The 45,181-nt window shown below is 68.6% G+C and carries 37 protein-coding genes and 1 pseudogene; 19 read left to right on the forward strand and 19 right to left on the reverse strand.

Annotated elements, in window-relative coordinates; all coding sequences use genetic code 11:
- Positions 1–17: 17 nt before the first annotated feature.
- A pseudogene (locus KPB06_RS27295) lies at positions 18–302 on the forward strand (PLP-dependent aminotransferase family protein); the annotation flags it as partial.
- An 84-nt stretch (positions 303–386) separates the two neighbouring features.
- Here the strand turns inward: KPB06_RS27295 and KPB06_RS27300 are convergent.
- From KPB06_RS27300 to KPB06_RS27310, 3 genes are all read right to left on the reverse strand, one after another.
- On the reverse strand, positions 387–665 hold the full coding sequence (locus KPB06_RS27300) for a CppA family protein (protein WP_006495044.1): 279 nt from the start codon (positions 663–665) through the stop codon (positions 387–389).
- A 96-nt stretch (positions 666–761) separates the two neighbouring features.
- Entirely contained in the window at positions 762–2,138 is a 1,377-nt protein-coding gene (locus KPB06_RS27305) for a cytochrome-c peroxidase (protein WP_099317347.1), read from the reverse strand.
- Positions 2,135–3,598, reverse strand: a complete 1,464-nt coding sequence (locus KPB06_RS27310) for a metallophosphoesterase (protein WP_059582295.1) — start codon at positions 3,596–3,598, stop codon at positions 2,135–2,137. Before KPB06_RS27310 ends, KPB06_RS27305 begins: the two co-directional genes overlap by 4 nt.
- A gap of 170 nt (positions 3,599–3,768) precedes the next feature.
- Between KPB06_RS27310 and KPB06_RS27315 the strand changes: the two genes are divergently transcribed.
- A complete protein-coding gene (locus KPB06_RS27315; protein ID WP_124658063.1) occupies positions 3,769–4,617 on the forward strand; it encodes a class I SAM-dependent methyltransferase in 849 nt (282 codons plus the stop codon).
- 108 nt (positions 4,618–4,725) lie between these two features.
- On the opposite strand, the gene KPB06_RS27320 is transcribed toward KPB06_RS27315, so the two are convergent.
- From KPB06_RS27320 to KPB06_RS27340, 5 genes are all read right to left on the reverse strand, one after another.
- Entirely contained in the window at positions 4,726–5,037 is a 312-nt protein-coding gene (locus KPB06_RS27320; RefSeq protein ID WP_059582288.1) for a hypothetical protein, read from the reverse strand.
- Positions 5,034–7,055, reverse strand: coding sequence for a BCCT family transporter (locus KPB06_RS27325; RefSeq protein ID WP_275905886.1), 2,022 nt, complete (start codon positions 7,053–7,055; stop codon positions 5,034–5,036). The genes KPB06_RS27320 and KPB06_RS27325 overlap by 4 nt, the downstream gene beginning before the upstream one ends.
- A gap of 310 nt (positions 7,056–7,365) precedes the next feature.
- Positions 7,366–8,553, reverse strand: coding sequence for a porin (locus KPB06_RS27330; RefSeq protein WP_124859199.1), 1,188 nt, complete (start codon positions 8,551–8,553; stop codon positions 7,366–7,368).
- 127 nt (positions 8,554–8,680) lie between these two features.
- Positions 8,681–11,101: a glycoside hydrolase family 31 protein gene (locus tag KPB06_RS27335; protein ID WP_275905885.1), complete on the reverse strand. Its 2,421-nt coding sequence runs from the start codon at positions 11,099–11,101 to the stop codon at positions 8,681–8,683.
- A 26-nt stretch (positions 11,102–11,127) separates the two neighbouring features.
- On the reverse strand, positions 11,128–12,399 hold the full coding sequence (locus KPB06_RS27340) for an MFS transporter (RefSeq protein WP_275905884.1): 1,272 nt from the start codon (positions 12,397–12,399) through the stop codon (positions 11,128–11,130).
- A gap of 472 nt (positions 12,400–12,871) precedes the next feature.
- On the opposite strand from KPB06_RS27340, the gene KPB06_RS27345 reads away from it, so the two are divergent.
- The 8 genes from KPB06_RS27345 to KPB06_RS27380 all read left to right on the forward strand — a co-directional run bounded on the left by KPB06_RS27345 (position 12,872) and on the right by KPB06_RS27380 (position 22,196).
- On the forward strand, positions 12,872–13,816 hold the full coding sequence (locus KPB06_RS27345; protein ID WP_059639331.1) for a MurR/RpiR family transcriptional regulator: 945 nt from the start codon (positions 12,872–12,874) through the stop codon (positions 13,814–13,816).
- Entirely contained in the window at positions 13,813–14,805 is a 993-nt protein-coding gene (locus KPB06_RS27350) for an isoaspartyl peptidase/L-asparaginase family protein (protein ID WP_124658066.1), read from the forward strand. The genes KPB06_RS27345 and KPB06_RS27350 overlap by 4 nt, the downstream gene beginning before the upstream one ends.
- Positions 14,806–14,831: 26 nt before the next feature.
- The gene (locus KPB06_RS27355; protein ID WP_275905883.1) at positions 14,832–16,736 is read left to right on the forward strand and encodes a dipeptide ABC transporter ATP-binding protein; all 1,905 of its coding nucleotides are present in this window, start codon (positions 14,832–14,834) and stop codon (positions 16,734–16,736) included.
- Positions 16,737–16,838: 102 nt separating this feature from the next.
- Positions 16,839–18,401: a glutathione ABC transporter substrate-binding protein GsiB gene (gene gsiB, locus KPB06_RS27360; protein ID WP_059582269.1), complete on the forward strand. Its 1,563-nt coding sequence runs from the start codon at positions 16,839–16,841 to the stop codon at positions 18,399–18,401.
- 67 nt (positions 18,402–18,468) lie between these two features.
- Positions 18,469–19,389 (forward strand): glutathione ABC transporter permease GsiC, encoded by a 921-nt coding sequence (gsiC, locus tag KPB06_RS27365; protein ID WP_059582267.1) that lies wholly within the window; start codon positions 18,469–18,471, stop codon positions 19,387–19,389.
- 7 nt (positions 19,390–19,396) lie between these two features.
- Complete coding sequence (gsiD, locus tag KPB06_RS27370) at positions 19,397–20,290, forward strand: glutathione ABC transporter permease GsiD (RefSeq protein ID WP_059582264.1); 894 nt, start codon at positions 19,397–19,399, stop codon at positions 20,288–20,290.
- The gene (locus KPB06_RS27375; RefSeq protein ID WP_059582261.1) at positions 20,290–21,372 is read left to right on the forward strand and encodes a DmpA family aminopeptidase; all 1,083 of its coding nucleotides are present in this window, start codon (positions 20,290–20,292) and stop codon (positions 21,370–21,372) included. The genes gsiD and KPB06_RS27375 overlap by 1 nt, the downstream gene beginning before the upstream one ends.
- Positions 21,369–22,196, forward strand: a complete 828-nt coding sequence (locus KPB06_RS27380) for a M55 family metallopeptidase (RefSeq protein WP_059582258.1) — start codon at positions 21,369–21,371, stop codon at positions 22,194–22,196. Before KPB06_RS27375 ends, KPB06_RS27380 begins: the two co-directional genes overlap by 4 nt.
- A 35-nt stretch (positions 22,197–22,231) precedes the next feature.
- On the opposite strand, the gene KPB06_RS27385 is transcribed toward KPB06_RS27380, so the two are convergent.
- On the reverse strand, positions 22,232–23,011 hold the full coding sequence (locus tag KPB06_RS27385; protein WP_099317357.1) for an alpha/beta fold hydrolase: 780 nt from the start codon (positions 23,009–23,011) through the stop codon (positions 22,232–22,234).
- Between the two features lie 142 nt (positions 23,012–23,153).
- Here KPB06_RS27385 and KPB06_RS27390 point away from each other — a divergent pair, with 142 nt between their 5' ends.
- Positions 23,154–23,933 carry an AraC family transcriptional regulator gene (locus KPB06_RS27390; RefSeq protein ID WP_059582253.1) on the forward strand — a complete coding sequence of 260 codons (780 nt, stop codon included), beginning with the start codon at positions 23,154–23,156 and terminating at the stop codon, positions 23,931–23,933.
- A 434-nt stretch (positions 23,934–24,367) separates the two neighbouring features.
- Here KPB06_RS27390 and pcaG read toward each other — a convergent pair whose 3' ends face one another.
- From pcaG to KPB06_RS27405, 3 genes are all read right to left on the reverse strand, one after another.
- Positions 24,368–24,961 (reverse strand): protocatechuate 3,4-dioxygenase subunit alpha, encoded by a 594-nt coding sequence (gene pcaG / locus KPB06_RS27395; RefSeq protein ID WP_059582250.1) that lies wholly within the window; start codon positions 24,959–24,961, stop codon positions 24,368–24,370.
- Positions 24,962–24,964: 3 nt separating this feature from the next.
- Positions 24,965–25,672, reverse strand: coding sequence for a protocatechuate 3,4-dioxygenase subunit beta (pcaH, locus tag KPB06_RS27400; RefSeq protein ID WP_011547893.1), 708 nt, complete (start codon positions 25,670–25,672; stop codon positions 24,965–24,967).
- A gap of 278 nt (positions 25,673–25,950) precedes the next feature.
- Entirely contained in the window at positions 25,951–26,535 is a 585-nt protein-coding gene (locus KPB06_RS27405) for a YiiX/YebB-like N1pC/P60 family cysteine hydrolase (RefSeq protein ID WP_275905882.1), read from the reverse strand.
- A gap of 120 nt (positions 26,536–26,655) precedes the next feature.
- Between KPB06_RS27405 and KPB06_RS27410 the strand changes: the two genes are divergently transcribed.
- The 4 genes from KPB06_RS27410 (at position 26,656) to KPB06_RS27425 (ending at position 29,313) form a co-directional block, all read left to right on the forward strand.
- The gene (locus KPB06_RS27410) at positions 26,656–27,393 is read left to right on the forward strand and encodes a helix-turn-helix domain-containing protein (protein ID WP_275905881.1); all 738 of its coding nucleotides are present in this window, start codon (positions 26,656–26,658) and stop codon (positions 27,391–27,393) included.
- A gap of 76 nt (positions 27,394–27,469) precedes the next feature.
- Complete coding sequence (pcaQ, locus tag KPB06_RS27415) at positions 27,470–28,456, forward strand: pca operon transcription factor PcaQ (protein WP_059582242.1); 987 nt, start codon at positions 27,470–27,472, stop codon at positions 28,454–28,456.
- 127 nt (positions 28,457–28,583) lie between these two features.
- Positions 28,584–28,943, forward strand: a complete 360-nt coding sequence (locus tag KPB06_RS27420) for a type II toxin-antitoxin system RelE/ParE family toxin (RefSeq protein ID WP_059583059.1) — start codon at positions 28,584–28,586, stop codon at positions 28,941–28,943.
- Positions 28,944–29,016: 73 nt separating this feature from the next.
- Entirely contained in the window at positions 29,017–29,313 is a 297-nt protein-coding gene (locus tag KPB06_RS27425) for an XRE family transcriptional regulator (protein ID WP_006479223.1), read from the forward strand.
- 87 nt (positions 29,314–29,400) lie between these two features.
- On the opposite strand, the gene KPB06_RS27430 is transcribed toward KPB06_RS27425, so the two are convergent.
- The 3 genes from KPB06_RS27430 to KPB06_RS27440 all read right to left on the reverse strand — a co-directional run bounded on the left by KPB06_RS27430 (position 29,401) and on the right by KPB06_RS27440 (position 36,073).
- A complete protein-coding gene (locus KPB06_RS27430; protein WP_059582239.1) occupies positions 29,401–30,675 on the reverse strand; it encodes an APC family permease in 1,275 nt (424 codons plus the stop codon).
- 141 nt (positions 30,676–30,816) lie between these two features.
- Positions 30,817–35,280, reverse strand: coding sequence for a DEAD/DEAH box helicase (locus tag KPB06_RS27435; RefSeq protein ID WP_059582237.1), 4,464 nt, complete (start codon positions 35,278–35,280; stop codon positions 30,817–30,819).
- A gap of 268 nt (positions 35,281–35,548) precedes the next feature.
- On the reverse strand, positions 35,549–36,073 hold the full coding sequence (locus KPB06_RS27440) for a metal-dependent hydrolase (RefSeq protein WP_059582234.1): 525 nt from the start codon (positions 36,071–36,073) through the stop codon (positions 35,549–35,551).
- Between the two features lie 399 nt (positions 36,074–36,472).
- Between KPB06_RS27440 and ggt the strand changes: the two genes are divergently transcribed.
- Together ggt and ppk2 are read left to right on the forward strand one after the other, a co-directional pair.
- Positions 36,473–38,194: a gamma-glutamyltransferase gene (gene ggt, locus KPB06_RS27445; protein ID WP_059582231.1), complete on the forward strand. Its 1,722-nt coding sequence runs from the start codon at positions 36,473–36,475 to the stop codon at positions 38,192–38,194.
- Positions 38,195–38,404: 210 nt separating this feature from the next.
- Entirely contained in the window at positions 38,405–39,355 is a 951-nt protein-coding gene (gene ppk2, locus KPB06_RS27450) for a polyphosphate kinase 2 (protein WP_059582228.1), read from the forward strand.
- 55 nt (positions 39,356–39,410) lie between these two features.
- Here ppk2 and KPB06_RS27455 read toward each other — a convergent pair whose 3' ends face one another.
- The 3 genes from KPB06_RS27455 to KPB06_RS27465 form a co-directional block, all read right to left on the reverse strand.
- The gene (locus tag KPB06_RS27455; protein WP_059582226.1) at positions 39,411–39,698 is read right to left on the reverse strand and encodes an H-NS histone family protein; all 288 of its coding nucleotides are present in this window, start codon (positions 39,696–39,698) and stop codon (positions 39,411–39,413) included.
- 175 nt (positions 39,699–39,873) lie between these two features.
- On the reverse strand, positions 39,874–40,461 hold the full coding sequence (locus KPB06_RS27460; protein ID WP_275920559.1) for an IMPACT family protein: 588 nt from the start codon (positions 40,459–40,461) through the stop codon (positions 39,874–39,876).
- 154 nt (positions 40,462–40,615) lie between these two features.
- Positions 40,616–41,473 carry a LysR family transcriptional regulator gene (locus tag KPB06_RS27465; RefSeq protein ID WP_059583057.1) on the reverse strand — a complete coding sequence of 286 codons (858 nt, stop codon included), beginning with the start codon at positions 41,471–41,473 and terminating at the stop codon, positions 40,616–40,618.
- A 130-nt stretch (positions 41,474–41,603) separates the two neighbouring features.
- On the opposite strand from KPB06_RS27465, the gene KPB06_RS27470 reads away from it, so the two are divergent.
- A complete protein-coding gene (locus tag KPB06_RS27470) occupies positions 41,604–42,182 on the forward strand; it encodes a DUF4865 family protein (RefSeq protein WP_179231772.1) in 579 nt (192 codons plus the stop codon).
- Entirely contained in the window at positions 42,182–42,304 is a 123-nt protein-coding gene (locus KPB06_RS27475) for a hypothetical protein (protein ID WP_256940225.1), read from the forward strand. The genes KPB06_RS27470 and KPB06_RS27475 overlap by 1 nt, the downstream gene beginning before the upstream one ends.
- A gap of 82 nt (positions 42,305–42,386) precedes the next feature.
- Here the strand turns inward: KPB06_RS27475 and KPB06_RS27480 are convergent, their stop codons facing one another.
- Positions 42,387–44,588 carry a glycoside hydrolase family 3 C-terminal domain-containing protein gene (locus KPB06_RS27480; protein WP_059583055.1) on the reverse strand — a complete coding sequence of 734 codons (2,202 nt, stop codon included), beginning with the start codon at positions 44,586–44,588 and terminating at the stop codon, positions 42,387–42,389.
- Positions 44,589–45,181 lie beyond the last annotated feature (593 nt).

The following is a 45,181-nucleotide window of genomic DNA, read 5'->3' on the forward strand; positions in this document are numbered from 1 at the left end:
CTGGTGCGGCGGCTGCGCTGGAAGCGGGCGCCCGTCACGTCGTGCGTTCGTCCATCGCCGCGATGAGCCAGCCGCCCCGCGGGATGCTGTGGATCGCGTTGGCGGAAGGCGTGCGCTCCGATGTGTTGTTCGACGCCGCGCTCGCGCATGGAGTCAAGATCGCGCCCGGTTCGATCTTCTCGAATGCGGGCCGTTTCGACGGCTATATCCGGCCCGGCTGCGCGCGCGTATTCGATGCGGCGCACGAGGCGGCGTTCGACACACTCGGCCGCCTCGTACGGGAAGCCATGGCGGCCGGGTAAGCGCGACGGCGCCGGCCGGTCGGACTTCCGCATACGCGAGTGCGCCGGCCGGGCGCGGTACCGAAGCGGCAAGCCTCCGCCATTTCATCGGCCGACCGCGTGCGTGGCGAGGTGCTGGCGAATCAGCGACAGGTAACGATCGCCGACCGAGAAATCGCGTGCCGCGCGCGGCCGGGCGGCGGCCGGCCGCAGCGTGGCCGGCGCGCTCATGCCCAGATACCGGCACACGGCCGACGGAAAGGGCTTGCGCGTATGCCCGAGCTGACGCGCCGCGCGTTCGACGCGGGCATCGCCGACCTGGGCACGAAGCCACGCCAGCACTTGGCGATCGGTGTCGTTGACGATACGGACCAGATGTTCCATCGCGCGCCTCACTGTTCATAAATACAGTACTGTAAATATAACCAGTGTTTGCGAGAACCGCAAGCGGCGGCGCGTCGGCTGGCCGTTTCGCCAGGGTCAGCGCGCCGGCGCGGCGGTGCGCGCGAGCCGGGCAGCGGCCGCTGCCGGTGCGGCGATGCCCGTATAGCGCGCATCGGTCAGCGTGCCGAGAAATGCGACGATGTCGTCGATTTCCGCGTCGGTCAGCGCGGGCGGCGTACCGGGCCGGCGGTTCATCGGCGTCGAGTTGACGTTGATGTTGCCGCGATAGGCGGCCGGCACGTCGTCGAACGTTCGGGCGCCGTGATACCAGAAGCCCGGATCGGTCGAGCGCGTGTTGTAGAACGCGACCGCGTCGCGCAGCGTCGTGAACACGCCGTTGTGCATGAACGTCTGCTTGACCGCGACGTTGCGCAGCCCCGGCGTGCGCAGGTAGCCGCACCACTGCGTCGGTTCGGGCCAGCGCAGCCGCCGCGCGGTGTCGCACAGTCCGTTGTCGAAGTGGCGCGGATCGCGGTTCGCCGGCAGCGCACGGTTGCGCGGCACCGCGATCGCGTCGTAGCCGAAATCGGTGAACAGCGAGCGCTCCGGGCGGCTCGACGTGTCCGACAGCGTATGGCAGGTCATGCAATTGCCCTTGTCCGGATTCCGGAACAGCGCGAGCCCGCGCATCTCGGCCGGCGCGAGCGGCTTGCGCGTGCGCAGGAACGCATCGAAGCGCGACGTGAACGGCGCCATCTCGTCGCTCTGCAGATAGGCTTCGACGGCCGAACCGAGCGCGCGCACCAGTCGCTCGGGATCGCGCCGCACCGGCGCGCCGAAGCGCGCGGCGAGATCGGTCGCGAGTTCGGTCGCATTCACCTTGCGCAGCAGCGCGGCCGGCGACCGGTTGTTCATCTCGTTCGGATCGAACAGCGGCCCGCGGATCTGTTCGGCGAGCGTATCCGCGCGGCCGTCGCTGAACAGGCCGCCGAACGGCGACGGCGCGGGCGCATCGTCGTCCTGATAGAAGTGGCGGCGCGGCACGTAGCGCACGTACAGCAGCGACGGCGCATTGCGCTGGCTGAAGCGCCCGGGCCGGCTGCCTTCCGGCACGCCGGGCCCGGCGAGCGACGCGGCCGACAGCGTCGGCGCGAACGCGCGGCCCGGATCGTGGCAGCCCGCGCAGGACATGCCGCGCGGCTCGGACAGCCGTGCGTCGAAGAAGATCCGGCGGCCGAGCGCGACGAGCGTCGGGTCGGGCGCGAAGCGCGCGGTGGCCGCATCGATCTTGCCCGTCACCTGCGGCGTGCCGTTGCCGATCGTGTCGACGACGCGCGACGGCGGCGCGCCGGGCAGCAGGACCGTTTCGGCCGGCGCGGCGTGGGTCGCGAGCGTCAGGCCGGCGAGCAGGGTAGCGGCAAGCGTGTGCAGACCACGTACGCCCGGCCCGTCACGTCGAACTTCGTCACTCACGGCGCGATGAACCCCGTCTTGTCGCAGGCGAGCGTCCTGCCCGACTGATTGCACGACGCCAGGAGCTTGCCGGCCGCCGAATACGCATGGAACACCCAGCCCGTTGCCGGGGCGGCGTTGCGCTCCATGATCAGGAAGCCGAAGCTGTTATTGTGCGACAGCCGCTCGATCACGGCGCCCGGCGCGGGTGTCAGGCCGGCCGGGAACGGGTCGGGCAGCGCGACGTCGAGGTTGTCGCCGCCGTTGCCGGACACGATCGTCGCCGGGTGCCCCGACGAGAAGTTGATCGCCTGGAAATCGTGCACGTGGCCGTGCAGCGCGACGTGCACGCCCGGCGGGTAGTACGCCTGCGCGTTGAGGCTCGACATCACCGACTGCAGCGCGAGGTTGCCCGGCGCGGGTGTGCTTCCGGCGATCGGCGCGAATGCGAGAATCGGATGATGGTTCGTGAAGATCGTCGTCGTCATGCCGGGCTTCGACGCGAGCGATGCGACCGTCTGGAACTGCTTCTGGTAGATGCCGAACTGCGCGTCGGTGGTCTTGAGCGGCGTGCGGCCGACCTTCGCGGTGTCGAACACGATCACCTGCGAGCCGTCGCCGAGTGAAACCGCATAGGGCTCCGAATAGTTCGCGTCGTTGTCGTTGGCCGGATCGTCGCACGAGCGTGCGGCGGAGTACGGGCGCGGGTCGAGGAAGCGGAACCAGGCCTGGCCCGCCCGCGCGCATTCCTCGTGGTTGCCGCGCACGACCACCCACGGCGCCTTCGCGAGCAGCGGCGCGGCCGGGCGGAACAGGTCGGCCTGCCACGTATCCCAGCCGTAGCCCCACGGGCTGTCCTTGCAGCCGGCGATGTCCGGCGGGCATGCGTTCTCGCGGTAGTGGTAATCGCCGACGTGCAGCACGAGATCGGGCGACAGCTTCGCGACGCTGGCCGCGATCGTGCCGAGCGGCCAGACCGCGGCGTCGTTGCACGCCTGCCATGCGTTGTCGGCCTTCTTCATCCGGCAGCCCGTGTCGGCGATGATCGCGATGCGCCGCGGCTGCGCTTTCGGCAGCGGCAGCGTGCGGCCCGCGACGCTCGCCGCCTGCGCGCCGGCGGGCAGCGTGGCCTCGCAGACGGACACCGGGAAGCTCGACGGTTTCGAATCGGCCGGGTCGCTGGCGGTCGGCCGCTGGGCGACGGTCGCCGCGCCTGCGCGCAGCGCCATGCGCGACAGCTTGCCGTCGACGGTCAGTTGCGGGCATATCGGATCGCCGGCCGACGCGGGCGTGTAGTTTGTGATGACGCGCGCGATCGCCTGGTTCGCATCGCCGATCTCGACCCATGCGGCCTGGACGTTGGCGGACGCGCTGGCCGGATCGTCCGGCGTATCGATGTGATTCGAGCACGCGGACAGCGCGGCGAGGGCAACAAGCGGGGCGCAGCGCACGAGCAGCGCGCGCGAGAGGATTCGTCGCATGGGAAGGGGAAGCGCCGTAGGAAAGCCGTCAACGATACGCAGCGCGAATGTAAGAAATGTGAAAAGCGCGGCGCGACAGCGCGCATGAACGGGGCAATCGACCTTGACTTCAAGCCGGCTTGAAGCAGTATCGTCCGGTTCGTCATCAACGAATCGGAAGGGAATCGACGATGGAAGCCAACCGGCCCAACGAAGCGCAATCCGCGCTATGGAACGGTCCGTCGGGGCGCGCATGGGTCGATGCGCAGGCGCTGATGGACCGGATGTTCGAGCCGTTCGAAACGCTGCTGGCGGATGCCGCGGCAGCGTCGTCCGCAATGCACGTGCTCGATGTCGGCTGCGGCACGGGCGCGGTCACGCTCGCGATCGCGCAGCGGCTCGGCGCGGGCGCGCAGTGCACGGGCATCGACATTTCGGCGCCGATGATCGACGCTGCCCGCGCGCGTGCCGAACGCAGCGGCGTGCGCGCCCGGTTCGTGTGCGCGGACGGGCAGACGCATGCGTTCGAGCCCGCCAGCGTCGACCTGTTCGTGTCGCGCCTCGGCGTGATGTTCTTCGACGACCCGGTGCGGGCGTTCGCGAACCTGCGGCATGCGGCGCGGCCCGGCGCGCGAATGCGGTTCGTCGTGTGGCGCGGCGCGGCCGACAACCCGTTCATGACGACGGCCGAGCGGGCGGCCGCGCCGCTGTTGCCGAACCTGCCCGCGCGCCAGCCTGGTGCGCCGGGGCAGTTCGCGTTCGGCGACCGGCAGCGGATCGCGTCGGTGCTGTCGGATAGCGGCTGGGCCGACGTCGCGATCGAGCCGGTCGACCGCGCGTGTGCGCTGCCGGCGTCCGCGCTGGACGACTACATCGCTCGGCTGGGCCCCGTCGGCCTCGCATTGCTGAAGACGGACGAAGCAACGCGGCAGCGCGTGATCGACACGACGCGCGCGGCGTTCGAGCCGTACGTGCATGGCGCCGAGGTGCGGTTCGATGCGGCGTGCTGGCTGGTGACGGCGCGCGCGCCGTCTGCCTGACGTGTAGCGTGAAAGCTGCGGAAGTGGATCAGGGAAGCCCTGGCCGCCCGTCCGCGCCGGGATGACGCGCACCCGTGTGACGAAGCAGGGCCGCGCGACGTGCGTGCGTCAGCGTTGGCGCGCGCGCAGCATCAACCACGCGCAACCACCGGCCGCCAGCACGAGACCGAGCAGGACGGCCTCCACGCCGAGCGCGAAACCGGGCGGCATTTCGCCGCTGTTCGGCACCGGCGCCAGGTTGCCGGCCATTGCGATTGCGCCGCCGGCGAGCAGCGCCGCGCAGACGATCCAGTAGACCTTGCCGCGCGGCGGCGCCGCGCGGATTCGCCACAGCGCGATGGCGCCGCCGCCGAGGTACAGCACGGCGAGCGTGCCGAGCGCGATGACGTCGGCCGCGCGGCTGTGCAGCAGCCCGCTCATTCGGCCTCCGTCGCGTGCCCTGGCGCGCGGCTCAGCAGATGCGTGCGCGTGTCCGCCGCGAGCGACACGTAGCGTTCGTACTGGCGCAGCACGTCGGCAATCACTTCGTCGCCGCGCAGGTATTCGACGTCGTAGCCGAGCCGGCCGTCTTCGAAGAACGTGACGATGCCATACACGTGCGTACGCGACGCGTCCGGCTCGGCCGCCTCGCGCACCAGGAACGCGGCCGCGGATTTCACGGTGACGCGCACGCCGTACACGAAATCGCGATGGTCGGCGGTCGGCACGGTGAGCCGCACCGCATCGTCGCTGTCGCGCTGCACGTGCGCATCGACGCCGCTCGCGCGCAACTCGTCGGCGACCTTGCGCAGCGCGGGCTCGACCGTTTCCGCGACGAACTGGCGCGCCTCGGCTTCGGTCGTCTGACGCAGGATGTGCGTCAGGCGATGGCGCCAGTGCTGGCCGGTCCAGAAGCTCGTCGCGGGTGCGACGTCCTGCGAATAGTGCGCGCGGTCGGCCGCGAGCCCGCGCCACAGCCCGTAGCAGAGCGCGAGCATGATGAGGGCGACCGGCAGCGCGGCGATCAGCGTCATCGCCTGCAATGCGCCGAGCCCGCCCGCGACGAGCAGCACCGCGGCCGTCACGCCGAGCAGCGCGGCCCAGAACAGCCGCTGCCAGACCGGCGAATGCGCGCTGCCGCGCGTCGCGATCTGGTCGATCACGAACGCGCCCGAATCCGCGGACGTGACGAAGAACACCGCGATCAGCACGATCGCGACGATCGACAGCAGTTGCGGCAACGGCAGGAAATCGAAGAAGCGGAACAGCAGCGCATCGACGCTGGTCGCCGTCTGTGCGAGCGCGCCGGCCGCGCCGTGCGTATCGAGCCAGATCGCGCTGTTGCCGAACACCGTCATCCACACGAGGTTGAACGCCGTCGGCACGAGCAGCACGCCGATCACGAACTGGCGGATCGTGCGGCCGCGCGAGATGCGCGCGATGAACATGCCGACGAACGGCGACCACGACACCCACCACGCCCAGTAGAGGATCGTCCAGCCGCCGAACCAGCCTTCCTCGCGCGGCGGCGCGTATGCATAGGTGCGGAACGACAGGTCGACGAGGCTCGACAGGTACTGACCGATGTTGTCGGCGAGCGCGCGCAGCAGGAACGCCGTCGGGCCCGCGATGGCCACGAACGCGAGCAGCAGGAACGCGAGCAGCAGGTTCAGCTCGGACAGCCTGCGCACGCCCTTGTCGAGGCCGCTCGCGGCCGACAGCCCCGCGAGGATCACGACGAGCGCGACGAGCCCGAGGCGAAACGTATTGCCGCCCGTGTCCCAGCCGGCGACCGTATGCAGGCCCGCGCTCAGCTGCATCACGCCGTAGCCGAGCGTCGTCGCGATGCCGGCGACCGTGCCGACCAGCGCGAACGCATCGACCGTGTGGCCGATCCAGCCGTCGATGCGCTCGCGCAGCACCGGATACAACCCCGAGCGCAGCGTCAGCGGCAGGTTGTAGCGGAAGCCGAAGTACGCGAGCACGAGCCCCATCAGCCCGTAGATGGCCCACGCATGAAAGCCCCAGTGGAAGAAGGTCATCAGCATCGCCTCGCGCGCGGCGTCGGGCGTGCCGGGGGCGACCGTCGGCGGCTTCAGGAAATGCTGCATCGGCTCGCCGACGCCGAAGTACATCAGGCCGATGCCCATGCCGGCCGCGAACAGCATCGCCGTCCACGACACGAAGCTGAATTCGGGTTCGGCATCGTCGGGGCCGAGCCGGATCTTGCCGAAGTCGCTGGCGGCAATCAGCACGAGAAACACGAGGAAGCCGGTGACGGCGAGCACGTAGAACCAGTCGAAACGTGCGATGACCCATTGCTGGCCGGCGAGGAACAGCGCGCCGGCTTCGCTCGGGTGCAGCGCGCACACGACGAGCAGCGCGCCGATCACGGCGAGCGCGGGCAGGACGACCTGCGGCTTGAATGTCGTGCGAGGCGAGGGACGGAGATCCGGCATGGCGGGTATCCAGTTGTGGGCGCAACGACGCGCAACGCCGCCCGGCGCGCACGTCGCGCGTCGGACCCTGATACGGCATGCGTCGAGTGTACCGCGGTGTCAGGACTGCAAGAACGGGTATGCAGAGGGAATCGAACCTGACGAATTGTAAGGTATCGGGGCGATCGGGAAAACCGGCGTGGTGCGCCGGCCGGGCTGGTGGCGGGACGGGGAAACGTCGTGGAGAACGTCTATGGGGCGCCCGGACGGCGCATGCAGGGTGCGCATCGTCCGGGGCGTGGAGAGCGTGCCGAGGGGCCGCCCGGCGGGTTCAGAACGTGACGGCGATCCCCGCCATGCCGACGAACTGGCCGCGCGTCGTCGACGGCGTGAGCTGCTGCGAATCGCCGACGATCGGCGCCGCGTCCACGATGTGCCCGGCGCCTTGTGCGCCGAGCGTCTGCCCGCTCGAATGCGTGTACGCCTGCAGCGCGTAGAGCGTCGTGCGTTTCGACAGGCTGTACGACTCCTTCAGCGAGTACTGTTGATAGCGGGCCGCGCTCGCGACGCCGTTCGCCTTCGATGCGAGCGTGTACGCGAATGCGCCGGCCACCGAGAACGTCGGCGTGAGGCGGTACGCGGCGAGCGCGCCGTAGGTGTTGAACACGGCCGTGTCGGTGAAGGCCGAGCCGTTGCCGGGCAGGTACTTCACGTTCGAATAGTTGAGCCCCATCGTCAGGTCGCCGAGCGTGTAGTTGCCGGCCGCCGCGACCTGTTCGACGGCCTTCGCGGTCAGATAACCCTGGTTCAGCACGGATACCGCGAAGCTGCCCGACGCCGCGGTGGCCGGATTCTGGAAGCCTGCGGACGAACCCGAGCTGTTGATCCGCAGGTAGCCGGCCGCGATCCCGATCGGCCCGTTCGCGTAGCGCAGCGCGGCGCTGAACGTGTTGCCCTTGCCGGTCGCGCCGGCGATGCCGCCGAATGCGTACATCGCGCTCGCGGTGAGTCCGGCGAAGGTCGGCGACGTATAGGTGACCGAGTTGTTCACGCGGATCGTCGTGTCGAGGCCGTCGATGTCGCCGGGATGCGCGCCGGTGGCGCCGGTCAGCCAACTGCTCGACGCGTACGGGCCGACGAACAGGAAGTACGGCGTGTACTGGCGGCCGGCCGTGACCGTGCCGTAGCGAACGTTGCGCAGGCCGACGAAGGCCTGGCGGTTGAAGATCGTGCCGGCGGCGGCCTGCGCGCCCGTATTCAGGTTGAAGCCGGCCTGCAGGTCGAAGATCGCGTGCGTGCCGCCGCCGAGATCCTCGTCGCCGCGCAGCCCGAACTTCGACGCATACAGGTTGCCGTCGCGCATATAGACGTTCGAGTGTCCCTGCTGGTTGTTCACGTACGCGATCGAATCGTCGACCACGCCGTACAGCGTCACGCTGCTCTGCGCATGGGCGGCGGTCGTGCCGAGCGACGCGGCCGATAAAATGAGGATTGCATAACGGTTGACGGGTGCTGTCATTGTCGATCTCCGGGTCTCTTCATCTTTTCAAGGGGGCGGGAGGTTGAATGCCTCCTCTGTGGCAGGCGGCGGGCCGCGCGAACGGCCCGCCTGATCGGGTTGGCTTCGGCCTCAGCGGTTCAGCGGTTTAGTGGTCGAACGCGACGACGAGGCGGCGCCATGCGCCGTCCCGCGTATCCTGCTCGACGCGCGCACCGCGCACGGCCACCGGGCCTTGCAGCGACGTGGGCAACAGGATCTCGACACGGTCGGCCGGGCGCGCCGGGCGGCCGTCCCAGCGGACCGACACGCCGAGCGCGCCGGACGCCTCGCGGCCGGTCTCGATGCGCCACAGTCCGTATTCGCCGTCGCGCCAGGCTTCCGTTTCGCCGTCGTCCTCGACGCATTCGCCGTACGCGACGCCGTCCTCGATCCGTGGCGCGACGAGGAAGCCGCGCGTGTCGGCGCGCGCACCGAAGTGCTGTTCGGCGACGTTCAGCGGCAGCACGCGGCCTTCGCGCAGCAGCATCACCGGCGTGTCGAGCGGCGCGGGCAGCGTCACGCTCGCGCCGCCGTCGAACGATTGCGCGCTCGCGCAGCACGTCCAGCGTGCGCCCGACGGCAGATACACCGTGCGCTCGGACTGGCCGGGATCGACGACCGGCGCGACCAGCAGTGCGTCGCCGAGCATCATGTCGTCGCACGCGTCGTAGCAGCGCACGTCGCCCGGGAAGTCGGCGAAGGTCGGCCGCAGCACGGGCTCGTAGCGCGTCGTCGACAGCCACAGCAGGTGATAGAGGTAGGGCAGCAGCCGGTAGCGCTGCTTGATCAGCGACGCGATCTGCGCGGTGATCTCCGGGTACATCCACGGTTCGTTGACGGTGCCGTCGTCGTTCCACGAATGAATGCTGAAGCGCGGCATGAAGATGCCGAACTGCACCCAGCGCAGCAGCAACTCCGGCGACGGCGCGGGGCCGGAGAAGCCGCCGATGTCGTGGCCGATGTTCGATACGCCCGACAGCGCGAGCCCGAGGCCCATCTTCAGGTTGTAGCGCAGCGTTTCCCACGACGTGTAGTTGTCGCCGGACCACGTCTGCACGTAGCGCTGCATGCCTGCGCCGCCGGAGCGCGACACGAGGAACGGCCGCCGCGCCGGCGCATGCGCGCGCTGCGCGTCGCGCGACGCGCGCATCATCAGCATCGTCTGCAGAACCTTCGCCTCGCGCGCCGGAAACGGCTGGCCGAAGCCGTGCGCGATCGCGTCGGGCGACCAGATCTCGTATTCGTTGTTGTCGTTCCAGGTCGACTCGATCCCGTATTCCAGCAGCGCCGACGTGACTTGCTCGCGCCACCAGCGGTAGGCGTCCGGCTGCGTGAAGTCGACGTACGCGCCGACCTCGTCCCAGAACTGCACCCACGCGGGCTCGCCGGAGGCCGAGCGGATCAGCAGGCCGCGCTTCGCGGCGTCGTCGAAGGCCGGATGGTCGCGCAGCAGGCACGGCTTGATGTTCGCGCACAGGCGGATGCCATGGTCGCGATAGTGCTGCACGAAACCCTTCGCGTCGGGAAACTTGTCGCGGTTCCAGTTGAACACGTAGCGCTTCGCGCCGATCGACGTATAGCCCGACGACAGGTGGAACGAATCGCACAGGATGTCGTGCGCGTCGCACTGCTCGACGAACTGGTTCATCTGCTGCTGCGCGTCCGGCGCATCGGTGTAGCTCATCGTCGAGCCCGAATAGCCGAGCCCCCATTTCGGCGTGCGCGCCGGACGCCCGGTCAGCCACGTGAAACGCCGCGCGGCCGCGAGCGGCGTATCGGGCGACGCGATGAAGTAGTAGTCGAGATCGCCGTGCTCGGCGACGAAGTAGCGATAGAGCCCGTGGTAGTTGTCGAGTTCGCGGCCCATGTCGAACGTGCAGTCCGACAGCGTGTCGTAGAACAGCCCGAACCCCTGGCGCGCATCGGGCGACCACGTGATGTAGAACGGGATGTGCTTGTAAAGCGGGTCGGTGTGCTTCGCGCTGTAGCCCATCGCGTCGATGTTGCGCATCTCGAAGCGCGCGCCCGTGCGGTCGAGTTCGCCCGCGCGTTCGCCGAGGCCGAATACCTTGTCGCTCCGCTCGCGGGCGACGTAGTGATAAGCACGATCGTCCCACCAGCCGAAGTTGTACGCCTGCGTCGCGCGGTCGGCGAGCACGATGCGCCATGCGCCGTCCGCGCCGCGCATCGACCACGTGCATTGGCCGCCTTGCCGGCGCACCGCGAGCCGGATCTGCGCGGTTTCGATCCGCACGCCGTCGTCGTCTTCGGCGAAGTCGTAGTGGGGCAGCGCGAAGCCGCTCAGGTCGAGCCGGTCGCGCCCGTCGAGCGGCACGTCGTCGAGGCCGGGCGCGATGGTCCACGTGCGCGGGGTGCGCGCCGTCGCGTTGGGCAGCACGCGCAAGCGCACGATGTCGTCCTCGAGCACGAAGATTTCGAGGGTGGCGCCCGTATCGGACGCGAGCAGCACGCGGTTCGCGTGGTGGCTGGCGACGCGGAACACGGGCGGATGAAGGAGCGAAGTCATAAGGCGATTCCTGGTGAAAACGGAGCTCAGGCGTGCTGCGCGAGCAGGCGTTCCTGCTTCGACTGGCCGCGGATCAGCACCGCGAGCAGCGTGACGCCGATGATGTCGAACAGGCCGAGGCACGCGAACAGCGGCGCATAGCCGATCTTGTCCGCGAGCGCGCCGACCAGCAGCGAGAAGCCGAGGCCGCCGATCCACGCGGCCATCCCGGCGAAGCCGCTGGCGGTGCCGACCTCCTCGGAATCGAACACGTCGGCCGACAGCGTGTTGACGAGCGCGGAGATCATCTGGTGCGCGAAGCCGCCGACGCAGAACAGCGCAATCGCGGTGTACGGCGACGACACGAGCCCAATCATCGCCGGCCCGAGCATCAGCACCGCGCCGAGCGCGACGCCGGCGACGCGCGACCACACGAGCGGCAGCTTGAAGCGGTTCGCGAGGTAGGGCGACAGGTAGCCGCCGGCGATGCCGCCGAGGTCGGCCGCGAGAAACGGCATCCACGCGAACACCGCGATCTGCGTGAGCGGCATGTGGCGCTCGGTCGCGAGATACAGCGGAATCCAGAAGCTGAAAGTCTGCCATGCGGGCTCCGCGAAGAAGCGCGGCAGCGCGATCGCCCAGAAGCGCCGGGCGGTGACGACGTCGCGGACGCGGCGCCTGGACATGGGCGGCATCGTGGCCTGGCCGTCGCGGATCAGCGTGCGTTCCCGCGCCGTGATGCGCGGATGGTCGGCCGGCGACCGGTACTGCGTGTACCAGAGCGCGGCCCAGATGAAGCCGAGCGCGCCGGTGACCATGAACGCGGCCTGCCAGCCGAACCGCATCGAGATGAACACGACGAGCGGCGGCGCGATCGCGGCGCCGAGCGACGTGCCCGCGTTGAAGTAGCCGACCGCGACGGATTTCTCGCGGTCGGGAAACCATTCGGCGACGGCTTTCATCCCCGACGGAATCGCGGCCGCCTCGAACAGGCCCAGAAAGCCGCGCAGGATGCCGAGAGACAGCCAGCCCGATGCGAAGCCATGCGCGACGCCGACCACCGACCACAGCATCGCGAACAGCGCGAAGCCGAGCCGCAGCCCGATCAGGTCGACGATGAACCCGCATACCGGCTGCATGATCGTGTAGCCGATCTGGAACGCGCCGACGATGTACGAGTACTGCTGCGTCGAGATCGCGAACACCTGCTTGAGCTCGGGCGCGAGCACCGCGAGGGAATTCCGTGCGAGGTAGTTGAGAATCGTGCCGAGACACACGAGCACGATGATCCACCAGCGCAACGCCTTGACTGTCTTCACTGCTGTCTCCTGTCAGGCAGGGCGGGCGCGCGGCGCCTGCCCGGTCCATGAGGGCCATCCGTCGGGATGGCTTGTTTCGTTTTCGTTCGTACGATGTCCGATCTTGCTGCGCGCCGGTTTGTACCGGTTTATATCGAATTCACGGTGTTCGAGCGAAAATTCGGTCGTCAGCACACTGCAATGTTATCTGACGACTGATCATTTTCGAACATCCTATGTTCGAATGCGAATCCGGTCAACGTGAATCTGCATTCGAACGAACTTGCTTGGGGTTTTCCCGATGACGGTGCGCCCGACACAGGGGTCGCGACGGAAGGGCGTCGTCCGTCGAAGGCCCGTGCGGCGCGGGCGGGCGACTTCGCGGGCGGCTGACGAAGGTGCGCGGGGGTGACAACCCGGATGAAAATTTATTTTTTTTCGGCCATCAGATTGTGTAAATTCATTTTCATCGAACCTTGCAACAACCCTTCGCATGACGCCTCTCGTTCCGCCCGATGTCAGTCACGACGAACCTGCGATCGCCGAGCGGATCGCGTCGGCGATGCCGTTGATGACGCCGATTCACCGGCGCATGGGCGAATTCGTGCTCGCGAACCCGTTTCGCGCGGCGACGATGCGGATCGACGAACTCGCGCAGGCCGTGAATGCGTCGATCGCGACCGCGAACCGCTTCGCGAAGGCGCTCGGTTTCGACGGCTATCCGGCGATGCGCGCGGCGCTCGTGCGCGGCTTCGAGGCCACGCTCGGGCCGGTCGAGCGGCTGCGTTCGGCGCAGGAACAGGAGCCCGGCGTACGCGGCGCGGTCTGGATCGATGCGGTGTTCGACCAGGCTGTCGCCAACATCGAGAACACGCGCGCGCAACTGGATGCGGCCGACGTCGAGGCGGCGGTCGAGGCGATCGTCGGCGCGCGGCGCGTGCTGATTCTCGGCGCCGGGTCGAGCGCGTTTCTGACCGGATTGATGGAGCACGGACTGTCCGTCTGCCATGACAGCGTGCAGTCGCTCGCGCTGCTCGGCGGGCCATCGCATGCGGCGCGACGTCTGTACACCGCCGATTCGCGCGATCTCGTGATCGCGCTCGCGTTTCCGCGCTACGTGAAGGACACGATCGAGCTGGCCCGTCGTGCGGCCGCGCGCGGCGCGCGCGTGCTCGGCATCTCCGACGGCCCGCAATCGCCGCTCGCGCCGATCGCGTCGCTGAACCTGTACGTCAAGGCCGAGCGGCGCTTCGCGGCCACGTCGGAGGCCGCGGTGCTGACGATGATCGAGGCGCTGATCGACGCGGTCGCGCTGCGCACGCACCGGTCCGCGAAATCCGCCGCCGAGATGACCGAATTCCTGCTGCCGTGGCTCGTGCAGCCGCAAGCGGCGCTGCCGGCCGCCAACCCTTCTTCCCCCCGTCCGAAAAAATCATGACTTCACCCGCGATCGTCGCGATTCACGGCGGCGCAGGCACGATCCTGCGCGAAGCGATGGATACCGACACCGAACGTCGGTACCGCGCCGAACTCACCGCGATCCTGCAGGCCGCGCAACAGGTGCTGGCCGACGGCGGCAGCGCGCTCGACGCCGTCACCGTCGCGGTGCGGATGCTCGAGGATTGCCCGCTGTTCAACGCCGGGCGCGGCGCCGTGTATACGGCCGAAGGCAAGCACGAACTCGACGCGGCGGTCATGGACGGCGCGACGCTCGGCGCCGGCGCGATCTGCTGCGCGACCCGCGTGCGCAATCCGGTACTCGCCGCGCGGCGCGTGATGGAGGCGAGCGAACACGTGCTGTTCGCCGGCGCGGGCGCCGACGCATTCGCGGCCGCGCAGGGGCTCGAGCTCGTGGAACCCGACTACTTCGACACCGAAGCGCGGCATGCGCAGTGGGTCAAGGCGCGCGCGGCGGCCGGCGCGATGCTCGATCACGATGCGGCGACGTTCGTGTTCGGCCAGTCACAGCCGCAACCCGCCGAGCCGCTCGATCCGGACCGCAAGCACGGCACGGTCGGCGCGGTCGCGTGCGACGTGCATGGCCATATCGCGGCGGCGACGTCGACGGGCGGCATCACGAACAAGCAGCCGGGGCGCGTCGGCGATTCGCCGATCATCGGCGCCGGCTGCTATGCGGACGACGCGACCTGCGCGGTCTCGTCGACGGGCACCGGCGAGATGTTCATCCGGCTCGCGACGGCCCACGACGTCGCCGCGCAGATCGCATATCGCGGCGCGTCGCTCGCCGACGCCGCGCACGACGTCGTGATGAACAAGCTGCCGCGCCTGGCGGGCCGCGGCGGAATCATCGCGGTCGACGCGCACGGCAACGTCGCGATGCCGTTCAACACCGAAGGGATGTACCGCGGCTACGCGCGCGTCGGGGAAGCGCCGGTCGTCGGCATCTACCGCGACGACGCGGCCTGAAACCGGATCGCACGAGGAGATACGCGATGACTTCGAGCCGTAACCCGTCGGCCCTGGCGCTGCCCGAGCAGCGCGTGGTGGCCGTCGATGACCTGTCGGTCACGTTCCGCCGCGAAAGCGCGACGTTCGACGCGGTGCGCAACGTGTCGTTTCACGTCGATCGCGGCGAGACGCTCGCGATCGTCGGCGAATCGGGCTCCGGCAAGTCGGTCACGTCGCTCGCGCTGATGCGGCTCGTCGAGCACGGCGGCGGCGAGATCACGAGCGGACGGATCGCGTTCCGGCGCCGTGGCGGCGCACTGGTCGATCTCGCGCAGACGAGCGCCGCGACGATGCGCGGCATCCGTGGCGCGGACATCGCGATGATCTTCCAGGAGCCGATGACGTCGCTGAATCCGGTGTTTACGGTCGGCGACCAGATCAGCGAGGCGATCGCGCTGCACCAGTCGAAGAGCGCGGCCGAAGCCCGCGCGGAAGCGCTGCGGCTGCTCGATCTCGTGCGCATCCCGGAAGCGCGCCGCGTGTTCGCGCGCTATCCGCACCAACTGTCGGGCGGGATGCGGCAGCGCGTGATGATCGCGATGGCGCTGTCGTGCCGGCCCGCGCTGCTGATCGCCGACGAGCCGACGACCGCGCTCGACGTGACGATCCAGGCGCAGATCCTGCAACTGATCCGTGGGCTGCAGGACGAAATGAACATGGGCGTGATCTTCATCACGCACGACATGGGCGTGGTGGCCGAAGTGGCTGACCGCGTGCTGGTGATGTATCGCGGCGAGAAGGTCGAGGAGGGCGAGTCGGACCGCATCTTCGCGACGCCCGCACATCGCTACACGCGGGCGCTGCTCGCGGCCGTGCCGCGGCTCGGCTCGATGCAGGGCACCGACGCGCCGGAGAAATTCCCGCTGCTGAAGGTGGACGGCACGAGCGCGACGGCCGCGGCCCCGACCGCGGCGTCCGCCGCGAACGACGCGCAGCCGCTCGTCGATCACGCCGCGCCGCCGATCCTGCGCGTGCGCGATCTCGTCACGCGCTTTCCGGTGAAGAGCGGCGTGTTCGGCCGCGTGTCGCAGTACGTGCATGCGGTGGAGCGCGTGAGCTTCGAGCTGCGCGCGGGCGAGACGCTCGCGCTCGTCGGCGAATCGGGCTGCGGCAAGTCGACCACCGGCCGCTCGCTGTTGCGCCTCGTCGAATCGCAGAGCGGCTCGATCGAATTCGACGGACGCGACATCAGCGCAATGAAGGGGCATGACCTGCAGGCGCTGCGGCGGAACATCCAGTTCATCTTCCAGGACCCGTTCGCGTCGCTGAACCCGCGCCTGACCGTCGGCTTCTCGATCATGGAGCCGCTGCTCGTGCACGGCGTCGCGAGCGGCCGTGAAGCGCAGGCGCGCGTCGACTGGCTGCTCGACAAGGTCGGCCTGCCGCCGGAAGCCGCGCGCCGCTATCCGCACGAATTCTCGGGCGGCCAGCGCCAGCGGATCGCGATCGCGCGCGCGCTCGCGCTGAACCCGAAGGTCGTGATCGCCGACGAGTCGGTGTCGGCGCTCGACGTGTCGGTGCAGGCGCAGATCGTCAACCTGATGCTCGACCTGCAGCGCGAACTCGGCGTCGCGTACCTGTTCATCTCGCACGACATGGCGGTGGTCGAGCGCATCAGCCATCGCGTCGCGGTGATGTATCTCGGCCAGATCGTCGAGATCGGCCCGCGCCGCGCGGTGTTCGAGGCGCCGCAGCACCCGTACACGAAGAAGCTGATGAGCGCCGTGCCGGTCGCCGACCCCGCGCGCCGGCATGCGCCGCGCCAGCTCGCGGCCGACGAGATTCCGAGCCCGATCCGCGCGGTCGGCGACGAGCCGCTCGTCGCGCCGCTCGTCGCGGTCGGCCCCGATCATTATGTCGCGACGCATCGCGTCGGCGGCGCGTATTGAGTAGTGGAGTCGTGCGTTGCGATGACGGCGCACGAACCGGCAGGCAGTCGAAACCGAAACGCCCGTGAGGCGTCACCGATTCACCGATAGGAGCCCAGCAACATGAACAAGCAGCATCCGTTTCCGATGTTTCGTCCGCGCGCATGCTTCGTCGCGCTCGCCGGCGCGTTCGCGCTGTCGGCCGCGCTGCCCGCGTTCGCGCAGCAGACCGCGGTGATGGCGGTGGATTCGACCTTCACGACGATGGACCCGTACGACGCGAACGACACGGTGTCGCAGGCCGTCGTCAAGTCGTTCTACCAGGGGCTGTTCGGCTTCGACAAGGACATGAAGCTCGTCAACGTGCTCGCGACCGGCTACGAAGCCAGCCCCGACGCGAAGACATACACGATCAAGCTGCGCTCGGGCGTGAAGTTCCACGACGGCACCGATTTCAACGCGGCGGCCGTGAAGGCGAACTTCGACCGCGTGACCGATCCCGCGAACCACCTGAAGCGCTACAACATGTTCCGCGTGATCGAGAAGACCGAGGCCGTCGATCCGACCACGGTGAAGGTCACGCTGCGCGAGCCGTTCTCGGCGTTCATCAACACGCTCGCGCACCCGTCGGCCGTGATGATTTCGCCGGCCGCGCTGAAGAAGTGGGGCCGCGACATCGCGCTGCATCCGGTCGGCACCGGCCCGTTCGAGTTCGTCGAGTGGAAGCAGACCGACGACCTGAAGGTGAAGAAGTTCGCCGGCTACTGGAAGAAGGGCTACCCGAAGATCGACGCGATCGACTGGAAGCCGGTGGTCGACAACAACACGCGCGCGGCGCTGATGAAGACGGGCGAAGCCGATTTCGCGTTCCGCATTCCGTTCGAGCAGGCGGCCGACCTGAAGAGCAACCCGAAGGTCGACGTCGTAGAGCGGCCGTCGATCGTGCAGCGCTACGTGTCGCTGAACATGCTGCAAAAGCCGTTCGACAACCCGAAGGTGCGCCAGGCGCTGAACTACGCGGTGAACAAGGAAGCGCTCGCGAAGGTAGCGTTCTCCGGTTTCGCGACGCCGTCGACCGGCGTGGTGCCGCAGGGCGTCGATTACGCGACGAAGCTCGGGCCCTGGCCGTACGACCCGGCGAAGGCGCGGGCGCTGCTGAAGGAAGCCGGCTATCCGAACGGCTTCGAGACGACGCTGTGGTCCGCGTATAACAACTCGACGTCGCAGAAGGCGATCCAGTTCGTGCAGCAGCAGCTCGCGCAGGTCGGCGTGAAGGTGCAGGTGCAGGCGCTGGAAGCCGGCGAACGCGTCGCGAAGGTCGAGAGCGCGCCCGATCCGGCGAAGGCGCCGGTGCGGATGTACTACATCGGCTGGTCGTCGTCGACGGGCGAGGCGAACTGGGCGATCACGCCGCTGCTGGCCGGCGCGTCGGCGCCGCCGAAGCTCGTCAACACCGCGTACTACAAGAACGACTCGGTCGACGGCGATCTGACGAAGGCGCTCGAGACGGTCGACCGCACGAAGAAGGCCGAGCTGTACGCCGATGCGCAGAAGCAGATCTGGGCCGATGCGCCGTGGATCTTCCTCGTGCAGGAGAAGATCGTGTATGCGCGCAGCAAGCGGCTGCAGGGCGCATACGTGATGCCGGACGGTTCGTTCAACTTCGACGAGATCTCGGTGAAATGACGGCGGCTTGCCCGCCACGCAGCGCCGGCGGCGTAAGCCGCCGGTGCGCTGATTCGATCGGTGTCCCATGCTGAATTTTCTCGTCAAACGCCTGTTCGGCCTGCTGCCCACGCTCGCGATCGTCGCGGTGCTGGTGTTCCTGTTCGTGCATCTGCTGCCGGGCGACCCGGCGCGGCTCGCGGCCGGCCCCGAAGCCGACGAGGCGACCGTCGCGCTCGTGCGCGCCGATCTCGGGCTCGACCGGCCGCTGCCCGCGCAATTCGCGCGCTTCTTCGCGAAGATCGCGCACGGCGATTTCGGTGTGTCGACGCGCAGCAAGCGGCCGGTGTCGACCGAGATCGGCGAGCGCTTCATGCCGACGCTGCTGCTCACGCTCGTCAGCATGGTGTGGTCGACGCTGTTCGGCATGGCGATCGGCATTGCGTCGGCGGTCTGGCGCAATCGCTGGCCCGACCGACTCGGGATGACGCTCGCGGTGTCGGGCATCTCGTTTCCCGCGTTCGCGCTCGGCATGCTGCTGATGGAGATCTTCTCGGTGAAGCTCGGCTGGCTGCCGGTCGTGCCGGACGGCACGTGGAAGAGCTACGTGCTGCCGTCGCTGACGCTCGGCGCCGCGGTCGCGGCAGTGATGGCGCGCTTCACGCGCGCGTCGTTCGTCGAGGTGCTGAACGAGGATTTCGTGCGCACCGCACGCGCGAAGGGCGTGCACGAGCCGATGGTCGTGCTCAAGCACTGCCTGCGCAACGCGATGATCCCGGTCGTCACGATGATGGGGCTGCAGTTCGGCTTCCTGCTCGGCGGCTCGATCGTCGTCGAGGCCGTGTTCAACTGGCCGGGGCTCGGGCGCCTGCTGGTCGACGCGGTGACGATGCGCGACTACCCGGTGATCCAGGCGATCGTCCTGCTGTTCTCGCTGGAATTCATCCTGATCAACCTGACCGTCGACGTGCTGTACGCGGTCATCAACCCGACCATCCGGTTCAAGTGAGGCGCGCATGAACGCGACTGTCCAGCCCGCGGCGCCGGCCGCACCGACCGCGATCCGCACGCCGTGGCGCGAATTCTGGCGCAAGTTCCGCAAGCAGACCATCGCGCTCGTCGCGGGCGGCTTCGTGCTGGCGCTCGTCGTGCTCGCGTTCGTCGGCCCGCACATCGTGCCGTTCGATCCGGAAAACTATTTCGACTACGACGCGCTGAACGCGGGGCCGTCGGCCGTGCACTGGTTCGGCGTCGACTCGCTCGGCCGCGACATCTTCAGCCGGATCGTCGCGGGCACGCGGATTTCGCTGGCCGCCGGCTTCTTCTCGGTCGCGCTCGGCGCGGTGATCGGCACGTTCTTCGGGCTGCTTGCCGGCTATTACGAAGGCTGGTGGGACCGCATCACGATGCGCGTGGCCGACGTGCTGTTCGCGTTCCCGGGCATCCTGCTCGCGATCGGCGTGGTCGCGATCCTCGGCAACGGGATGATCAACGTGATCTGCGCGGTCGCGATCTTCAGCATTCCGGCGTTCGCGCGGCTCGTGCGCGGCAACACGCTGATGCTCAAGCACATGACCTACGTCGAGGCCGCGCGCAGCATCGGCGCGTCGGACTGGACGATCATCATGCGGCATATCCTGCCGGGCACCGTGTCGTCGGTCGTCGTCTATTTCACGATGCGCATCGGCACGTCGATCATCACGGCCGCGAGCCTGTCGTTCCTCGGGCTCGGCGCGCAGCCGCCGACGCCGGAGTGGGGCGCGATGCTCAACGAGGCGCGCGCGGACATGGTGACGGCGCCGCACATCGCGGTGTTCCCGAGCCTCGCGATTTTCCTCACCGTGCTCGCGTTCAACCTGCTCGGCGACGGGCTGCGCGACGCGCTCGACCCGAAGCTGGAGCGCCGTTGATGCGGGCTGCATCGATGTGGGCTGCGACGCTGCCGGCCGGGCCGCGCGGCACGATCGCCGACGTGCCGGGCGTGACCGTCGGCCATTGCACGCTCGATGCCGGCAGCGTGCAGACGGGCGTGACCGTCGTGAAGCCGCATCCGGGCGACGTGTACCGCGGCAAGGTGCCGGCCGGCGCGGCCGTGATCAACGGTTTCGGCAAGAGCGTCGGGCTCGTGCAGGTCGACGAACTCGGCACGCTCGATACGCCGATCGCGCTGACCAATACGTTCGGCGTCGGCGCGGTCGCCCATGCGCAGATTCGCGCGGCGATCGCGGTGAATCCGCGGATCGGCCGCGACTGGCCGACCGTCAATCCGCTCGTGTTCGAGTGCAACGACGGTTACCTGAACGACATCCAGGCCTTCGCGGTCACCGCCGCGCATTACGACGACGCCTGCCGCGCGGCATCGCGGGACGTCGCACGCGGCGCGGTGGGCGCCGGGCGCGGGATGTCGTGCTTCGACCTGAAAGGCGGGATCGGTTCCGCGTCGCGCGTGGCCGTCGCGGCCGGCCGGCCGTATACGGTCGGCGCGCTCGTGCTCGCGAATTTCGGCCGGCTGTCGATGCTGACACTTGGCGGTGTGCCGCTCGGGCGCATCGTCGCGCAACGGCGCGCGGCCGAAGCCGCGCACGCTGCGCCGCCCGAGCAGGGCTCGATCATCCTGCTGCTGGCCACCGATGCGCCGCTCGACGCGCGGCAACTGTCGCGGCTCGCGCGCCGCGCGGGGGCCGGACTGGCCCGTACGGGCTCGGTCTACGGGCATGGCAGCGGCGACATCGGGCTTGCCTTCTCGACCGCGTACACGATTGCGCATGACGCGTCGACGATCGCGCTGCCGGCCCTCGTCGCCGATGCGGCGCTCGATCCGCTGTTCATGGCCGCGGCCGAAAGCGTCGAGCACGCGATCGCCGACGCGTTGCTGCAGGCGGTGACGGTCACCGGACGCGACGGCCACGTGCGGCAATCGCTGCGCGACGCGGCGCCCGATCTCGACCGCTTGTTCAACGAAGATAACGCAGGGCATCCGACCCAGTCATGAAGATCCTGATCTCGACCGACATCGAGGGTGTCGCCGGTGTATTCGCCGCCGAGCAGACGCGTGCCGGCAATCCGGAATACGAACGCGCGCGCCGCTGGATGACCGCCGAGGCGAACGCGGCGATCGAAGGCGCGTTCGCCGGCGGCGCGCAGGCCGTCTGGGTCAATGACTCGCACGGCGGCTTTCGCAACCTGCTGCCCGACGGGCTCGATGCGCGGGCGCGTGTCGTGCTCGGCAAGCCGCGTACGCTCGGCATGATGACGGGCCTCGAACAGCAGCCCGATCTCGTATTCATGATCGGCTATCACGCGAAATCGCAGACGCGCGGCGTGCTCGGGCACACGATCAACAGCTTTGCATTCACGCAGGTGTGGCTGAACGGCGTCGAGCTCGGCGAAGCCGGGCTGTACGGCGCGCTGGCGCGCGAATACGGCGCGCACGTCGCGCTCGCGACCGGCGACGACGTATTCGCCGACGAAACGCAGCCGCTGTTTCCGGACGCGCGTTTCGAGACGGTCAAGACGGCCGGCGGCGCATCGAGCGGCGAGACGCTCACGCCGTCCGCGTCGTGCGCGCGCATCGCGGCCGCGGCGCGCGAAACGGTCGCGCGGGCGCTGTCGGCCGGCGTGCGCGCCGGCGCGCATCGGCCCGCGCCGGCCGCGTGCACGCTGCGCGTGCAGACGGCCGCGCTCGCCGACCTGTTCTGCGTGCTGCCGTCGCTCGAGCGCGTCGATGCGGTGACGCTGCGCTTCGACGGGCCATCGGTCGAGCACGCGGTGCGCACGCTGAACAGCCTGTCGGCGATGTCGTTCATGCTGCGCTGATGCGTGCCGCGACGATGCCGCCGACGCGCGGCCGGTCAGCCGATCGCGACGGGGCGGGCCGTCGCGGCGAGCAGGAATGCTTCCATCGCCGCGACCAGTGCGAGCGGGGTTTCGTTCATCGGATAGTGGCCCGCGTTGCGCAGCACGTCGACGCTGGCGAGCGGATAGCGTCGCAGATAGGTGCGGGCCATCAGCGCCGCGTCGAACGCCGGATCGTGCTCGCCGATCAGTACCTTGACCGGATGGATGCCCGTGATGTCTCCGCTGAAATCCGTATCGGCCCACGCGCGGAAGTACGCGCCGAATGCCCGCGCCGACGAACAGGCGGCCGAATACGCGGCTTTCCACTCGATCCAGGCGGCGGGCAGCCGGTTGCCGGTGCTGCGGTCGATGATGGTGCGGCGATCGGCGAGGTGGTCGGCAGCGCGCTCGAATAGCGCGCGTCGCGCGGCGTCGAACGGCAGACCGCCGCACGGGACGGGCGCGATCGGCACCAGCGCGCGCACGCGGTCGGGCGCGAGGGCGGCGATCTTCTCGATCGCCATGCCGCCCATCGAATGGCCGACCAGACTGAAGGTCGGGAAGCTGAGCGCGTCGGCGAGCGCGAGCGTGTCGGCGGCGATCTCGTCGATCGTGTAGTTGCCGCGGGCGTCGCGCATGCGGCCGTAGCCTCGGTAGTCCATGAATACATAGCTGAAGTGCTCGCGCGACAGCCACGCTTCGAGAGGTTCGAATGCGCGGGCGTCGCCGAACCAGCCGTGCAGCACGAGAACAGGGTGGGGGCCGTCCCCCACGCGATGAAACGTATTCGGCATGTCCGCTCCGATGAGGTTGCCCTCCGGCCGATCCGGCCGGCGGGTGTTGCGGCCGAGAGGTCGCGCAACGGTGGAGCGGATCGTAGATCGTTCGAAGGCGACCCGCCTTCGATATCGGGTCATTGATGATGGAATTCGGGCCGTGAGAAATACGCTGCTAGATCCTTACGAACACATTCCCCGGAGCGTGGTCGTGACCGCCAACGACTTTGCGGCGGGCACGACGTTTCCGGATCACGCGCACGTGCGCGGACAATTCGCGTTCGCGTCGCGCGGCACGATCAGCGTGTCGACGCCGCACGGCCGATGGCTGGTGCCGCCGCAGCGCGCGTGCTGGGTGCCGGCCGGCGTGCGGCACGAAATGACGATGACCGGGCCGGTCACGATGCTCAACGCATTCGTGACCGTCGACGCCGCGCAGGCGGCCGGGCTGCCCACCCAGTGCGGCGTGTATGGCGTGTCGCCGCTGCTGCGGCAACTGATCGACGATGCGATCGATTTGCCGGCCATGTACGACGTCGACGGTCGCGCGGGCAAGCTGATGGATCTGCTGGTTGCGGAAATCGCGACGATGCCGCGCCTGTCGCTGCACGCGCCGCTGCCGGCCGACGCGCGGCTGGCGAAGGTGTGCCGGCACCTGTTCGCGGCGCCGTCGATCGCGGCCGATCTCGACCGGGTCGCGGCCGACGCGGGCGTGAGCCGGCGCACGTTCACGCGGCAGTTCCGTGCGCAGACGGGTGTGAGTTTCGCCGCGTGGCGCCAGCAGGTGTGCATGCTCGCGGCGATTGCCCGCCTGACCGACGGGCAGCCGGTGACGCGCGTCGCGCTCGATCTCGGCTATGCGAGCGCGAGCGCGTTCACGTCGGCGTTTCGCCGCATTCTGGGCGACACGCCGAGCCGCTATCTGGAGATTCGTCGCTAGGATTCGGCACAGGCCACGCGCTTGCGTGGGCCGCCGCGCCAAAAAAATACGCGTCCGCCAACTTCGGCCAGACGCGTTCAAAGGCACTCTGTCTGAAAAAATGCGCGGGCCGCCTGCCGACGGCGTCGCGCATCATCCCTGTCATTGTTTCTTCGTACGATTCAATTCTGTCGGCTCGTTGCAGATAACGAAGCATACGCCGCATAACGCGCAAACGATATCGTGTCGCCCACATGATTGATGTGCTGTCGCAGCATGCGTTTCGATCGCGCGTTCGATCTCGGCACGGGAAGCCAATGACGCCAGACGTCCGCAGCCACCGTGCATCACGACGCGGCGCATCATCGAAGGCGGCCCAAAACGCCGTGTGGCGCGATGCCGGTCGGTATCGCGCCACACGGCGGTGCGGTGGCAGGCGAAGCCTGCCGCATGCGTCAAACGTCGAAGAATACGGTCTCTTCCGGCCCCTGCATGTGGATGTCGAAGCGGTAGACGACCGGGCGGCCCGGCTGCGCGTCGCGTTTCGCGACGAGCGTCGCGCGGCGCTCCGCCGGCACCGCGTTCAGCACGGGGTCGACCGCGTTCGCGGCGGCTTCGTCGTCGAAGTACACGCGGGTGAACGCATGCGTGAGGATGCCGCGCATCATCACCGTCACGTTGATGTGCGGCGCCTCGTCCGCGGCGACGCGGCCCGGCTTCACCGTCTCGACGACGAAGCGCTGCTGCGGATCGGTGCCCGTGCCGACCCGCGCGAAGCCCGTGAAGCCGGATTTCGCGACGTCGTCGCGCGACGCGGGGTAGCGGCCCGCGGCGTCCACCTGCGTGAATTCGAGCACCGCGTCGCCCACGACGTTGCCGTCGCCGTCGAATACCTGCCCGACCAGCAGCACATGCTCGCCTTCGGCGTGCGCGGCGGCGATCGTCGGCGTGAACAGGCTTTTCAGGTCGTAGCCGTATTGCTGCGGACACAGGCCGTACGCGAAGTACGGGCCGACCGTCTGCGAAGGGGTTTGCTTCAGCGTCGTCATGGTTCAGCGCTCCATCGGGGTGGCGTCGCGGCCGCGCAGCACGATGTCGAATTCGTAGCCGAGCGCATAGCCTTCTTCGGTAATGTCCATCGAGAAGCGCGAGATCAGGCGCTCGCGCGCGGCTTCCGGCGTGCCCTGGAAGATCGGGTCGTACGCGAGCAGCGGATCGCCGGGGAAGTACATCTGCGTGACGAGACGCGAGCCGAAGTAATCGCCGAACAGCGAGAAGTGGATGTGATTCGGGCGCCACGCGTTCGGATGGTTGCCCCACGGATACGCGCCGGGCTTGATCGTCAGGAAGCGGTAGCGGCCTTCGTCGTCGGTCAGGCAGCGGCCGGCGCCGAGGAAGTTCGGATCGAGCGGCGCGTCGTGCTGGTCGACCTTGTGCACGTAGCGACCGGCCGCGTTGGCTTGCCACACCTCGACGAGCGTGTTGCGCACGGGCTTGCCGCCTTCGTCGAGCACGCGGCCGGTGACGACCATCCGCTCGCCGAGCGGCTCGCCGTTCTTCACGGCGTTCTTCGTCAGGTCGTGGTCGAGCGCGCCGAGATCTTCCGCGCCGTAGACGGGCGCGTACTGGTCGCGCAGCTTCTCCTTCAGCGGAATCAGCGGGCGGGTCGGGCCGCGCTTCACGGATGAACGGTACTCGGGGTGAACATAGGCCGGATGCGACGGCCAGTCGCGCGGCGTGAGGATCGTGGGGGAATCCATCGGGCGTCTCCTGTCAGGTTTTTTCGCGAAGTGGATGGCACGACTTTAGCCAATCCGGAAAGTTATGCAAAATGACCTTTTTTCGCGAATCGCATAACAGTTCGTTATGTTTTTGCCCGCAATGAAAATTCCGCCGGACAGAAAGCCTGTCCGGCGGAAAAAAGCGATCGGGCTTCGCGTCGTCGGCGACGACCCCGTGCACGGCCCTCCAGCCAGCCCGTCACTGTTTTTTGTCGTTCGTTCTCGTTGTTATCCGGTCTCCCCGAGCGTGCCCGTCGTCATGGACGGCCGGGATCGAGCACGATCCCGTCGAATTCGAGCGCCAGCGTGCCGCTGCGCAGCAGGGCCGCGGGTGTCGCCGCGTGGCCGGCGCCGAGCACCTCGGTCACGTACCGCGTGCAGAAGCCACGCCGCGCCCGCGGCTTGAAGCGACTGCCGAGCAGCGCATCGATCCGCTGTTCGGCCAGCGCATGCGCGTGACGCTGCGCGTCGGCCGACGCCGCCGCGACACGGCGCGCCAGTGCGATGCGTCCGCCGTCGGTACGGGCGACGAAGCGCGACAGCGGCGTGAGCTTCGTCCACGCGAACGCCGCCGGCTCGGCGATCACCGGTTCGTCGCCCGACGTATCGACGACGATGCCGAAGCGATTGGCCCAAGTGCCCGATGTTTCGACCGAGCCGTTCGCACCGGCGGCGGCATCCGGCGCACCGGCCGGCACGCGGATGAACACCAGATCGCCGACATGCGCGCCGGCGGCCAGCGTGCGCACGGTGGCGAGCGGCATCGCGCGATCGGTGCCGCGCGCATCGCGCAGTGCGGTGTGGTGCGGTTCGCAGGCCGCTGTGTCGATTCGGATGGTCATTTCGGCTCCGTCGTTGCGTGACAGGACGGAGCGGATTATGCAGACAAGTAACCCAAAGTGCTGATGTGGATGCGCGAGTGGCCTAATATTCGACCTCGAGCATCATTTTTCGATACCGCCATGACCGAGACCGCCCAACTCATCGAAACGCTGAAGCGCCAGTTGAAGGCGCAGGGCATGACTTACCGGGACGTCGCGCGTGCGCTCGACGTCTCCGAGACGAGCGTGAAGCGGCTGTTCGCGAGCGGCCGCTTCACGCTGGAGCGCGTCGTGGAGATCGCGCAGTTGCTCGGCTATACGCTCGCCGAGCTCGTGCAGGAGGCGTCGGCGTCCGCGCCGCGCCTGCGCGTGCTGACCGAGCAGCAGGAGGCGTTGCTGGTGTCGGACGAGAAGCTGCTGCTCATCGCCGTCTGCGCGATCAACTACTGGACCGTGCAGGACATCGTGTCGGCCTACCGTCTCACGCAGGCCGAGTGCGTGAAATACCTGCTGATGCTCGACCGGATGAACGTGATCGCGCTGCTGCCCGGCGACCGGATTCGCGTGCGCGTCGCGCGCGATTTCGACTGGCTGCCGGGCGGGCCGATTCGCCGCTACTTCCATGCGCACGTGCTCGACGACTTTCTCGGCAGCCGCTTCGACGGCCCGGGCGAGACGATGACGTTCCTGCAAGGGATGCTGACGGACGCGGCCGCCGCGGAGCTCGAACAGGAACTGCGGCGGCTTGCCAGCAAGGCGGCGGCGCTGCATGCGGAGTCGTCGTCCGCGCCGCTTGGGCAGAAGCACGGCACGGCGCTGCTGATCGCGAAACGGATCTGGGAGCCGACCGGATTCCACGCGCTGCGGCGTCATGCCTGACGTCGCCGGAAAGCTTGGGCCTTTCCGGGAAGTTATGCAAAATGGCGATTCATCGTCATTCGCATAACCATCCGTTATGAACAACCGTATCGCCGACGGCCGCGTCAAATTCCGTCACCTGCAGTGTTTTCTCGCGGTCGCGCAACTGGGCGGCGTGCAGAAGGCGGCCGAAAGCCTGTCGATCACGCAACCGGCCGTGTCGAAGACGATCGCCGAACTGGAGACGATCCTCGGCGTGAAGCTGTTCGAGCGCGGCCGGCACGGCGCGCAGCCGACCCGCGAGGCGCAACTGTTCATGCCGCACGCGAACGCGTGCGTGCTGGCGCTGCGGCAGGGCGTCGGGCTGCTGGCACGCGAGGGCGGGGCCGCCGCCGCGACGCTGGAAATCGGCATGCTGCCGACCGTCGCGGCCTCGCTCGCGCCGGCCTTGATGAAGGCGCTGACCGCACGCTGGCCGCGCATCGTCGTGCGGATCGCGACGGCCGCGAACGCCGACTTGCTGGAGCGCCTGAAATCCGGGGCGATCGAATGCGCGATTGGGCGGCTGTCGGAGCCCGAACGGATGATCGGGCTCGCGTTCGAGCAGTTGTACAACGAGCCGCTCGCCGCGGTCGTGCGCGCCGGCCATCCGCTGCTCGCGAGCGCGGCGCCGGCCACCGAGCTCGCACGCTATCCGGTCGTGCTGCCGCCGTTCGGCACGTTGATCCGCCAGTCCGCCGAGCAACTGCTCGGCGCATGCGGCGCGCCGCCGCTCGATTCCTTCATCGAGGTGCTGTCGGTATCGGTCGCGCGCGCGCTGGCGCTCGAGAACGACGCGGTCTGGTTCGTGCCGCTCTATGCGGCGGAATACGATCTGTCGGCCGGCGCGCTGGCGCGCCTGCCGCTGCCGTCGGCGGGCACCGACGAGCCGGTCGGGCTCGTCCTGCGCACCGATGCGCAGCCGTCGCCCGTCGCGCGGACGCTGATCGATGCGGTGCGCGACATCGCGCGGTCGCGGTTCGGCGATGCGCGAGCGCCTCGGGCGCCACGCGCGGCGCGCAAGCCTGCTCGCGGCAAGCGTTGATCCATCGGGCCTGACGATGCGCCGGACCCGATCTCCCTTCTTGCCGCGGGATCGGCCATCCGGTCAGTAGCCGTCATCGGGGTGCTTGGCATATCGTACCGTTTTTGATACGATGGACGACAAGACGATGGCGAGACAGCAGATTCAGGTCACGCTCGGCGTGCGGTTCTTCCGGACGGCTCGCGGCAACGAGCCGGTGCGCGAATGGCTCAACGCGCTCGGGCGACTGGAGCGAAGGGCGATTGGCGAAGAGATCAAGACCGTTCAACTCGGCTGGCCGCTCGGCATGCCGCTGGTCCGGAAGATGGCGAAGGATCTATGGGAGATCCGCGTGACGGTGCCGGGGCGAAGCGCACGCGTGCTGTTCACGGTCGTCGGCGACACGATGGTGCTGCTGCACGGCTTCTTCAAGCAGTCGCGGGCTACGCCGTCGGACGATCTCGACGTCACCGTCGCGCGCCTGAAAGCGCTGACGCGCGCCATCTGAATTCCCCGGTTGTGCCGGACGCACCGTCTCCGACGGTCGGGCAGCCGGCAACGCCATGCACCTGGAGTACGACATGACGACCACGAACAATCCGTATATCGGCAGCGATTTCGACGCCTTCCTCGAAGCGGACGGCAACCTCGAAGCGGCCACCGCCACCGCGATCAAGCGCGTGATCGCTTGGCAGATCGGGCAGGAAATGAAGGCGCAGCACATCACGAAAACGGCGATGGCCGCGCGGATGAAAACCAGCCGCGCCGCACTCAATCGCCTGCTTGACGAAACCGACACGAGCCTCACGCTGGCGACGCTCGCGAGCGCGGCCGCCGCGCTCGGCAAACGGCTCAGCTTCGAGCTCGTGCCGGCCTGAGCGGCGCGAACGAACGGCGCGCGGCCGGATCGACGCGATCGTTCACGCGGCGAGTTGTCGAGCGCCGGCCCGCGTGCGCATGCCGGGTCATCGACGCGCTCGGGTGATCCGCAGATACAGCAACGCGCCGCCCGCGAGCAGCAGCGGGCACAGGAAATACCAGCCGGTCGTCACGAACAGCCCGGCCACCGCAATCAGCGAAATCCACGCGCAGCGATACGCGATCCCGCCGCGCGGCAGCAGCTTCAGCGCGGCCGCCGCGCCGAGCCCGTACACCATCACGAAACATCCGGACGTCACGAGCACGAGCGGCTTCGGCCCGACGTCCGACAGCGTCGTGGCGGCCAGCGCGATGGCCGCGAGCACGGCAATCACGCCGAGGCTGCGGCGCGGCACGCCGCCGACCTGGCTGCCCTGTGCGAGCCACGCAGGCAGCGCGCCGTCGCGTCCGAGCGCCGCGCCGAGCTTCGCCGCGCCGGCAAAATACGCGTTCATCGTGCCCAGTGTGAGCAGCAGCGCGGCGGCCGCCGCGAGCACCTGCGCATGGCCGCCGATGCCGCCCGCGATCAGTTCGGCGAGCGGCGCGCCCGATGCGCCCGCGGAAGGCCCGAGCACCGTTACGCTCGCGGCGGCGACCGACAGATACAGGAACCCGACGACCACGACCGCGATGCCGGCCGAACGCGGCATGTCGTGCGCGGGCCGGCGGAATTCGGCCGCGAGATGCGTGATCGCTTCCCAGCCGGCGAAGCTCCATACGAGCAGCGCGGCGGCCTGGCCGACCGCGAGCCAGCCGTGCGGGGCGAACGGATGCAGGTTCGCGGTGCGCGCATGCGGCGCGGATGCGAGCACTGCGGCGAGCAGCAGCGCGACGAGCAGCGCCGACAACACGAGTTGCATGCGGCCCGACACGGTGACGCCGAATGCGTTCGCGGCCGATACGACGGCGATCAGCGCGGCCGCCGTGACGATGATCGTCGTGTGTCCGCCGCCCGTGACAGCGGCGACGTAGGCACCGCCGAACATTGCGGCGGCCGGCGCGCCGGCCGGCACCGCAAAATAGAAGCACCAGCCGACGACGGCCGCGGCCTTCGGGCCGAATGCGCGCCGCGCGTAGGTCGACACGCCGCCCGCATCGGGATAGCGCGCGCCGAGTGCGGCGAAGGTGGCCGCGAGCGGCCCGGACAGCACGACGAGCGCGGCCCACGCGAGCAGCGAGGCCGGCCCCGCCACGTCGGCGGCGAGCGCGGGGAGCGCGATCACGCCGGTGCCGAGCACCGCGCCGATATAGAGCGCGGCGCCCTGGAAAATGGTCAGCGAACCCGCGTGACGGGCAGCGGGCGAATCGGCATGCGAACGCATGAGCGGCAGTCTCCGGAAGGTCTTGTTTTGTGTGGGCGACGCGCGGAAGTTCGCGCGGTCGATCGTTCGATGCTACCCGAACGAGGGTGCCCGCGCGGCGCGGCGATCAGTAGTCGGGTGCCGCGTGCGTGTCAGCCGATGTCAGCAGGAACGCGCGAGCCGCAAGCGCGCCTCCTCGCGCGCGGCGGGCGACAGGTCGGGCGCGTAGTGGAACGTACCCGATACCAGCGATGCGACGGGCACGCCGTCGCGGAACAGCACGCGATTGCCGGCCAGCGCCGGTACCTTGTCGCCGGGCAACAACGTGCCGGCGAGATTCAGCGGATCGGCGCCCGTCACGCAGATGTACTGTCCGTCGCCCGGTTGCCGCCGCAGTTCGCGCAGAATCGGGATGGCCTCGGGCAGCGCGAATTGCTCGCCCGCGAGCCCGGCGACGAAGCGTCCGCCGCGAATCTCGCCGCGTGCTTCGAGGCGCTGCAGCACGCGCACGAGTTCGCGCCAGCTCGGCAGCCAGTCGGCTTCGCGTTCGAGCAATCGCCAGAACACGACGCCGTAGCGGCGCAGCAGCGTCCATACGATATGTTCGAGCGCGTCGGGATCGGTCGTGGCGAGGCCGCGTTTCGCCGCGGGCGCGTCGCCGTCGGGCCGCGGATGACGCTGCACGAGCGCCCAGCGGCCCGCGTCGTCCATCCCGCCGATCAGTGCGCCGCCGCGCCGCGTGCGCGGCGCATAAGTCGCGCTGCGCTTGACGGCCGGCTTCAGCAGCGCGCGCAGGCCCGCGTAGCTGTCCGCATTCACGAGGCCGGCCGACACGAGTTCGCCGAGCGCCTGTTCGAGTTCGACGGGCAGCATGTGCAAGTCGTCGAGCAGCGCGTCGAAGAACATCGCGCCATGCGCGGCGAGCGCATCGCGCACTTGCGTGGCGCGTGCGGACAGCGTCGGTTGCGCATCGGGATCGCGCAGCGCCTGCCATGCAGAGAGATGGCGGCGCGGCAGCAGCACGATCGGCGTCGTCTTCACGGGCGTGCCGGCCGCGCGCGCCGGCGCGCCGATGCGCGTCCACACCAGCTTGCCCGAGCGGCACAGCTCGTCGAGGCCGCCCGCCGTGTAGTCGGTGAGCCGCGCGGGCAGCAGCGCGTCTTCCCACGCGCTCGCCGCCGCCTCGTAGCCTTCGAGCTGTTCGACCACGGCCGCCAGCGCGTCGCGGCCGGCGCCGCGCGTGTCGGGTGCCAGATGTTGCCAGTGGAACAGGAAGCGCATGAAATCGGCGCGTTCGACCGGCTCGATCTCGCGGCGCAGCCGCTTCACCGTATAGCGATGAATGCGCGCGAGCAGGTGGCGTTCGCACCATTCGTCGGTCGTCGCGCCCGGCGTGAAGCGGCCGCGCATCACGTAGCCTTCGCGCTCCAGCGCCGCGAGCGCCGTCGCGATCGACGCGGGCGGCAGGCCGAGCGGCGCGGCGATCGCATCGAGCGTCAGCGGCCCGAAGCCGGTGAGCCGCGCGCGGATCACGTCGACGAGCGCCGCATCGGCCTCCCACGGCTGCGCGCACGCGGCCGGCACTTTGAGCGTGGGTGTCGCGCGGGCGTCGGGATGCAGCGCGCGCAGGCAGACGAGCCGCTCGACCGGCACCCACAGCGCGGCACCGCCCGGCGTCGCGAGTTTCGTCGCGCGGCGGCGTTCCGCGAGTTCCGCGAGTCGCTCGGGCCAGCCCGCGTGCGCGTGCGCCTCGCCGTCGGCCACGCACGCGAGGGTGAGCAGTGCATCGTGCATTTCGTCGGCGTCGCGCACGAGCGGCCACGCTTCGTCGCGCACCGCGTCGATCGCGTCGGCGTCGAGCGCGCCGAGATCGTCGGCCGATTCGGGATCGCTCCAGCGGCGCGACTGCACGGCCTGCGTGCGGCGTTCCTCGAGCGGCGCATCGTCGAGGAACGCGTAGGGCTTCGCGTTCAGGATCTCGGCCGCGAGCGGCGACGGCGCGGGCAAGTCGCGCGCGACGAGCTCGATCGCGCCGCTTTCGATCCGGCGCAGCAGCGCGAGCCAGCCGTCGGTGTCCATCGCGTCGTGCAGGCAATCGTCGAGCGTCTGGTCGACGAGCGGGTGATGCGGAATCTCGCGTTCGCCGACGATGTTCTCGAGGCACGCGACCTGATCGGGGAACACCGTCGCGAGCAGGTCGTCGCTCTTCATCCGCTGCAGTTGCGGCGCGGTGCGCCGGCCGCCGGTGAAGCGCGGCAGCGCAAGCGCGGTGGTCGCGTTCCAGCGCCAGCGCACGCCGAACATCGGCGCGTCGAGCAGCGCCTGGATCAGCACGTGTTCGGCGCTGGCCGAACGCAGGTAGCGCCACACTTCGTCGAGCGCGAAGCTGTGCGCGAGCGACAGCGACAGGATGATCGCGTCGTCGGTCGCGGCGGCCTGCAGTTCGAAGTTGAAGCTGCGGCAGAAGCGCTTGCGCAGCGCGAGCCCCCAGGCACGGTTGATCCGGCTGCCGAACGGCGAATGGATCACGAGCTGCGTGCCGCCCGATTCGTCGAAGAAGCGCTCCATCACGAGCGTGTCCTGCGTCGGCAATGCGCCGAGCGCGGCGCGGGTGCGGGCGAGGTAGTCGGCGATCTGGCGCGCGGCGTCGGGCGACAGCCGGAGATCGTCGACGAGCCAGCGCAATGCGGGCGCGAGGCGGCTGTCGCTGGGGGCGAGCGCGGTGGCGGTTGAGGCTTGTGCGTCGGCTTCCGCTTTCGCATTGCTCACCGTGTTGCCGCCCGCGCGCTTGCGCCCGGCGGCGCCGGCCTGCCGGTCGCCTTCGGCGAACAGCGCGTCGAGCCGCGCGCGCAGCCGGCCGACCGCCGCCGACAACTCGTCACTGCGCCCGAGTCCTTCGCCGAGCCAGAACGGAATGCCCGGCGATTGACCGTGCGCGTCCTCCACGCGCACGCGGCCCGTTTCCACGCGAATGATCCGGTACGACTGATTGCCGAGCTGGAACACGTCGCCGGCCAGGCTCTCGACCGCGAAATCCTCGTTGACGGTGCCGACCTGGATGCCCTGCGGTTCGAGCAGCACCGCGTAGTCGGCCATGTCGGGGATCGTGCCGCCGGAGGTGGTCGCGGTCATCATCGCGTTGCGGCGGCCGCGCACCGTGCCGCCGACCACGTCGCGGTGCAGGTACGCGCCGCGCACGCCGCGACGGCTCGTGAATCCCTCGGCGAGCATCTTCATCACTTCGTCGAAGCGTTCGCGCGTCAGCCGCGCATACGGCGCGGCGCGCGTGAAGCTCGCATACAGCGCGTCCTCCTGCCACTCCGTGCACGCGACTTCGGCGACGATCTGCTGCGCGAGCACGTCGAGCGGCGCTTCCGGAATCCGCAGCGCATCGAGTTCGCCGCGTCGCACGCAGTCGAGCAACGCCGCGCATTCCACCAGCTCGTCGCGCGACAGCGGAAAGAGCCGCCCCTTCGGCACGCCGCCGACATGGTGCCCCGAGCGGCCGACGCGCTGCAGGAACGGCGCGATGCCGCGCGGCGAGCCGACCTGGCAGACGAGATCGACGTCGCCGATGTCGATGCCGAGTTCGAGCGACGCGGTCGCGACGAGCAGCTTCAGTTCGCCGCGCTTCAGGCGCTGCTCGGCGTCGAAGCGGTGCTCCTTCGCGAGACTGCCGTGATGCGCGGCGATCGCGTCCTTGCCGAGCCGGTCGGCGAGATGGCGCGCCATGCGCTCGGCCGTGCGGCGCGTGTTGACGAACACCAGCGTCGTGCGATGCGCGGCCGCGAGCCCGGCGATGCGGTCGTACACCTGTTCCCATACGTCGGTCGCCATCACCGGTTCGAGCGGCACGTTCGGCAGTTCGAGCGCGAGATCGCGCTCGCGCGTGTGGCCGGTGTCGACGATCGCGCAGTCGCGCGGCGCGTCGGCCGGCCCGCCGACGAGAAAGCGCGCGACCGCGTCGATCGGCTTTTGCGTGGCCGACAGCCCGATGCGCGGCAGCGCGCGGCCGACCAGCGCGTCGAGGCGCTCGAGCGACAGCGCGAGATGGCTGCCGCGCTTGGACGACGCAAGCGCATGGATTTCGTCGACGATGACCGAGCGCACGTTCGACAGCATCTGCCGCCCCGACGTGGACGACAGCAGCACGTACAGCGATTCGGGTGTCGTGACGAGGATGTGCGGCGCGCGCTTGCGCAGCGCGGCGCGCTCGGCCTGCGTCGTGTCGCCGGTGCGTACCGCGGTGCGGATCGCCGGCACCGGCAGGCCGAGCTGCGCGAGCGATTCGGCGATGCCGGCGAGCGGCGCGTCAAGGTTCACGTGGATGTCGTTCGACAGCGCCTTCAGCGGCGATACGTAGACGACCAGCGTCGCGTCGGGCAGCGTGCCGTCGTGCGCGAGCGCATCGCGCACCAGCTCGTCGAGCGCGCACAGGAACGCGGTGAGCGTCTTGCCCGAGCCGGTCGGCGCGGCGACGAGCGTCGAGCGGCCGGCCTTGATGTGCGGCCACGCGAGCGCCTGCGCGCCGGTCGGCGCGGCGAACGTGCGCGTGAACCACGCGGCGACGGCCGGGTGGAACACGTCGAGCGCGCGGGCGGCGGGGTGGGGAGCTGTGACGTCCATCGGAGCGTTGAAATAGGGTGCGAGCGTGCGGACACATCGCACGCGAATCGAATCGTCAGTGTGCCAGACGCCGCGCGGGCGTGCCGGGCATGCGTGCCGACGATTCCAATGCAGATGGGGGCCTGCACCGCGCTTTCAATGGACGGAAAGTTGCGTGCCCGTCGGCACGCCGAGCGCGCGCTGAATTGTGTCGAATTGCAACTTGGGGGCGAGCCCCACGGCTGAATTTTCCGAAACACGGAACGTGCGTTACCAGCGCGAACCGTCCCTAGACGCGATGCATCCAGCCGAGCCAGTGTTGGACCAGCGGCGCACGCGACCACAGCGACTGCGCGAGCCACAGCGTGCCGCCCCATGCGGCGGCCACGACGATCAGGTCGCAATGTCCGCTGTTCCACAGGTTCAGCGAATGGCGCCGCCAGATCCACGGTACGCCGAGCGGATTGGGCCAGTCGGCGAGCAGATGCATCACGCCACCGCAGGCGAAGCCGAACAGCGGCGCGGCCCACGTCGGATGCGGATGATGGACGAGCCCGTGCCACCCGAGCGCGAGCAGCGCAATCCACCCGATACCCCAGTGCGTGATGGTGCGATGCGTGATCCACAGCCGGCGCTTGCGGGTCCACCAGGCGACTTCGAGCCAGTCGGGCGCGGTGCCGCCCGCGACGCCCGCCGCGAACGCGGCAAGCATGCCCGAGTGCCACGGGCCGGTCGCGCCGGTTTGCGCGACGAGGATGGCGGCGGCGACGCCGGCTGCGAAGCCGGATGCGTGATGCGCATTGTGTGATGCCATAGGGAGCGAGACGAAGAAACGTGAAGCGGCGCGTGCACGAAACGATGATGCGGCGCGCAAGCGGGGCGCTATCTTCGCAGATCGAACTGTGCAGCGGGCGGCCGGTTCGCAGATTTTTTCGCACCCGCTGCGGGGCCGGTCGCCCGGTTCGCAACTTTCGGTTTTGTTCGTTGCGCGCTGGCGCGCGTCGCGGACGATCTCGGACGATGCCCGGGCGCGTCGCGGCGCCGCAACGTGACCCCGCGCACGCAATCGGCGACGCTTTCGTCGCACCTCACGTGTTCGACCCTTTTTGTCCCCCTATACTACGAAGCCGGCATATGGCCGTCGGCGCGCCAGCGGCCATCCACGGATCAGGTGCTTTTCCTGCCTGAAGGAGATCCACATGGGGGACATGCAATGACTACGCTGAATCGCTTCAAATCATCCGCCGCCGTGTTGGCGACGGTGGCCGGCATCGGCTTCCTGCCGAATGCGCCGGCCTACGCGAAAGGGCCGCAGCCCGCGGTCCTGACGAGCTCCGCGGTGGCGGTGGCCGACAAGTACAGCGCGGATGCCGCGGAGCGAATCTTCAAGGAGGGCGGCAATGCGATCGACGCGGCCGTCGCGATTGCGTTCACGCTCGCGGTCACGTACCCGGAAGCCGGCAACATCGGCGGCGGCGGCTTCATGACGATCTACAAGGACGGCAAGCCGTACTTCATCGATTACCGCGAGCGCGCGCCGCTCGCCGCGACGAAGGACATGTACCTCGACAAGGACGGCAACGTCGTCAAGGGCATGAGCCTGTACGGCCCGCGCGCGGTCGGCGTGCCGGGCACGGTGGCGGGCATGTGGGAAGCGCAGAAGCGCTTCGGCAAGCTGAAGTGGAAGCAGGTGCTCGCGCCGGCGATCCACTATGCGCGCGACGGCTTCGTCGTCGATGAGCAGCTCGCGCAGCGCGGCGTCGACGCGTCGAAGGAATTCGGCGGCAAGACCAATTTCGACAAGTACTTCTCCGGGCTGAAGGCCGGCGCGAACTTCAAGCAGCCCGATCTCGCCGACGTGCTGACGCGCATCGCGGACGGCGGCGCGGAAGGTTTCTACAAGGGCAAGACGGCCGAGCTGATCGCCGCGTCGATGAAGACCGGCGACGGCAACGGGCTGATCACGACCGAGGATCTCGCGCAGTACCGCGCGGTGTGGCGCCAGCCGGTGCAGGCGAAGTGGAACGGCTACGACGTGATCACCGCGCCGCCCCCGAGTTCCGGCGGCATCGGCCTCGTGCAGTTGCTGAAGATGAAGGCCGATCTCAAGCAGGACTTCGAGGGCGTGAAGCTCAACTCGCCGCAGTACATCCATCTCGTCGCGGAAATCGAGAAGCGCGTGTTCGCCGACCGGGCGCAGTATCTCGGCGATCCCGACTTCTACAAGGTGCCGATCGCGCAGTTGACCGACGACGCATACATCGCGAAGCGCGCGGCCGAAGTCAACCCGAAGGAGCCGTCGGATACCAAGAGCGTGCAGCCGGGCCTCGGCACGACGATGCCGGAGAAGGCCGAAACGACGCACTTCTCGGTGGTCGACAAATGGGGCAACGCGGTGTCGAACACGTACACGATCAACGGCTATTTCGGCTCGGGCGTGATCGCCGACGGCACGGGCATCGTGCTGAACGACGAGATGGACGACTTCTCCGCGAAGCCGGGCGTCGCGAACATGTTCGGCGTGGTCGGCAGCGACGCGAACGCGATCGAACCGAGGAAGCGTCCGCTATCGTCGATGTCGCCGACGATCATGACGAAGGACGGCAAGGTGTCGCTCGTGATCGGCACGCCGGGCGGCTCGCGCATCTTCACGTCGATCTTCCAGGTGATCAACAACATCTACGACTTCAAGATGCCGTTGAAGGAAGCGGTCGGCGCGATGCGATTCCATCACCAACTGCTGCCGCCGAACACGATCTTCTGGGAACCGTACCACCCGATCGAAGGCGAACTCGCGAAGCAGATCGAGGCGCGCGGCTATACGCTGAAGGGGCAGGATTTCAGCGGCGACATCCAGGTCATCAAGATCGACGGCAAGACGCCGGAAGCGATGGCCGATCCGCGCGGGCGGGGCGTGACGCGGATCATTCGTTGAGGTGACGTTGACGTGAAGCGATGCGTGCGCGTCGGCGAAAGCGGCCGCGTACGCCGTTCGGCAGCCGGTGTGTCGACCCGGCTGCCGATTTTTTTGGCCGGTCGTTCGGATGAAGCCCGCGATCCGCGGTTGCCCCCATTTTCATGAATTTGACGCGCGACGCTGGGATAATGGCCGAGTTTGGCTGCGTCAACGATGGAAGGAGGCCCCATGGGCGACAAGGATACCCGCGAGACCGAGGACAACCGCGCCGATACGAACTCGATGGAAGCGCGCCAGCGCCGTTTCGAAGAGGATCTCGTCGACGCGTACGACGAAGAGCTCGAGATGGAGCTCGACGATCGCCGCTTCGACAACGGTGAAGACCTGTTGTTCTCGCCCGAGCGTCGCGAAGCGCGCAAGGAATATTTCCGCGAGCTGTTCCGCTTGCAAGGCGAGCTCGTGAAACTGCAGGACTGGGTCGTGGAAACCGGGCACCGGCTCGTCGTGATTTTCGAGGGGCGTGACGCGGCCGGCAAGGGCGGTGCGATCAAGCGCATCACGCAGCGCCTGAACCCGCGCGTGTGCCGCGTCGCCGCGCTGCCGGCGCCGAACAACCGCGAGCGCACGCAATGGTACTTCCAGCGCTATGTTGCGCATCTGCCGGCAGGCGGCGAGATCGTGCTGTTCGACCGCAGCTGGTACAACCGCGCGGGCGTCGAGCGCGTGATGAATTTCTGCACCGACGACGAGTACGAGGAATTTTTCCGGTCGGTGCCGGAGTTCGAGAAGATGCTCGTGCGCAGCGGGATCCAGATCGTCAAGTACTGGTTCTCGATCACCGATCGCGAACAGGAGATGCGCTTCCAGAGCCGGATCGAGGATCCGCTGAAGCAGTGGAAGCTGAGCCCGATGGATCTCGAAAGCCGCCGCCGCTGGGAGGCTTATACGGCCGCGAAGGAAGAGATGCTGCAGCGCACGCATATTCCGGAGGCGCCGTGGTGGGTCGTGCAGGCCGTCGACAAGAAGCGCGCGCGGCTGAATTGCATTCACCATCTGCTCGGCCAGGTGCCGTATCACGAGGTGCCGCGCCCGACGATCGATCTGCCGCAGCGCGAGCATCACGAGGATTACATCCGCCGGCCGGTGCCGGACCACATGATCGTGCCGGACGTCTATTGAGCGGTTCGGGGCGGCTGGATCGGCCACGGAGGCGCGCCGTGCCGCGCGGCGCGCGTTACTCCCGGATCAGGAACGCGGCGCGGTCGCGGCCGGCGATCCAGGCGGGCGTGCGACCGCGTCCGCTCCAGGTGGCGCCCGTCGCCGGATCGCGATATTTCGCGCCGATGGTGAACAGCTTCGCGCGACCGCTGTAACCCTGCCCGAAGACCTCCCGCGCGGTCAGCGCATGATCCGTCACGATCTGGCGTACCTGCATCAGTGCCGCTTGGCGTTCGCGGCGGCGCGCGGCCCGGATGCGCCGATCCAGTTCCGCGAGCTGGGCCTGCAGTTTTTGCAGTTGCATGCGTCCGATATCCCCGTAGCTGAATTCTGATGATTGGCAGAGGTGCGATGTGCCGCATGTCTGCACGCCCGACCAGACGTTGGCAGAACGCATGGCGGGCAACACCGGAAGATTAAGTTTCAGCGCGCGGGTTTTCTATCGGACGTATCCGATTTTTCACGGGAATCTGTCCGCCTTACAGTGCGGGGAAGCCCGAGCGTCCTTGCGTCAGGTCGAACAGTTCGGATTTTGCTGCCGCCTCGGCCGTTTCCGGCAGCTTGATCACGAGCTTCACCGTCATCCCGTAAGCGCTGTCCACCAGATCGTAGCCGGCCTGTTCGATCCAGCGGCGCACGCGCGCCTCTTCCGGGTAGCCGATCTCGATCGCGAGCCGCGTGTGGCGAATGCGCTCGACGCGTTCGGCATCGAGCAGCGCCGATGCGATCGCATCGGTGTACGCACGCACCAGCCCGCCCGCGCCGAGTTTCACGCCGCCGTAGTAACGCACGACCGCGCCGAGCACGCCGTCGAGATCGTGATGGCGCAGCACTTCGAGGATCGGCCGGCCCGCCGTGCCGGACGGCTCGCCGTCGTCCGACATGCCCGACTGGCCGCCGGCCAGCAGCGCCCAGCACACGTGGGTGGCCGCCGGATGCTCGTCGCGCAGGCGTTGCAGTACCTGCATCGCGGCATCGCGGTCGTCGACGGGAACCGCGTGCGCGATGAAACGGCTCTTGCGGATTTCGAGTTCGCGGACGTAAGAGGTGGCGAGCGAGTAACTCATGCGTCGCGACGCGGAAAGTGTAGGGAAATCAAGGCGATGATGGCTGGTCGATGCGTTTGGCGTTGGCCTGCGGACGGATATCGTCTGCATGAGCGGAGGGCGAAGACGGAATTTTACCGTGGCGCGCGCCGAAGCATTTCGGTGACGCGCGGCATCAACGTACGCCGATCGACGAGCGCAGCGCCGCGGCCAGCGTGCGCAGCGCCTGCCGGGCACGCGCATCGGTCAGGCTCGAGTAGAGCACCACGTCGCGCGTCGGCAACGGCGGGAGCCCGTAGCGCATCCCCACGTCGACGGTGCCGGCGGGCGCGACGCGATGCCCGAGCGCCGCGACGGCCAGGCCCGCGGACACCGCCGCGCCGATCGTCGCCACGCCGCCGCCGACAAAGACTTCCGTCCACGCGACGCCGGCTTCGTCCAGTGCGCCGACCGCCATGCGGCGCACGCTGCACGGTTCGGCCTGCGTGGCGAGCCGCAGCGGTTGCGGCGGATGGTACTCGAAATCGGCCGCCGCCATCCAGCCGAACGACTCCGACAGGATCGTTTCGCCGTCGAGCCGCCGGCTGTCGTGCTGCAATGCGACGGCCGCATCGAGCTGGCCGCGATCGAACGCATCGAGCACGTCACGCGACGTGGCGACGCGAATCTCCAGCACGAGCGCCGGCTCCGCTTCGCTCATCCGCCGCAGCAGCATCGGGAGATCGGCGCCGACGACATGGTGGCTGACGCCGATCACGAGCCGTCGCTGGCTCGTGCCGAACGCGCTGATCGCACCATGGTGAGCGGCCACCAGTTCGCGCGCCGGTTCCAGGAACGCGGTGCCGTCGGCCGACAGGCGAACCTGCCGCGGCGTGCGTTCCAGCAGGCGGCGGCCCAGCCCGTCTTCCAGCCGCTTGATCTTCAGGCTCACCGCCGACTGCGTCGTGTCCAGCGCTTGCGCGGCCCGCGTGAAGCTCCTGAGGTCGGCGGTCAGCACAAATGCCTGCACGGCTTCGATGTCGAGCGTTTTCATCGCACCCTTCTTCATTTCAGAATCGAATCATTGAAATATTCTGCCATCTACTTTTTAAATGATTCAAGGTCTTTTACGCTGGCTCCATGTCGTCCGGAATACCGTCCGTTTCTTTCGCCAGGAGTCGATCATGCTGACCGCGTACTACGTGCACCGCCTGCCGGCGGATTACGACCTCGACATCATCCGCCATCGCGTGCGCGAGCGCGGCAGGCTGTGGGACGACACGCCGGACCTGCTGTTCAAGGGCTTCCTGCTGCGCGAGGCCGGCCGCCACGGCGCGACGGAAAACGGCTACGCATCGTTTTATCTGTGGCGCAACGAACAGGCGTTCGCGCGGTTCGTGACGGACGGCCGCTATCGGGTCGTGACGGACAGCTTCGGCCGCGCGCCGATCGATACGCGGGTTGCGCTCGATGCACGCAAGGGCAGTGCGTCGGCGGGACGTTTCGCGCGTCTCGAAACCATCGAGATTCCGGCGGACGCCGATCTCGATGCGGCATTGGCGCGGGAGATCGCACGCAATCGCGAAGCGGCGGCTCGGCAGGGTGTGGTCGCGGCGGCCGTCAGTCTCGATCCGCTGTGCTGGCGGCTCACGCGTGCGCTCGTGACGGAACATGAGCCGGACGACGGCGGCGCGGGCACGGTGTACCAGGTCCTGCATCTGGCGACGCCGTTGCTCGACACGCTGGAAGCGGGCGGCGCGTGATGGCCGGCATCGCGTCGCGATTGCCGACCGGCGTGGTGATTGCCGCGCATCTGGCGGGTGTGGTGGCAGGCATCGCCGCGATTGCGGCGCTTGCGACGGTGCTGGCGCTGCTGGTCAGGTAAGGCGCTTCAGCGCGCCGAGGGGTTGCGCGGGAGCGCCGCACGCATGATGCACGGCGCCCCCGGTCGCTTCATCGTCGCTCGTTCAATGGCTCTGCAAGCGGATATCGCGCGACGACGCGCCGACATACACGGTTCCGCCCGGGACGACCCGCCAGCCGTTGCGCGACGTATCCCACACGCTCTGCATCCGCGGCGACACGGTCACGCGCACGCGCCGGGCCTCGCCCGGATTCAGCCGGATCTTGTCCCAGCCGACCAGCCGCTTCGGCGGCTCGTCCTTGTACGGCACGCCGAGATAGACCTGCGGTATTTCGGCGCCGGCGACGCGCCCGTCGTTGCGCACGGTAAACGCGACGCTCAGCGAGCCGTCCCATTGCTTCGACACCGACAGGCCCGAATACGTGAAGTGCGTATACGACAGGCCGTAGCCGAACTCGAACATCGGCTTGATGTTGCGCGCGTCATACCAGCGGTAGCCCATGTTCAGCTTTTCCGCGTACACCGGGTCGGTCTCGAACGCGCCGTTTTGCCCCCACGTCGGCGAATCCTGATCGCGCGCCGGGAATGTCACGGGCAGCTTGCCGGACGGATTGACCGCACCGAACAGCACGTTCGCGATCGCCTTGCCGCCGGCCTCGCCCGGATACCACGCCTCGACGATGGCCGACACGTTGTCCTTCCACGGCATCAGCACCGGGTTGCCGCTCTGGACGACGACGATCGTATGCGGATTCGCGCGCGCGACGGCTTCGACGAGCGCATCCTGGTTCGACGGGTTCGCGAGGCTCAGGCTCTGCAGCTCGCCGAAATCCTCGCCGGCCGGCTGCGCGACCACGACGATCGCGACATCCGAGCGGCCCGCGAGCGCCGCGGCCTGATCGATTTCCTGCTGCGTGTACGCGCGGAACGGCGACTGCTGGTCGCTGTTGCCCGCATACGTGACCTGTGCGGCCGGCGCCAGCGCGCGAATCGCCGCGACGATCGGCACGTCGACCTTGAGCCACGGATTGCGCCACCAGCTGCACCCGGTCGACGACCCGAACGTCAGGCCGCCGCAACCGGCGAACGAACCCGATACCGGATCGCGCGTATTGCCCGAGCCGCCGCCGGACAGCACGGCCGCATCCGCATGGCCGCCGATCACGGCGATACGCGACAGCGCCGACGCGACGAGCGGCAACTGGTTGCCGTCGTTCTTCAGCAGAACGATCGATTGCTCGGCCGCCGCCTGCGCGAACCGGTTCCCGGCCGCGAAATCGATCGTGCCGCCGCCCTGGGCCGGATCGTCCATCACGCCGACGCGGATCATCACGGCGAGCTTGCGGCGCACCATGTCGTCGAGGCGCGCGGTCGACACCGAGCCGTTCGCGATCGCCTGCTTGACGGCCGCCGGCGTCAGGTACACGCTCGGCCCGACGTCTTCTTCCTCGTCCAGCCCGGCATTGATCGCGGCGGCGGTGCTGTGCGTGGCGCCCCAGTCGGACTGCACCTGGCCCTGGAAGCCCCATTCGTTCTTCAGCACGTCGTTCAGCAGGTGCGGGTTCTCGCACGCATAGGTGCCGTTCAGGCGGTTGTAGCTGCACATCACGCTGCCGGGCCGGCCGCGCTTCGCGGCGATCTCGAACGGCAGCAGGTACAGCTCGCGCAGCGTGCGTTCGTCGATCTGCGTATTGCCGCCCATCCGGCCGTGCTCCTGCTCGTTGCCCGCGTAGTGCTTGATCGTGGCGATGACTTTCTGCCGCTGCGTGGCAAGCGTGCGTTCGGCGAGCAGGTCGCCGGCGAGCAGCGGATCCTCGCCGAGATACTCGAACAGGCGGCCGCCGCGCGGCTCGCGCGCGAGATTGGTGCCGCCGGCGAGGCCCATGCCGAATCCTTGCGCACGCAACTGGATCGCGACCTGCTTGCCGTAGTCGTACGACAGCCGTCGATCCCAGCTCGCGGCGACCGCGATCGTGGCCGGGAACGTCGTGCTGGCCTGCGACGTGCTGCCGGAGCCGGTCGCCGAATCGACCATGTTGAGATCGGGAATGCCGAGCCGCGGCACGCCCTGGATGTAGCCGGCGCCGCCGCCCGGCACCTTGGACATTTCGTATTGCGAATGAATGAACTGGAGTTTCTCGTCGAGCGTCATCTTGCGCACGAGCAGGTCGGCGCGCCGTTGCGCGGCGGCCGATGCGAACGTGTCGATCGCGTCGCCCTGCGCATTGAAATCGGCGTCGCCGGCGTAGGCGGTGGTGCAGAGGGTCGCTGCCAGCACGACGGCCGGCCAGAGGGTGTCCCGCATGTTGTTCTCCATGATCGTATTGCCGGTTGTTCGGATGATGTCTGGAGCTGCGTACGTCCGGTGGATTCGCACCGGACGCATTCGGCTGGCGAAGCAGGGTGGATGCGCGTCGGCATGCCAGGCCGGGCGGGGAATCGTTACGGCCGGTTGGGCCCCGATCGAACCAGACGGACGGCGACGCGGACCGCCCGGCACTGTCGAATCGGATGTAGCGGTTCTCTGCTGCGGCTAATGGTATGAATGTAGTTTGACTACAGCATCGGTGTTTCTACCGATACGTGTGATCTTTATTTCGTAGGGGCGCGCGGCGGGGTGGAAAGGCGGTCATCGTTCCCGATGGGACATGCGCGGCGGAGTAAGAAGTACCTGCGCGCGAGCGTTCCGACGGGCGGGAGGTCGGGAAGCGAGTGCCCGCGCGATACGGTTGGTTGCGCAAGCATCGAATGGAACACTGACGGATGCCGGCCGCGTCGGGGCGGAACCGGGCAGCACCGACGGCGTGCTAGTGTCCTGTTCCGTTGTTAACTGGTCTATCTTCGCGTAGCATGTTGACGTCAACGGAACGGGAGACGTCAGCATGGCGATGGGACGAC

This window comes from Burkholderia semiarida (assembly GCF_029268935.1).
Classification (GTDB): Bacteria; Pseudomonadota; Gammaproteobacteria; order Burkholderiales; family Burkholderiaceae; genus Burkholderia; species Burkholderia semiarida.

What these genes read in the sequence shown, in the direction of transcription:
- KPB06_RS27300 (WP_006495044.1), bottom strand. Translation starts at nt 665, where the DNA reads ATGGAACATCTGGTCCGTATCGTCAACGACACCGATCGCCAAGTGCTG.
- KPB06_RS27310 (WP_059582295.1), bottom strand. Translation starts at nt 3,598, where the DNA reads ATGCGACGAATCCTCTCGCGCGCGCTGCTCGTGCGCTGCGCCCCGCTT.
- KPB06_RS27315 (WP_124658063.1), top strand. Translation starts at nt 3,769, where the DNA reads ATGGAAGCCAACCGGCCCAACGAAGCGCAATCCGCGCTATGGAACGGT.
- KPB06_RS27320 (WP_059582288.1), bottom strand. Translation starts at nt 5,037, where the DNA reads ATGAGCGGGCTGCTGCACAGCCGCGCGGCCGACGTCATCGCGCTCGGC.
- KPB06_RS27325 (WP_275905886.1), bottom strand. Translation starts at nt 7,055, where the DNA reads ATGCCGGATCTCCGTCCCTCGCCTCGCACGACATTCAAGCCGCAGGTC.
- KPB06_RS27330 (WP_124859199.1), bottom strand. Translation starts at nt 8,553, where the DNA reads ATGACAGCACCCGTCAACCGTTATGCAATCCTCATTTTATCGGCCGCG.
- KPB06_RS27335 (WP_275905885.1), bottom strand. Translation starts at nt 11,101, where the DNA reads ATGACTTCGCTCCTTCATCCGCCCGTGTTCCGCGTCGCCAGCCACCAC.
- KPB06_RS27345 (WP_059639331.1), top strand. Translation starts at nt 12,872, where the DNA reads ATGACGCCTCTCGTTCCGCCCGATGTCAGTCACGACGAACCTGCGATC.
- KPB06_RS27350 (WP_124658066.1), top strand. Translation starts at nt 13,813, where the DNA reads ATGACTTCACCCGCGATCGTCGCGATTCACGGCGGCGCAGGCACGATC.
- KPB06_RS27355 (WP_275905883.1), top strand. Translation starts at nt 14,832, where the DNA reads ATGACTTCGAGCCGTAACCCGTCGGCCCTGGCGCTGCCCGAGCAGCGC.
- gsiB (WP_059582269.1), top strand. Translation starts at nt 16,839, where the DNA reads ATGAACAAGCAGCATCCGTTTCCGATGTTTCGTCCGCGCGCATGCTTC.
- gsiC (WP_059582267.1), top strand. Translation starts at nt 18,469, where the DNA reads ATGCTGAATTTTCTCGTCAAACGCCTGTTCGGCCTGCTGCCCACGCTC.
- gsiD (WP_059582264.1), top strand. Translation starts at nt 19,397, where the DNA reads ATGAACGCGACTGTCCAGCCCGCGGCGCCGGCCGCACCGACCGCGATC.
- KPB06_RS27375 (WP_059582261.1), top strand. Translation starts at nt 20,290, where the DNA reads ATGCGGGCTGCATCGATGTGGGCTGCGACGCTGCCGGCCGGGCCGCGC.
- KPB06_RS27380 (WP_059582258.1), top strand. Translation starts at nt 21,369, where the DNA reads ATGAAGATCCTGATCTCGACCGACATCGAGGGTGTCGCCGGTGTATTC.
- KPB06_RS27385 (WP_099317357.1), bottom strand. Translation starts at nt 23,011, where the DNA reads ATGCCGAATACGTTTCATCGCGTGGGGGACGGCCCCCACCCTGTTCTC.
- pcaG (WP_059582250.1), bottom strand. Translation starts at nt 24,961, where the DNA reads ATGACGACGCTGAAGCAAACCCCTTCGCAGACGGTCGGCCCGTACTTC.
- pcaH (WP_011547893.1), bottom strand. Translation starts at nt 25,672, where the DNA reads ATGGATTCCCCCACGATCCTCACGCCGCGCGACTGGCCGTCGCATCCG.
- KPB06_RS27405 (WP_275905882.1), bottom strand. Translation starts at nt 26,535, where the DNA reads ATGACCATCCGAATCGACACAGCGGCCTGCGAACCGCACCACACCGCA.
- KPB06_RS27410 (WP_275905881.1), top strand. Translation starts at nt 26,656, where the DNA reads ATGACCGAGACCGCCCAACTCATCGAAACGCTGAAGCGCCAGTTGAAG.
- pcaQ (WP_059582242.1), top strand. Translation starts at nt 27,470, where the DNA reads ATGAACAACCGTATCGCCGACGGCCGCGTCAAATTCCGTCACCTGCAG.
- KPB06_RS27420 (WP_059583059.1), top strand. Translation starts at nt 28,584, where the DNA reads ATGGCGAGACAGCAGATTCAGGTCACGCTCGGCGTGCGGTTCTTCCGG.
- KPB06_RS27425 (WP_006479223.1), top strand. Translation starts at nt 29,017, where the DNA reads ATGACGACCACGAACAATCCGTATATCGGCAGCGATTTCGACGCCTTC.
- KPB06_RS27430 (WP_059582239.1), bottom strand. Translation starts at nt 30,675, where the DNA reads ATGCGTTCGCATGCCGATTCGCCCGCTGCCCGTCACGCGGGTTCGCTG.
- KPB06_RS27435 (WP_059582237.1), bottom strand. Translation starts at nt 35,280, where the DNA reads ATGGACGTCACAGCTCCCCACCCCGCCGCCCGCGCGCTCGACGTGTTC.
- KPB06_RS27440 (WP_059582234.1), bottom strand. Translation starts at nt 36,073, where the DNA reads ATGGCATCACACAATGCGCATCACGCATCCGGCTTCGCAGCCGGCGTC.
- ggt (WP_059582231.1), top strand. Translation starts at nt 36,473, where the DNA reads ATGACTACGCTGAATCGCTTCAAATCATCCGCCGCCGTGTTGGCGACG.
- ppk2 (WP_059582228.1), top strand. Translation starts at nt 38,405, where the DNA reads ATGGGCGACAAGGATACCCGCGAGACCGAGGACAACCGCGCCGATACG.
- KPB06_RS27455 (WP_059582226.1), bottom strand. Translation starts at nt 39,698, where the DNA reads ATGCAACTGCAAAAACTGCAGGCCCAGCTCGCGGAACTGGATCGGCGC.
- KPB06_RS27460 (WP_275920559.1), bottom strand. Translation starts at nt 40,461, where the DNA reads ATGAGTTACTCGCTCGCCACCTCTTACGTCCGCGAACTCGAAATCCGC.
- KPB06_RS27465 (WP_059583057.1), bottom strand. Translation starts at nt 41,473, where the DNA reads ATGAAAACGCTCGACATCGAAGCCGTGCAGGCATTTGTGCTGACCGCC.
- KPB06_RS27470 (WP_179231772.1), top strand. Translation starts at nt 41,604, where the DNA reads ATGCTGACCGCGTACTACGTGCACCGCCTGCCGGCGGATTACGACCTC.
- KPB06_RS27475 (WP_256940225.1), top strand. Translation starts at nt 42,182, where the DNA reads ATGGCCGGCATCGCGTCGCGATTGCCGACCGGCGTGGTGATTGCCGCG.
- KPB06_RS27480 (WP_059583055.1), bottom strand. Translation starts at nt 44,588, where the DNA reads ATGCGGGACACCCTCTGGCCGGCCGTCGTGCTGGCAGCGACCCTCTGC.